A 57671-nucleotide genomic window follows, 5' to 3' on the forward strand; every position below is an offset into this window, starting at 1 on the left:
ACAAAAGGAGCCTTTTGCCTAAACTAACTATCTGGAGTGTGGGTTATGGCCGCGGATCAGGCGTAGCCGCCGATGGGTCCGTTAATAATGGTGATGGGTGGCGTTTTGAGCGGTATAATTATGGTATCGGCGCACAGCTTTCTTTTCCTATCCTGGAAGTATTTCGACAGAAACCATTATTCAAACAGCAGCAACTGAATATTGCGGCCAGCCGGGAGCAGCTTAAACAAACCGAACTTCATTTGAATACCGAGCGGGAAATAGCAGATTCCGCGTTAACAAAAGCTATACAATCTGCCCGCCTGGCCCCGGAAGCATTGAAAGCTGCGCGGTACGCCTACCAGGCTATACAATCCCGCTATCAGTCGGGGCTCATCAGTTATTATGATGTGATCCAATCCCTGCAATTGCTCTACCAATCGGAAGCCTCGGTTAAGATCGCTTATTGGGGAGCCTGGAAATCTTTATTAACTAAGGCCGCTTACCAGGGCAATATAGATCTCTTTTTAAATCAATACGGAAAATGAAAATCATCCAGCTTTTATATGGTTCATTAAGAAAACCGGTAACGATCATTGTCGCGGTTATCGCCATTATTTTCTTTTCCGTAATTTCTATTCGCAATATGCCCGTGGATATTTTTCCAAAACTGGGCACCCCAACCATCTATGTAGCACAAACCTATGGCGGCCTGTCTGCCGAGCAATTGGAAGGTTATATCACTTCTTATTATGAATACCACTTTCTGTATGTTACCGGCATCAAATCGGTTGAAAGCAAGACAATACAAGGCGTAACCCTGCTAAAGCTGAACTTTCATGAGGGTACGGATATGGGCCAGGCCACCGGTGAAGTTGTGGCGATGGTGAACCGGGCAAGGGCATTTATGCCACCGGGTACTATATCTCCCTTTGTTACCCGTTTTGACGGCGGCAGTGTACCTGTAGGGCAACTGGTATTCAGCTCAACGCGCTCCCTTTCCGAAGTGCAGGACCTGGCCTTGTTTAAGGTAAGGCCCATGTTCTCAACGCTGCCGGGTGTTTCCGCTCCGCCGCCGTTTGGGGGTAACCAGAGAACCGTACTCATTAAAGCGGATCCTGATAAATTACGCAGTTACAACGTGACACCCCAGGACCTGGTAACCGCCATTGCCAAAGGGAATGTTATCACCCCCTCAGGCAATATTCGTGTGGGCGATCAAACGCTGATCACGCCGCAAAATACGGTTGTGGAAAATATCCAGGACCTGGATAATATTCCCATTAAAACTGGCAGCGGCCCGGCTGTTTTTGTACATGATGTGGCCGCGGTAGATAATGGGGCGGATATTACATCAGGTTATGCGCTCATTAACGGCAAACGCTCAGTATATATTCCTGTAACCAAAAGGGCCGATGCTTCTACCTGGGATGTGGTTCAACGGGTTAAAGCAGCATTGCCGGATATGCAGGCTGCCATACCGCCGGATATCAAAGTGAGCTACGAATTTGACCAATCGGGCTATGTCATCAATTCGATAAAAAGTTTAACTACAGAAGGGGTATTGGGCGCCGTGCTAACCGGCCTCATGGTACTGTTATTCCTGCGCGACTGGAGGGGCTCGCTCATTGTAGTGCTTACTATTCCGCTGGCCTTGTTATCAGCGGTTATTTGTTTGAAATTATTCGGGCAATCCATCAATATCATGACTTTGGGCGGCCTGGCGCTGGCCGTTGGTATTTTAGTAGATGAAGCCACTGTTACTATAGAAAATATCCATCATCACCAGGAAAAAGGCGAGCCGAAAGGCCGGGCGATACTGGAAGCTTCTAAAGAGATAGCATTACCCAAGCTGTTAATATTGCTATGTATCCTTGCGATATTTTTTCCGGCATTTTTTATGTCCGGTATTCCCAAAGCAATGTTTTTGCCTTTATCCTTAGCGGTAGGTTTGGCCATGACTGCGTCATTCCTGCTTTCACAATCCTTTGTCCCGGTTATGGCCAACTGGCTTTTTAAGGATCATTTGAGCGAAAACGCGAAAGAGGGTGAAAAGATGAGTGAATTTAAAGACCGGCATGGCAAATGGCTGAAAAAAGCCGCCACCGCATCTACATTGATTGTTACGGTATACTTGTTGGTATCTGTGGTTGCCGCGGTTTTATTGTTCAATGTTTTAGGAAAAGAATTATTTCCTAAAGTTGATGCAGGCCAATTCCAGGTCAGGGTTCGTTTAGCCGATGGCACCCGTCTTGAGCGTACTGAAACTAAAACCAAAGCATTGCTGGCCCTGATAGATAGTTTATCGGGCGGGCAAAAAATAGCCATTACTTCTGCCTTTATCGGCAACCAGGGTTCGTCATACCCTGTTAATGCCATCCACTTATGGACAAGCGGCCCCCAGGAAGCAGTTCTTAAAGTCAATTTCGTGGAGAATGCAGGCATAAATCTCGAAGATTTTAAGGAAACTTTGAGAAAAGAAGTGGCCCTGAAAATACCCGGTATGCAAATTTCCTTTGAGCCGTCGGACCTGGTAGACCAGGTGATGAGCCAGGGCACCAATACCCCTGTACAGATTAGGATATTGGGTAAAAATTTATTACAGGACAGGGATTTTGCGCAGCGGATCCTGGATCAACTACACAAATTGCCATACCTGCGGGATATTACCTATGGCGCACCTCAAAGTTACCCCGCCATGAAACTGGAGTTTGACCGGGTTAGGTTAGGACAATTAGGCTTAACGGTAGATGACGCAAGTAAATCACTGATCGCGGCCACGTCTTCCAGCAGGTTTACCCAGCCCAATTACTGGCTGGATAAAGCTAATGCCACTGCTTACCAGGTGCAAGTTCAGGTGCCGGAGTTTGTCATGAACGACCCTGGTAAGGTAGATAATATCCTATTGGGTTCAAATGGCGGCAAACAGGTGTTTATGCGTGATGTGGCCGGTTGGAAGATGGGTAGGATAGAAGGGGAGTATGACCGTTTAAATCAAAAGCGCTTTATCACGCTTACGGCCAATCTGCACGGCAAATCGTTAGGCGCGGCCATCGACGACATTGATAAGATTATTGCAGGTTTAGGGAAGTTGCCCGATGGTATGAAGATTCAGCAGCAAGGCCAGGCGGAAGTGTTTCAGCAAACATTTGATGAACTGCAAACCGGTGTCCTGCTGGCTATTGTCGTGATATTCCTGCTGCTGGCCGTTAATTTCCAATCATTTAGGATTTCGCTGATCGTGATCGGTATTATACCGGGCGTATTGACCGGATGTTTTTTACTGCTGTGGCTAACGGGTAAAACCTTAAACATTCAATCTTACATGGGTTGTATTATGGCCATTGGCGTGGCGGTTGCCAATGCTATCCTGTTTATCATCCAGGCAGAAAACTATCGTAAACTAAGAGCCGAAAATTCATTTCTGATCGGGATCAGGGACAGGACGAGGCCAATCCTGATGACAGGCCTTGCAATGATTGCAGGCATGGTCCCGATGGCATCGGGAATAGGTGAGGGCGGCGATCAGACCGCGCCTTTAGGCATAGCGGTAATAGGCGGGTTATTATTCGGGTTGCTCTTGAGCTTATTGATTTTACCACTGATCTATCATGCCTTAGCCGGCGATCGCCCGGTTAAGTTAATCTCACTTGATCCTGACGATAAGGAAAGCAAATACTTTACCATTAACGAACCAAACGCATGAAAGCATTACATATATATTTAGGATTAAGCCTGTTGATGGTACTTGGGGCTTGCGGCAGCAATGAAAGTAAGACACCGGTAGCTACAGTAGCGCAGGCAAAACAACCTGTAGAGATCGTTGAGCTTAAAGCCGGTAAGGTGAGCAATAAACTCACCCTCACCGGGGAAATTATACCAAACGACCGCGCCAATATCTATGCCCGTACAGCCGGTTATGTAAAGGATGTAAAAGTGGACATTGGCAGCAAGGTAAGTAAAGGCCAGGTGCTTTGTATCCTGGACGCGCCGGAACTAAAAGCCGGCGAGGCGCAGAGCCGCAGTAACAGCCAGGGAGCTTATTCTAAGTTCCTGTCCAGTAAAAGTGTTTATTCGCGGTTGTTAAAAGCATCCAAAACACCCGGCGCTATATCTGATAATGAACTGGATATTGCCCGCAACCAAATGAAAACAGACAGCTCCGCTTACGAAGCTTCCAAAGCTGCCAACCAGGCTAACCATGCATTAGAAGATTACCTGGTTATCCGGTCGCCATTTAACGGAGTAGTTACCGCGCGTAATATTTTTAAAGGCGATTATGTGGATAATACCGGTAAAATCCTGCTTTTTACTGTAGAGGATAACTCGTTGTTAAGGATCCAGGTACCGGTACCGGAGGCTTATAATGCCACTAAAATAGAAGATAACCAAGCCTTGTTTACCGTTTCTGCTTTGCCGGGAGTTGTATTTAAAGCCAATCTTGCGCGTAAATCGGAAGCGATCAGCTCAGAAACCCGGAGCGAAACATGGGAGTTTAGTTTCCCCAATCAAAAAAAACAGCTTAAGCCCGGGATGTTTGCCCAGATCACCTTAAACGTGGATCGACCTGATCCTGGCTTTACGGTACCATACAAGGCTGTTGTAACCACGCAGGAACGCAAGTTTGTAGTGAAACTCGTGGACGGCAGAGCGAAATGGGTAGATGTAAAAACAGGGTTTACAGACAAAGAAAAAGTAGAAATTACCGGTGACCTGAAAGATGGCGATAAAGTAGTTAAACAAGCCAATGAGGAGATGAAAGAGGGTGCGACTCTTCCTGTTAAGCAATAGTTGATCAATGTATCACACAGAGGTTTTAAATTATTCCCATGGTTTCAATCGAAATATTGACAGATACACGGGCAACAGTGCTATCAGGGTACAGGTGAGCTTTTCTATAGATCATTTGCCGTAATATGCAATGACGATCCGCAAGCCTTTGCCTTCGTCATGTCAAAAAACGATTTTGAAATTCAAATTTCATTGCTATCTTAACCTGATTTTTTGATAAGATTTGTACCTGAACCCATGCGTAAAGTAGTTCCCTTATTACTAATAGCGATTGTCCTTTGTACCGAACGTGTAAGCGCACAACGCGACACTGTAATGGCTTACATGAAGAATTTTGTTGCTGCCCCCTGGCTGGCACCATCAGCGAAAATAACCAATAGTAAAGATAGCGCTGATTTTATCCGAATGGTAACCACACCGGATTCCAGTACCGATAACCAACTTTTCCCCGTAAATGATTATTATTTAAATGGGAAACCCAAACTTCAAGGTGTTTCGAATACAGGTTTAATAGAGGCGCAATTACAAGGTGCCTGTATTGAATATTTTCCTAATGGTAAAAGGAAGCGTATTTGCAATTATGAAAAAGGCAGGCTTTCCGGCGATGTAACCGAATACTATCCCAACGGCAAAATTTATTTATCCGGAATTTACAAAAAGGATACATTAATCGTTGCCCAGTGCGCTGACTCAACAGGACGCGTATTAGCCGAAAACGGCAACGGTACTATAATTCTTTATTCTGATGATTTTAAAAACACAATCGGTACTGGTCCTATAAAAGACGGTTTAAAAGACGATGCCTGGAATGGAACCTTAAACGATACTTTACGCTATGAGGCGACTTATAAAAGCGGCAACCTGATTGCAGGGAACAGCTATGCGAAAAGCGGTAATAAATATTCTTTTAATAAGGAATATACTGCCCCTGAATTTATGGGAGGGCTAAACAAATTCGGAAGCTACCTTGCGAAAAGTATAGTATACCCGCTTGAAGCACGTAATCATAATATACAGGGGCGGGCAATCTTAACTTTTACCGTTGATCGGCAGGGCATCTTACACGATATTCGCTCCATACAAGGGAACCTAATCCTGGCTCAAGAAGCTTTACGGGTGATGCGTTTATCCCCGCCCTGGAAACCCGCCACCAGTTATGGCATTACTGTCGATGTAATTTATTCTGTACCAATAAGTTTTTCACTGGCTTATGAACAACACTAAGTTAATTTTAAACCAATCCCAACACTTTGCTCGTCCTTGCCCTGGTCTCATCGCTCAAAGCCTCGTTACTGGCCAATGAAACACCGTATGAAGGGATCATTTGCCTGAATTTTTGCTGCCAGGTCTCTGTTTTGACGTGGTTTTTAAAACAACGTTCGATAAGCTGGATCATAATAGGTACCGAAGTCGAAGCGCCCGGCGAGGCGCCTAACAAGGCCGAGATACTCCCATCAGCAGAGGTAACCACCTCTGTGCCAAATTCCAGCACACCAGTATGTTTGGCGTCCTTTTTAATAACCTGTACACGCTGACCGGCTATATCCAGGTCCCAATCTTCGGCTTTGGCCGTTGGCATGTAATCCTTAAGTGCGTTAAGCCTGTCGGCAGGCGATTGCATAACCTGAGAGATGAGATACTTGGTTAAAGGCCAGTTATCGCGCCCCACAGCAAGTAAGGGAAGTATATTGTTTAACTTAATAGAACCAAAAAGATCAAGCAATGATCCTTTTTTCAGGAAGCGGGTTGAAAAACCTGCATATGGGCCAAAAAGTAAAGCTCGTTTACCGTCAATCATCCGGGTATCCAGGTGAGGAACCGACATTGGCGGCGAACCAACCGATGCCTTACCATAAACTTTGGCTTCATGTTGTTTTACCACATCGGGGTTGTTACACACCAGCCACTGGCCGCTTACCGGGAAGCCGCCAAAGCCTTTACTTTCCGGGATCCCTGATTTTTGCAGCAAGGGCAAGGCACCACCACCGGCACCAACAAAAACAAATTTAGCATTCAATTTTCTTTTATTGCCTGTGTTCTTGTCTTTCACAGTAATTTTCCAGGTACCGTCGGCATTGCGTTTAATATCCCTTACATCATGATTAAGACTTATGTTTACGCCTCCTTTTTGTTTAAGCTCATCTATAAGCGCACTGGTAAGGCTGCCAAAGTTTACGTCGGTGCCGATATCCATAAACGTTGCCGATACTTTTTCATCAGGGTCGCGTCCTTCCATCACCAGCGGGATCCATTTCTTTATTTGAGCCTTATCCTCCGAGTATTCCATCCCTTTAAAAAAGTGATGTTTGGTAAGGGCCTGCTGACGTTTTTTTAGATATTCAACGTTTTCTTCGCCCCAAACAAAGCTCATGTGCGGCACTTTACGGATAAAACGTTGCGGGTTATTTAAAAGGCCCTGTTCAATAAGATAAGCCCAAAACTCTTTACTGGTTTCAAACTGCTCGGCAATTTTAATAGCTTTTTTTATTTCAACGCTACCGTCGGGAAGCTGGGGGGTGTAATTTAATTCACAAAATGCCGAGTGGCCGGTACCTGCATTGTTCATCGGGGCCGAGCTTTCGGCAGCGATAACATCCAGGCGTTCAAAAATTTCAATCGTCAGATCGGGCTGCAGCTCTTTAAGCATTACACCAAGGGTGGCGCTCATAATACCTGCGCCAATTAAAACCACGTCAACTGTTAAATTTGAACCTGTACCGCTATTAGTCATTTTATTATGATATCCTGCATGCCGCAGTGTTATTTATAACAAGGTAAACCCCGTTTTTTTAAAATTGTTATGATGGTTTAAGTCCTGCCGCTAATTAACCGGCCCGGCAAAATAAATCAGGCAATTTTAAGAAATTTTTATAGAAAAACTGTCCTTTACCTGTCCATTAAATGCAATAAAATCTATGTTTAAATTGTTTAAACTCAATTTATAGATTAATGCCGCATTTGGTATATCAAAACACTATAACACAAAACGGCTAAAATGATGTATATAAGTTAAGAGCTAATTTATAAACCATGATTCTGTTTAAACCATGTATTTGTTTTTGTGCCTTGGCGATGACCATATTTGCCTGCAAACAAAACAAACCGAAGCCTGCATCAAATGATATTTCAAAAACAACAGTTACCGTTGCAGGTAAAAAAGATAGCGTGATCAATAATCCGCGCAAAAAATATGGAGAGGCAACGGTGGGCGATCCGTGCGTAAAATGTTTGCTTGCAGTTATTCAGGATAGTAAAAGTTACAAAGAAAGTACTAATGGTATTTCGCCGCAAAGTATAAATTATACCATTAACTGGGTAAAAGCGTCGGCCCCGGCATTAACACCAGACACCAGTAACCAAACCAACGGTATAAGAGTTGACGTAAAGAAAGATGAAGACGGTGAAGACGCGCGCTTATGCTCATATATTTATAACAATATCAGCGGCACCATGTACGTACTCAATAACCAAAATAAATATCAGCATGAAGTGTCAAGCATAACACCGGCAATTCTTAAAAAAATCCGCCACAGTTGTTATTGGGGCGTGGCATCACAATAAGTAGTTTGCTTTCAACAGTTAAACATACTTGCCCCTTACATTCTTCATCATTTTGTAGGCGCCCTTTAAAACATTGATCAGTGCATCGGTTTTCATGGGCTTGGCAATATAATCGTCCATGCCCTCACTTATACACATATCCCGGTCGTCGGGGCCGGCATTAGCGGTCATAGCAATGATAAAAGGCTGCTTAAAAGCATATTGACGAATATGGCGGGTTGCCTCAAAACCATCCATTTCAGGCATTTGTACATCCATGAAAATTACGTCGAAGATTGGATTAGCCTTTAATTTATCGAGCGTTTGATGCCCGTTATGGGCCAGTTCAAAACTATAGCCCAGCTTTTCCAACATGCGGCTAATGAGCTTTTGATTAACCGTGTTATCTTCAGCTACAAGTATGCTAAGGGGGTGATCTTTCGCAAAATTTACATCGAGCAGTCTATCCGGCTTTGCTTCAGGAGCCGGCACCGGTTTTTTCCCCTGGAACTCGGCCTGTAGGCTTTTACCTAATTGCGATTGTTTTACTGGTTTGGTTAAAATGGTTGAAAATAAGCCCGGATATTTTTTCTTTGAACCATCGCCTATAGAACTAAGCATAATTACCGGCAATTCTCCATAATTGCTCTTGATTTCCCGGGCCAATCCTACGCCATCCATCTCAGGCATTTCCATATCGGTTATAACCAGGTTAAATCCATTATTGGCAGTAAGGATGTCAAGCGCCTGCCTGCCCGAGGCCGCCGCCACCGTTTGGATTCCCCATTGTTCGAGCTGCGTTTGCAGGATAAACCGGTTTGTTTTATTATCATCAATTATAAGTACCTTTTTGCCCTCCAGCTCTTCGGCATTAAAAACAATAGGCACATGTTTCGACTGTTTGTTGCTGATAGTGGCTTTTATGGTGAATACAAAAACAGAGCCCTCCCCATAAACACTTTCAGCCCATATTTCGCCCCCCATTAAGTTTACCAGGCGCTGGCTGATCACAAGGCCAAGCCCGGTGCCTCCATATTTGCGCGTGGTAGATGAATCAACCTGCGAAAAAGCATTAAACAAGGTTGTCAATTTATCCTCCGGAATCCCTATACCGGTATCCATCACACTAAAACCAATCTCAATTTCCTTATCGCCAATATTTTTGGATAAAAATACTTTAATAAATACTTCGCCGCGTTCGGTAAACTTAAGTGCATTGCCGGTTAAATTAGTGAGCACCTGTTTCAATCTCAAGCTATCGCCAATTACCTGCTGTGGTAGGGCGGGGTCAATCTGGTAAACCAGCTCCAGTTCGCGTTTGGCTGCATTTTGCGAAAAGATATCCATTACCTCTTCAATACACTGGCGCAGGTCAAAATCTTCCTGCTCCATTTCCATCTTTCCTGATTCGATTTTGGAGAAATCAAGGATATCATTGATCACATTTACCAAACTATCACCGCAGGAAATAATGGTATCCGTATAATCACGTTGCTCGGCATTCAGTTCAGTTTCGCCCAGGAGCGAGGCCATGCCAATAACGCCGTTCATGGGCGTCCTGATCTCATGGCTCATGGTAGCTAAAAATATGCTTTTGGCCTGGTTAGCTTTATCAGCTTCTTCCCGGGCCTCACGTTCCTGTTCTTTTTGCAGTTGCAGCTCTTCCGATTGGGAAAGCAGTTCTTCGTTCAAAGCCTGTAACTCTTCTGACTGATTTTGGAGTTCGGCATTTAAGGTCTGCAGGTTTTCGGACTGTGTTTTCAACTCTTCCGATTGTTGCAGTACCTCGGCGGTACGTTCGCTGACCTGCTTTTCAAGCAGGTTCTTTTGTTTCACTATAGCATTTACTTTATAGCGATAAAATGCATAAATGGCCGTAACAATCAGCACAATCAGCAAACTGATAAACCACCAGGTAAGCCAGAAAGGCGGAAGCACAGTAACTTTCAGGCTTACCTGCCGGATAGACCATTTTCCATCGGCGCTGCGGCTTTTCACCCTGAATACATAATTTCCGGCCGGCAGATTGGTATAAGTGGCCGTGTTTTTATTGCCTACATAATTCCAGGTTTTATCAAAGCCTTCGAGTAAATAAGCATAGGTTCCCTTATTGCTTAGGGCAAAGTCCATAGATACATATTCAAACGATATAACCGATTGATCATGCGTTAAGGTTATTGATTTTGTTTCAGAAATATCTTCTTTCAGGGGCGAAGGATCATCGCTGTTTTGAGCTACGCGGATAGATTTGTTATAAATCTGAAAATCGGTAAGTACCAGCGGAGGGTTATATATATTTTCACGGATATTTTCAGGATTAAACATATTAAACCCGTTAACCCCGCCAAAGTACATGGTGCCATCATGACTTTTTACAGCCGAGTGAGGTTTAAACTCGTCGGCCTGTAAACCATCCTCAATGGTGAAATTTCTGAATTGGTTAGTTTTAGGATTGTATTTGGAAATGCCTTTATTAGTACTGATCCATAAATTACCGCTGTTATCTTCTTCAACCGCGTACGCATAATCATTGGGAAGGCCATCCTTTGCTTTAAAGTTTGTAACCTTACCTGTAGCAGGATTTAAGCGATAGATACCGCCGTAAGTGCAGATCCAGATATTACCCAGGTGATCTTCAAAAAGGTCGAGCGCTGTATTGTTGCCTACCGCGCTGTTCAGTTTTTCGTATTGTACCGGTTTAAATGAATCAGTTGCAGCATCATACAGGTTTACGCCTCCATCATTCGTGCCCACCCAAAGGTTACCTTTCGAATCGCCAAGCAGCGAATTGATATTATCGCTGCTTATGCTTTTGGGGTTATTGGCTTTATGGCGGTAATGAATAAATTTATTGGTTTTAGGGTCAAATAAATCAAGCCCTGTCCCAAGCGTGCCAAACCATAGTTTTCCATCAAGTGTTTTGGTTATGGCATAAATGTTATTGCCGCTTATACTTGTACTGTCGTCCGGGTTGTGTTTAAATGTCCTGAACCTGCGGGTTTGCGGGTTCATCATGCTTACCCCATCGCCCCAGGTGCCAATCCACAGGTTATTTTTCGCATCTTCCTGTATAGTCAAAACATAGTTGCCGCAAATACTGGCATTGTCGTTTTTGTTGTTTTTATAAACCTTAAACTCGCCCTTCTCCGGGTTGAAAAGATTGAGGCCGCCGCCATCTGTGCCTTGCCATATGTTGTTATTTTTGTCTTCGTAAATGCTTAATACAAAGTTATTTGATAAACTATTTGGCTGGGCGCCGTGCTTGTAGTGTATAAAGTTTTCGCTTGTTTTTTTATAAAAGTTAAGGCCTGATGCAAATGCAGCGATCCATATATTCCCACTCTTATCTTTTAGGATTACGTCTACCGAGTTATTAGCAACGCTGCTGTTATCCACATCATCCTCAAAGTGGTTGTTAAATTTTCCTTCGGCATAATTAAAAATACTTAACCCGCCGTTTTCGGTACCTATCCACAAGTTATGATTACTGTCTTCGACCATGCATTGTACCGTGTTGTACGAAAGGGAATTATTATTGTACGGATCATTCTTATAATGAGTAAAAGTTTGGGTTGCCGGATTAAACAAATTAAGGCCCCCATCACTCACGCCAACCCATAAACGATGATCGCTATCCTCCAAAATAGCATTGACCTTGTTGGCTGATAGAGAAGAAGAGATGCTTTCATCATGAACAAAGCGGGTAAAATCACCGCTTTGAGGCTTATAAAGATTTAGTCCCCCGTAGGTTGTACCCACCCATACCTTATTTTGACTGTCTACATAAACCGTGCGGACATTGTTATCGCTTAAACTGGTTGCATCGGCTGCATTATAGCGGTAATGTGTAAACTTTTTTTTAGCAATATTAAACTGATCAAGACCTTCTTTTTGATTCGAGATCCACAGGTTGCCGCTTTTATCAAGCGCTATCTTAACTAAAATATCGCTCGCAATTGAATTGGTATTGTTTCGATTATGGCGATAATGGATAAAACGATCAAGTTTACGGTCGTACATGTTTAAACCGCCACCGCTGGTCGAGATCCACAGGTTTCCGTTTTTGTCCTCAAGTACATCCTGAACAAAGCTGTTGCTGATACTGTTAGTATCGTTGACGATGTTTTTAAAAACTTTGAATTTGTTACCGTCATAACGGTTAAGACCGTCGCGCGTGCCCACCCATATAAAGCCGCGGCTATCCTGCATAATACAATTGATGTTTAACTCAGAAAGCCCCTCGCGGCTGCCGATATGCTGAAAATGAATGGGGCGGTTTTGTGAAAACACGCATAACGAAATAGCTTGCAACAATAAAACAAGATAACACTTATAGCTATTCATTAAAATATTTTTGGGCAAATTGAAGAAGTGGTTTAACCGTGCATGATTGGCTGCATTAAATTTAATAAAATTTACCGTTTATTAAATATCAGCTAATATCATTTACTATTTAAACGGCAGGGCAACAAATTTTGTTATACCATTTTAACAAAACAAACATTTACTTTTGCCATATGCAGCAACAGCCCAATAACCCCTTACATGGCAAAACCCTTGAGATGATCCTAAATGAACTGGTAGCTCACTTTGGCTGGAAAGAGTTGGGGACACGGATCCGGATCAATTGTTTTAACGATGATCCAAGTATAAAATCAAGCCTCAAATTTTTGAGAAAAACCGATTGGGCAAGAAAAAAGGTAGAAGAGTTGTATTTGGAGATAGTGTGATATCACAGCAAAATGTCATGTTGGAACTTGTTTCAACACCTCTTTTGCTAAGCAACCTTGCCGAGCAAATTGGCCACCTGGCTTATTGGGTGCCGAAACAAGTTTTGAATGACATTGGGATATAACTACCCGTGCTTTTTCTTTTTATTCATTTTAGCCTTGGTACTGGCACTTAAATTATAAGTTTTTGCATTTGATGCTTTTTTTTCGTGGAAAGCTTCACCAACACCTGCAGGTTTAACATCTTCTTTAGCATCCGCTTTTTTAGGCTTCGACTCGGTTACTATCACCAGGTCATCCGGCAGCTCGGCTACTGGGATTTTATTCCCTATCATCTGCTCAATCTTTTTCACCTGGCTTAACTCAATATCAGTAGCAAATGTCATTGCCAGCGTTTCTTCCTTATCGTCAGGATTAGGATTTGCCACACGGCTAATAAACAGTTCATTATCTGCCGGCAAATCAAAATGGATCAGGAAGGGGATACCGCTTAGGTTAAGGTTTTCGTCATTTTCGTTAGTCACGATCAGGATCCTTGCACCTGCTTCGGCTTTAAACTCTTCAATGGTCTTGAACCCCTTTGAGTCGAAAAACTTAGGGTTTAAGTATGCTACACCGGTACGTAAACGGCTTTTAAGACTTTGAAAAAGCTTCTCGGCAGTTGTTTGGGTGTTTACAAATACAATGGTTTTAGTAAACAGTTCTTCATCGTACATGAATAAATTGAGCAGGTTTAGCTTGGTGCCAAAGTTTGGTACGTTATATAAAAGCTGCTCATGGGTTTCAATAGCCGTTTCGCCCAGTTCATCAACCTCAATTGTAGCCGGTTGCCTCATGAACGGATCAAGCATTTTTTCGAGTTTGGCGTGCATCACCTCGGTAAACACCAGGTGCTGGCCTTTGTCAATACTGTTCGCCAGTTCAACAACCGGTAATTGCAAACCTTTTTTTACGATCTGGTCGGCATCATCTATAACCATCAAATCAACTTTGTTTAAATTTAAGGCCAGTTTAAGATAGATGGCCCTTGCCCTGTCAGGAGTAGCTACAACAATGTCGGCACCGTCGGCAAGCTCATCCATCTGGCTTTCAAAGCCAGGGGTGACGTACAGGCCAACTATGCGGATAGATTTATTTTTGTTAAGCCTGTCAAACTGTTCTATAACAGCAACCACTTGTTCCTTTTCCGGTACAAGCACCAATACACGCGGAACACCTTCGGGGGCATAGTTAAAGCGGTTTAATATACCTAATACATAAGTGGTGGTTTTTCCGCTGCCCTCAGGACCAATGGCAATAATATCCTGCCCGCCAATTATGCGGTTGATTGTTTTAAGCTGAAGCTCTTTAGGGTTTGCAAAACCGGCTTCATTTACCGAACGCAATAATTGTTTGTTAAGCTTCAATTTATCAGACCACGCCATCAGGATACTTATTAAAATTTAAAATGAGGGTGCAAAAGTACCAAATTAACGCGTCATATTTTTAAAAATCAGCAGATACGGCGGGGAACTGCGTCTAAATATTTAGCGGCGACGACTTGTTATAAGATCGCTAACAAAATAAGGTTATGATGTTGGTGAGCAATCAGCATCAAATGATACTTGTTTTATGGCCTGATCGCGGTTAATGTTCCTGGTTTTATGTGTACCTGCTTTTGCCGATAATAGCCACAAACATTCGGACATGTTTAAGTGCTCAAAAACATCAGTTTAGTGTAACCCTTGCTTCGGCTTAAGTGTCTTAATGTTAGTTATTTAAACGCGTTTTATTTAAAAAGTGTTAACCCTGTTAACCCCTCATTTACATGCGTTTGCCATGACAAATAAATGTTATAGGGGGTACCAGTCTGTACTGTTGAGCAGTGAAAATGCCGACCGCGGTTCAAGATCAAGGTAACGATACGTTACTTTTGAAAGATACAAGCCCTGGGGGTGTGCCGGAATAATGATTTTAGGTGTTTGTTGGTTGGCAATATAAAACTCAAATTCATCTGTGCTCATCTGTCCTTTGCCAATTTCAAGCAGGCGACCAACGGTGATCCTGATCATCTTATATAAAAAACGGTTGGCGGTAATGTTAAATCTGAGTTTGCTTCCATTGCCGTCGATATAAAGCCCTGCAGATTTTACGTGACAAATAGTGTGCTCAATCCTGTCGGGCGTTTTGCATAAGGCGCGGAAGTCGGTGTAATGAGGCAGGATGGAAACAGCCTTTTTCATTGCATCCAAATCAAGATCCTGATCCGGATAAAGTGAACTGAAGTTACTAAGAAATGGGTCTTTATAATTATGGATGAAATAATCATAGGTACGGATTACGCCATCAAAACGGGCATGCGGATCGCCCTGCATCGGGATAATATCAAATACAGCAATATCATCCGGTAGCAGTTTGTTAAGGCGAAATAGCAGGTCGAAATCTAAATTATCAGGAATATCTGAGTGAAAAAAATACTGACTTGCATGCACCTTGGCATCGGTACGGCCGCAACCATTAATGGCAACAGATTGTTTCAGGATTTTGGAAAGGGCCGTTTCAATCACCTCCTGCACCGTAATTGCTTTTGAAAGTTTTTGCCAGCCCGAATACCTGGCGCCATGATAACCTATATGAAAAAAGTGCCGCCTTGTTGATTTAAGCATAGTTTTCAAAAATGCAGATTATTTTAAAAATCGTGTATAAAACAAAAGCCCAATGTAATTAAACACCGGGCTTAATGTATATAAAACAATTGTTTATACTTTTTTTGGAGGCAGATCAAATGCGATAGCGTTATGCTCGAAATGGCCTTTGTGCGAACCATCACAAAATGGTTTGTTTGCTGATAAGCCGCAACGGCAAATAGAAACCACAGTACGGCCCTGTAAGCCGTAAGCGTTACCCTGCATATCAACAATTTCAAAATCGCCTTCTATTTTAACCGAACCGTTATTATTAATGGTAAGTTTAGTTTTCTCCATGTGTTAAATTTTGGCCAAAGTTAAAACTTGACAAGCCGTCAAAATTGTTTATTTGTTATTTAGAAGTGTTCCTGATTGGACGAAGCAGGGGGAGCGGATTAATTAGTTGAATGACTGGTTAAACGCTACAAGCACCTGCAAAAACACATCCCTGTCGAGTGCAAAGGAGGAAGGCTGTTCGGGTTTTAACGGTCTGCCATTTTTTATTTTAAGCGGAAATAACGCTATGAAATCACGGATACTGATTTCATACCTTAGCATAGGATCGCGGCGATGGATTTCTTCCAGCCTCATCTCAAAAAGGGAAACGCTTAGCGGGTCTGCAATCATTACTCAAAACTAAGATTTGTTTACTGCTCTGCAATGAAACACTGGCCATAAATGACAAACTTATGATGCGCAAAAACCCCACCGGGCGATCCATTCAACATAAATTTGCGATACAGGCTGCGGCCATTACATCACAAAAACATTAAACTATGGAATACAGACAATTAGGCGCATCCGGTTTAAGGGTGCCGGTATTAAGTTTTGGCACAGCCACATTTGGCGGCGGCAATGAGTTTTTTAAGGCATGGGGCAATACCCAGGTTGACGAGGCAAAGAAGCTAATAAATATTTGCCTTGATGCAGGTGTTAATTTATTTGATACCGCAAACGTTTATTCGCACGGCATCTCTGAAGAAATATTAGGTAAGGCTCTGGAAGGTATCCGTAATGAAGTACTGATCTCAACCAAGGCTACTTTCACGATGGGAAAAGGGGTTAACGACTTCGGCTCATCACGCTATCACCTGATCAAATCGGCTGAGGACAGTCTTAAGCGTTTAAATACCGACAGGATTGATATTTATCATATGCACGGCTTTGATGCCAACACCCCGGTTGAAGAAACATTAAGGGCACTTGATGATTTGGTGACCAGCGGTAAAGTGCGCTACATTGCCTGCTCAAACTTTTCGGGCTGGCATTTAATGAAATCACTGTCGGTGTCTGAAAAATATGGATGGAGCCGTTATGTAGCCCATCAGGCATATTATTCGTTGCTTAACCGCGAGTTTGAATGGGAGCTGATGCCATTAGGTATCGATCAAAAAGTAAGCACTATTGTTTGGAGCCCGCTATCATCCGGCCAGCTTAGCGGAAAATTCAGGAGGGGAGAGCCGATCCCCGAAAACTCAAGGACCGTGCAGGGTGGCGCACATGGTCCGGCCACAAATTTTGAGCATTTATATGCCATCGTTGATGTGCTTGACGAAGTTGCTGAAGAAACCGGTAAATCTGTGGCACAGGTAGCATTGAACTGGTTACTGCAAAGGCCTACTATTGCCAACCTGGTAATTGGCGCACGTAACGAAGAGCAGCTTAAGCAAAACCTCGGCGCCATAGGATGGAATTTGACGGTTGAGCAGGTTAAAAAATTGGATGCCGCCAGCGAGGTAGACCCAATATATCCATACTGGCACCAGCGCCAGAACTTAAAGCTGGTACCGCTGCCAATACAATATTAAAAATCATTAACAGGAAAGCTTACGTAGTTTTACGTAAGCTTTCCTGTTAAATCCCGTAACAGTACGCTGTTATAGTTGTAATGATTGCTTTAGCTTTGCTTTTGAAGGTAATAAAATATCCATTATTACGATATCTAAACCTTATCACTATTAACCTTTCCTTTATGATTAAAAAACAATACCTTAAAGAAATAGCTATATCAGCTACCCAACAAAAAGGCAGTGCCTCAAACAATCAAAAAGAAGTAAGTAAAATCCAAAGCTGGCTTAACCTGTATGCGGTTACCAACCCTTCGGCAGGTACAGCAACAGGCATTGACGGGAGCTTTGGCCCGGGTACCGAAACAGCGGTTAAGAATTTCCAGAAGGCAAAAAACCTGCCGCAAACCGGCATTGTTGACAGTAGTGTTTTCGGTGAGTTATGCCAACCCATGATAAAAGCATTTAAAAGCCCAGTTGCAGGTACCGGCTTAAGGGAATTGGTTGTGAATACGGCTATACAGCATTTAAGCAACGCACCATTTGAACTTACTGTTAAGGGGCAAAGTAATTGCGGTCCCTGGGTGCGGGCCTATATGGATAATAATGAAGGAACGGAGTGGTTTTGGTGCATGGGTTTTGTACAAACCATTATTGACCAGGCTGCAAGCCAGTTAGGAAAAGATTTTCGTACACTTATGCCGCTAACCTACAGTTGCGATACTGTTGGTACTACCGGCATTAATAAAGGTTTGTTAAGCCGTGTTGCAACAGTAAGATCTAATCCTGCTGTAGTAAAGCCCGGCGATATTTTCCTGGTTCAGAAAACGCCTAACGACTGGGTACATACAGGCATTGTTATTGGCGTACATGGCGACTTATTTGATACTATTGAAGGAAATACCAATACCGATGGAAGCAGCAACGGCAACGGCGTATACAAACGTGTACGTAATTTTCAATCTTCAAAGCTCGATGTTTTTTCGATACAACCTCTTGTTTAGAGCATGTCCTGCAAATTAATACTCCCGGAGCCCCTTGATGGGGCTTTTCGCTTTAAAAGCTAAAAGCTTAAGGCTGAAAGCCTAAAGCCAATAGTTTGATAGTCGAAATTATTTAAGGTTGACTACTTCGCTTTCAGCCTTAGGCTTTCTGCTTAAATAACATTTATGATCTTCGCTTTCAGGTCAATTAAGTAACAGTTAAATTACAATTGCTCCATAAAAAAATGGCCGGATAGCTTTAGCCCTTTCCAAAACTTAGCTAATTTGCGGCGCAGTCCGCCGGGGCGCGCTTATCAACCCAATTAACCTGTTTTGAATATGATCAATCGTAGAAAGTTTATTCAATCCACTGCTGTAACTGGTACAAGTTTCCTGCTTGCGCCGCAACTATCAAAAGCTACCGGATTTTTTAAAGGATCGCCCAACGAAAAAGTAGTATTGGGAATGATGGGCACTAACAGCCGGGGACTATACCTTGCTCAAAGCTTTGCCAAGTTACCCAATGTAGAGATAGGTTATATCTGCGATGTTGACTCAAACGTAGTTGCAAAAACGATTGATGCCATCTACAAGCAAACAGGCAAAAAGCCGCAGGGATTAACAGATATCCGCAAAATGCTGGAGATAAAGGATCTTGATGCAGTAGTGGTTGCCCCGCCCGATCACTGGCACGCACCCGCAACCATTATGGCCTGCCAGGCCGGCAAACATGTGTATGTAGAAAAGCCTTGCAGTCATAATCCGCACGAGGGAGAGATGGCCGTTGAAGCAGCAAATAAATATAAACGACTGGTGCAAATGGGCAGCCAGCGCCGCTCATTCTCCAATGTGCAGGCCATGGTGAAGGAATTGCATGATGGGGTGATCGGTCGTACTTACTATGCAAAGGGCTGGTATACCAATCATCGCGCAAGTATTGGTAAAGGCAAACAGGTATCTGTACCTGCCAATTTAAATTATGATTTGTGGCAGGGGCCGGCGCCACGAAAGCCGTACCAGGATAACCTGATCCATTATAACTGGCACTGGTTTTGGAACTGGGGCACAGGCGAGGCCCTGAATAATGGTACGCATGAACTGGACGTGATTCGTTGGGGGCTTGGAGTTGATTACCCGAGCAAAGTGGTATCAACAGGCGGCCGCTTCCATTTTAATGACGACTGGCAAACGCCGGATACGCAAAACATTCTTTACAATTTCCCCAATAACACGGCAGCAGAATGGGAATGCCGCAGTTGCAATGGCTTCGATATCGAAAAGTTAAGCAGGGGGGTAGTGTTTTATGGAGATAAAGGAACTCTTTTTTATGATAGCGGCAATAGCTACCGGGTTTACGACGGTGATAACAAACTGGTAAAAGAGGTTAAAGATTATACCAAGGTTGATGGCACCAACAAGGTAAGCCCAACGGAGGCGCTGGATGGCTTCCACATGAAAAACTTTGTCGATTCAGTAAGAGGGACAGATAAACTGAACTGCCCGATTGAGATCGGTTTCAAATCAACCCTGTTGCCGCAATTAGGCAATATCTCATATCGCGTTGATCGTGTATTGCATATCGATCCAAATAATGGTCATATTTTAAATGACCCCGAAGCTCAAAAGCTTTGGCGCAGGGAGTATGAAAAGGGTTGGGAAGTGAAAGTGTAATTTCTTAATTACGTCGTTGCTTCGTGTTCGCAATGACGATTTATTTTAATCAAACAAGACAATATCAAATATGAAAAAAATAATCTACCCTGCAATTATGCTTTTGGCGTCAACGGCATTCAGTCCGGTAAACGCGCAAACCAAACTGTTTGATGGTAAAACCCTTAAAGGCTGGAAAAAGCTTGCCGGCAACGCCGATTATAAAGTAGAAGACGGGGCCATAGTAGGCACTACTGTGCTCAACTCTGGCAATTCATTTTTAGTTACCGAAAGGGAATACGGTAATTTTATATTAGAGCTGGATGCAAAAATTGAAAGTGAGTTAAGTAATTCGGGCGTGCAAACCCGCAGCCATTTTGACCCTGAGGGTAATAAAGGCAAAGGGAAGGTTTATGGCAGGCAATTTGAAATAGACCCGTCCTCACGCAAATGGACTGGTGGTATTTATGACGAAGGCCGGCGCGATTGGCTTTATCCGCTGGATCTCAACCCAAAAGCCAAAGATGCATTTAAAGTAGGCGAATACAATCACATTAAAATTGAATGTATCGGCAACGAGATGAAAACATGGGTAAACGGCGTCCCTGCAAGCGATGTTGTTGATACTATCGACAGCAAAGGTTTTATCGCTTTACAGGTGCATGCGGTAAGTGAGGAAAAACAGGCAGGCAAAAAGGTATACTTTAAAAATATTAATCTAAAGCCCAACAATTTAAAAGCCACCCCTTTTCCAAAGGATGTGTATGTTGTTAACCTTACACCAAACAGCATAACAACGGCCGAAAAAGCAAATGGCTGGAAATTATTATATGATGGCAAAACCAATACCGGCTGGCGCGGTGCAACCCTCAAAGGTTTTCCTGAAAAAGGCTGGGAATATGCTAACGGCACTATGCACGTGCTGCCATCTGCAGGACAAGAAGAATCAGGCGGCGGCGATATCGTAACTGATGATAATTATAGCGCTTTTGACCTGTCGTTTGAGTTTAAGCTTACTCCCGGTGCCAACAGTGGCGTTAAGTATTTTGTAACACTGTCTGAAGTTACCAAAGGATCGGCTATTGGCCTGGAGTATCAGGTACTTGATGATAAACTGCATCCCGATGCCAAACTTGGCCGTGATGGCGACCGTACATTAGCCTCGTTGTATGACCTTATTAAAGCAAATAAACAAGAACGTTTTGTACACCCGATAGGTGCCTGGAATACTGGTCGTGTGGTAGTATATCCAAACAACCATGTTGAGCACTACCTGAACGGTGTTAAAGTGCTGGAATACGACCGTGGTTCAAAAGCTTTTCGCGACCTGGTAGCCATCAGCAAGTACAAAATCTGGAAAAACTTCGGCGAAGCTCCCGAGGGCCATTTATTGCTACAGGATCATGGCAATGAGGTGTTTTTTAGAAGTATTAAGGTTAAGAACTTAAAATAAAAATAGCTTCAAATTGCGGAATCCGGACTTGCGAAGTTTTAAAACTTCGCAAGTCCGGATTCATCGTTACTTTTAAACTATCGTTCCCCCTTTAGGAGGTTAGGGTGCTACAACGAACTCCTCAACCTCACCGTAAACGGCACTGCAAAATGCTCGTGGCAGTTATTCAACGCAAACTCGGCGGTTTTGCTGCCCATTAGTTTAAAATCGGTTGAGATGGTGGTGATACCGTCAAGGATGATCTCTTTAAGCGCTGTTTCGTTGTAGGATATCACGCCAACGTCCTTAGCCACTTTTAAATCGGAAGCGATGATTTTTTTAATGAGCTCAACCAGGTCATCCTCAGTAAGACTGATATATACCGTATTTTTTTGGATTGTTTCTGTCGATAGCGTTTCAACGATATCATACTCAAAAGCATACTGCCTGCAAAAATTCAGGAAACCCTTCATGATCTCTTTAGAATGATAGGTTTTACCGGGGAAAATCAGCTTGAGCGTATGATATTTACTCAGGTTATCCAACATGTTCTTCAGCGCTTCATAAACATCTGTAGCAAAATTCTCATATATCGCTGCAAATTTACCGTTTACACCAGGTACAAGGTTATCCAGTAAAATTAGCTTGTCTTTAGGGATGGTGTTGATGATTTCATGAGCCTTGGTTTCATTATCTAAAAAATGTGGGATAATGATGTATTTGGCATAGTCGCTCTGGATACTTTCGGCAATGATCTTTTTAAAAAAGTAAAAATCGTTGTTATAGATATAAAAATCGATAGCAGCCTGCTCGCCGATAGTAGCTACAAAGGCATCATAGATGATCTTCTTATGCGCGCTGAGTTTGTTGAACAGTAGGAAGATCTTAAGCGGCTTCTGAAAATCGGTATTGGAAATAAAAAAGCCTTTTCCCGGAACTGAGCTTACTATGCCTTTCTCCTTCAGTTCCTTATAAACGCGCTCAATGGTATTACGTGAAGTATCCAGTGCATAGCTGAGATCATTGATAGAAGGGAGCATATCATCCTTTACAATCTGCCCGCTTTCAATGGCCCTGATAATAGCATTGGAGAGTTGCAGGTACTTAGGCGTAATGGAATATTCGTCGATTGACAGGATCTTTAAATAATTCTTCACAACACAAATGTAATATTTGAAAATAAAACTCTGTCGACAACAGGATAGACAAGGATGGTTATATCAAACTATCGATCAATACAGAATCAACGAAATCAGCGTAATCAAAAAAATCAACGGTCTTTCTTCTTAAACGCGTAATACAAATACCCCAGCGCCGGCAGTATAAACAAACTACCCACCAATAAACCGATCCCCAGGTCATCAATACTATTGCTGTTGGCGTGTTCGGTAAGTAAAGACATGGAGCTGCCGTCCTTAAAAATAACAAATCTCGGGAATCGCGAAAACCCAACCGATATCAATATCATACATACCTGGAAGGCTGCAAGTACCCTGATCCACTGCCTGTTCCTGCGGTGTGATATGATCAGATAAAGTACTCCCAATGAAATGGTTGCAGCTATTACTGCAACTAAACTTACAGGATTACCAAAGATCCAGTTAGCGAGGTGAACATGTTCAAAATGAGATGCGAGGAATACCAATGCACCGCATATTACGGCAGCAATGTTCATAATCTTCGCCTTGCGGATGTAGCGTTTAATTTCGTCAATATCTTCCGTTTCACCAACTATATAAATAGCTGCAAGGAAGCCACATAGTGCCACGGTAAAAAAGCCAACAGACACCGAAAACCAGTTGAACCAGCTAAATATGTAGGCATGTACAAAATCGGTGGCCTTAGGATCAATCTGCCCGGATAGGGCGCTGCCTGCAATGATGCCCAGGAACAACGGCGTAACAAAACTTGAATAAACGAATATATGTGTATAAAATGCCTGTGTTTTTTCGTCCTTAATAGCATCATAGTTACGGAACGAAAATGCGGTACCCCGGGCTATAACGCCAAGCAACATCACCAGCAGCGGAATATGCAGGTAGATGCACATTTCGCTATAGATAACAGGAAAGCCCACAAACAACACTACCACGGTAATAATAAGCCACATGTGATTGGCCTCCCAAATAGGGCCGATAGCCTGGTACATGATCTTGCGCGTGCGGTGTTTATTGTCAGTTGATGTAAAAAGTTCGATAATGCCGGCGCCGAAATCAGCTCCGCCCAATAAAAAGTAGAGGGTGATAGCCGCAAAAAGAAATAGGATTACAATATATAGCATCATGACTGTGCGGTTTTACGGTCATACAATTCAGGCACCATCTGGATTTGCCTTTTTAATAAAAATATAACAGCTACACTCAGCGTAAAATAAATAAAGCTGAACAGGTAAAATGAATATTGGATACCCGGCATTGGCGTAACTGCCTCGCTGGTACGCATAACACCTTGTATGATCCAGGGCTGCCGGCCAATCTCGGTCACCGTCCAGCCGGCCTCGAGGGCTATAAAGCCCAGTGGAGTTGCCCAGATAAAGGTTTTCAGGAACCATGGTTTGGAGAGCAGGTCCTTCTTTTTCCAGAGCTCGTAAAAGTAAATAATCCCGATCAGCATCATCAACACACCTATCCCAACCATAATCTGGAAAGCATAGTGCGTAACAGCTATCGGCGGCTGATTTTTAATCGGGATTTTATCCAATCCATTCACCTGCGTTTTAAAATTGTCATGTACTAAAAAGCTTAATAAACCGGGAATTTCTAAGCCGTAGTTCACTTTTTTTGCAGCTGTATCAGGGATGCCGCCAATAACCAGCGGTGCGTATTCCTGGGTGTGAAAATACGCCTCCATCGCAGCCAGTTTTGCGGGCTGGCGCTTAGCTGCATTTTTGGCTGATAAATCGCCGCTGAAAGGTTGTAATATAGCAGCGGCCGCGCCGAAGATAATGGCAATTTTAAACGCCTTAGTATGGAAAGCGATATTCTTTTTACGGTAGATCATGAGCGCATGGATCCCGGCCACTGCAAAACCTGTTGCTGAAAAGGCAGCTATGATCATATGCAACGACTCGGAAAACCAGGCTTTGTTAAACATGGCTTTTACCGGGTCGATATTAATATATTGCTCGTTTACAAAATCGAAGCCCGAAGGGCTGTTCATCCAGGAATTGGCTGATACCACCAGGATACCTGATGCAACGCCGCTTACTCCGACAATAACGCCAGCCGTCCAATGTACCCAGTTATTTAATTTGTTCCAGCCATAAAGGAACAAGCCAAGCGCTATCGCTTCAATAAAGAAGGCGACACCTTCCAACGAAAACGGCATCCCGAAGATCGGTCCGGCGTGTTTCATGAAGCCGGGCCAAAGCAACCCGAGCTCAAAAGAGAGCATGGTGCCGGATACCGCGCCGGTAGCAAAAAATATAGCTACGCCTTTACTCCAGGCTACAGTGATGTTTTTATAAACCGGATCCTGGGTTTTGATCCATTTATAATGCGATATGGCCATGAAAACCGGCATTACCATACCGATACAGGAGTATATGATATGAAAACCTAAGGATAAGGCCATTTGAGATCTGGCAGCTAAAAAATCATCCATACATGTTATACTTAAATAATGGTTGAAATTAAAGCTTAATGTAACAAATCTGTAACTAAATCTTTATCGATATTGAATTTAAAATATGTTTTTTATCGGACGAGTGTTGTATTAATGAGGATAATTTAGTAAAAAAGCCAGAATACAAAACAAGCGTGATTGCGAGGAACGAAACAATCCTAAACTATATAGGACAGCCCTGTTAACAGGGGAGTTCTTTGTTCCTCACAATTACGTAGTAGAAGGATTTTAACCCTTCCGCGCCGTCGATCCCCTGATGATCAACTCAGGTTTTATGCTGATGATCTTGGGCTTAACTGAAACCTCAATGCTGGCAATCTCCTGGAAAAAAAGGTTGCCAATGGTTTTGCCCATATAAACACTAAATTGATCTATAGTAGTTATCGATGGACTGGTAATCTCCGTAAAAGCTTCATTGGAGTAGCCGCAAATACCCAATTCTGAAGGTACCTTGATATTCATGATATTAGCTACCTCCAAGACACCTAAAGCCGAAAAGTCAGATGTAGAGGCAAATATAGCATCCGGCGGGTGGGGGAGGTTAAGCAGTTTACGGGTAGCTTCGGCACCAAGCTCCTTTGTCCACGCATTTTCAACCACCAGTTCATCTATAACTTTCACCTTATGCGTTTCTAATGCCCTTAGGTACCCGTTTTTTCGCTGGCGAAAAATGTTGAGATTTTGGGGGCCTTCAAGCAAAGCGATACGTTTATAGCCGTTTTCTATCAGGTGCGATACCGCTTCAAATGAAGCTTGTTCGTTATCGTTGATCACTTTGAGCGTTTCCAGCTCTTCGGCAACACGGTCAAACTGGATCAGCTGAATGCCATGGTCAAGCACATTTTGCAGGTGCTGGTAATCATAGCTATCGGCCGATACCGAGATCACAATACAATCCACATGCTGGTTAATGAGCGTATTAACGCACTGGATCTCTTTATCATGCACTTCGCCCGACTGGCAGATGATGAGGTTATATCCTTTTTGATAGGTTGTTTCCTCAATGCCGGCTATCACGTTACTGAAAAAGTTCTGGTTTATCCGCGGTACCACTACGCCAATAGTTTTTGAATGCCCTTTGCGCAGGTTGGAGGCGAGGGTGTTGCGTTTATAATTGAGCTCATCGGCGGTTTTGATGATCAGCTCCCTGGTTTTTTCGTTCACCTGGCTGCTGTTATTCAGCGCTCTTGATACGGAAGACGCGGTTATGCCGAGCTTAGCGGCAATGTCATAAATGGTGGTGCGTTTAACTTTCTTCATTATAGCGTGCAAGTTGGAAAAAATATTTTACGCAATCGATTGCAATTTTTATTTATTTCTTTATTTTCGTTGCGTTAAGTTACCAATTAATAAATACAACCAAAAAATCATACAAAAATCTGAATAGGCTATGCTGTTATTAGGGATCGATATAGGTACTTCGTCGGTAAAAGTAAGTGTTGTTGACGCCGCAACGCAAAATACAATCGCTTCGGCACAATACCCTGACCAGGAGTCGCCAATTAAAGCCTTGCATCCCGGCTGGGCCGAACAATCTCCGTCTATGTGGTGGGAGCAGGCACAAAAAGCATTGGAGCGCTGTCATGCTAAAGGCAATTATAATTCAAAAGATATAGCAGCAATAGGTATAGCGTACCAAATGCACGGCCTGGTATTGGTTGATAAAGATCAAAATGTTTTACGCGATAGTATTATATGGTGCGACAGTCGCGCCGTTGAAATTGGCGATAAAGCCTTTGGTATAATAGGAGAAGAACATTGCCTGTCGCACCTGCTCAATTCGCCGGGTAACTTTACGGCCTCAAAACTGGCTTGGGTAAAGGAAAATGAACCGGAGATCTACAGTAAAATTGATAAGATCATGCTGCCTGGTGATTATATCGCCATGGAACTTACCGGCGAGATCACCACATCTGTATCGGCATTGTCTGAAGGTGTGTTCTTCGATTTCAAAACCAATGGCATCTCCAAAGAGATCATCAATTACTTTGGTTTTGATACCAGCCTGTTCCCGGTTATTAATCCTGTATTTTCATCGCACGGAAGTTTGCAGGCATCAGTCGCCGAAAAACTGAATTTAAAGGCAGGCATTCCGGTTACCTATAAATCAGGAGATCAGCCCAATAATGCTTTATCGTTAAATGTACTAAATCCCGGCGAAGTAGCTGCTACTGCTGGCACATCGGGCGTTATATATGGAGTAAACGATCAATTGGTTTATGATCAACAATCGCGCATTAACACCTTCGCACACGTTAATTATGCCACCGAACAGAAAAGGCTTGGTGTACTGCTTTGCATTAACGGAACCGGCAGTTTGTATCGCTGGGTAAAAAACACCTTCGGTACAGGCTATACCTATAACCAAATGAACGCAGAAGCTGAAAAAGCACCTTTGGGCAGCGAAGGCTTACAGGTACTGCCTTTTGGCAATGGTGCCGAGCGTATGTTAAATAATAAGCAGGTTGGTGCGCATTTTCAAAATATCGACCTTAACCTGCACACCCCCGCACATACTTTCAGGGCTGTGCAAGAGGGGATAGCCTCGTCGTTTCGTTATGGCTTTGACATTATGCGCGGCAATGGTATGAACCCTACTGTGATCCGCGCGGGCAAAAGCAACCTTTTCCTGAGCGATCTGTTTACCCAAACTTTTGTAAATGCCACGGGCGTTCCTGTTGAGCTCTATAATAACGACGGCAGTGTAGGCGCGGCCTTAGGCGCGGGTATAGGCGCAGGTATCTTCAAATCACCGGCCGAGGCATTCAGCAATATCAAAGCCATTAAACTGGTTGAACCAACAACCGACCAGTTTGAGCCCGTTTACCAGGAATGGAAAGCGCTTTTAGAGGCGAAACTGAGGTGAAAGGAAAAAGGTTAAAGGCGAAAGGTGTTGTCCTTGTATCCAAATAAATAATTAAACAATTGCCCAATAAAAAAATCACTAATTCAATAACTCACTAATTCAATAATTAAAATGATAGTAACAGGCGAAAAAGAATTTTTCAAAGAAATAGGCCAGATAAAGTTTGAAGGCCTTGAATCAGACAATCCACTGGCGTTTCGCTGGTATGACGCGGACAGGGTAGTGGCAGGCAAAACCATGAAAGATCATTTACGTTTTGCAGGTGCCTACTGGCATTCGTTCTGCGGTAACGGTGCTGATCCGTTTGGCGGCGCTACGCACGTTTTTCCATGGGATGAAAAAGCTGACGCAGTTGAGCGCGCTAAAGACAAAATGGATGCAGCGTTTGAGTTCCTTACCAAAATGAACCTGCCTTACTACTGTTTCCACGATGTTGATGTGGTTGACTATGGCAATGATGTTGCCGAAAATGATCGCCGTTTACAGGCTTTGGTTGATTATGCCAAACAAAAGCAAGCTGCCAGCGGTGTAAAACTGCTTTGGGGTACTGCAAACCTGTTCAGCCACAAACGTTATATGAATGGTGCGTCAACCAACCCTGATTTTCATGTGTTAGCACATGCCGGTGCGCAGGTAAAAGCGGCACTTGACGCGACGATTGCATTAGGCGGCGAAAATTATGTTTTCTGGGGTGGCCGTGAAGGTTATATGAGCCTGCTGAATACCAATATGAAACGCGAACAGGAGCATTTGGCTAAGTTTTTACATACTGCTAAAGATTATGCCCGCAAGCAAGGTTTTAAAGGCACGTTCTTTATTGAGCCAAAACCATGCGAGCCAACCAAACACCAGTATGATTATGATGCGGCCACCGTATTAGGTTTTTTACAGAAATACGACCTGATCAACGATTTTAAACTGAACCTTGAAGTTAACCACGCCACTTTAGCAGGTCATACTTTCCAGCACGAACTACAGGTTGCTGCCGATTCGGGTTTATTAGGTTCGATAGATGCCAACCGCGGTGACACGCAAAATGGCTGGGATACCGACCAGTTCCCTAACGATATTAATGAAGTAACCGAGTGCATGCTGATTATTCTTGAGGCAGGCGGTTTCCAGGGTGGTGGTATTAATTTTGATGCCAAGATCCGCCGTAACTCAACCGATCCGGCTGATTTGTTCTATGCTCACATTGGTGGTATGGACCTCTTCGCAAGGGCTTTGGTTACTGCTGACAACATTTTACAAAAATCAGAGTATAAAAAATTACGTACCGACAGGTATGCCTCATTTGATGCCGGCATCGGGAAAGATTTTGAAGAGGGTAAGGTTTCTTTGGAAGATTTGCGTAACTATGCGATAGCTAACGGCGAACCTAAAGTGACAAGTGGTAAACAAGAATACATCGAAAATTTGATAAATCGATATATATAGTTTATAATTGTCAATCATACATATTAAACCCAAAGACAAACCAAAACAATGAACCTCAAAACCCTTTCAAATGGCGATTATGCTGTTTTCTTTATCTACTTTATAATTGTTGCCAGTTACGGCTGGTGGGTGTATAAGCGTAAACACAACGCCGATGCCACCTCAAAAGACTATTTTTTGGCCGAAGGGTCGTTAACCTGGTGGGCTATCGGAGCATCGCTCATCGCCTCAAATATCTCTGCCGAACAATTTATAGGTACAAGTGGGTCTGCGTTTAAAATGGGCTTAGCCATATCTACTTACGAGTGGATGGCTGCAATTACCCTTATCATTGTGGCGGTTTTCTTTATCCCGGTATATCTTAAAAATAAGATTTTTACCATGCCGCAGTTCCTGCACCAGCGGTATAACGGAACGGTGGCCATGATCATGGCTATCTTTTGGCTGTTGCTGTACATTGTGGTTAACTTAATGTCGATCCTTTACCTTGGTGCATTAGCTGTCAGCGGTATTTCAGGTCTTGATATTCACCTGTGTATCTGGCTGCTGGCCATATTCTCGGCGGTTATTACACTGGGCGGTATGAAGGTTATCGGCTATACCGACGTTATCCAGGTGGCGGTATTGATATTGGGTGGTTTAATGGCATCTTACCTTGCACTTACTTTGTTAAGCGAAAAAGAAAATACAACAGGCTTACTCAATGGTTTCAAGATCCTGCATAGCGAAGCTACGGATCACTTCCATATGATCTTTAAAAAGGATAATCCAAATTATATGGATCTTCCTGGTTTATCTGTTCTGATAGGCGGCATGTGGATCACTAACCTTAACTATTGGGGCTGTAACCAGTATATTACCCAAAGGGCTTTGGGCGCAAACCTTAAAACTGCCCGCGGCGGGATCCTGTTTGCAGCTTTCCTTAAGTTGCTGATGCCTGTTATTGTGGTGTTGCCGGGTATTGCTGCTTACCTGTTATACCAAAAAGGGATGTTCCACCAGGAAATGGCGAGTTCATCTGGAGTTTTGGATCCTAACAAAGCCTATCCATCACTGTTAAACTTATTGCCAAGCGGCTTAAAAGGCCTTTCATTCGCTGCGTTAACGGCTGCTATCGTAGCGTCATTAGCAGGTAAAGCAAACAGTATTGCTACCATCTTTACGTTAGATATTTACAAAAAAGCAATCAACCCTGAAGCTACCGATAAAAAACTGGTTAACCTGGGTAAAATCTCGGTGCTTGTTGCTTTGTTATTAGGTATCCTGTTATCAGAGCTTATCGGTAAAGCATTAATGGGCGAAGGTAAGCAAGGCTTCCAATACATCCAGGAATATACAGGCTTCGTATCTCCGGGTATCTTTGCCATGTTCATCCTTGGTTTCTTCTGGAAAAAAGCTACTTCAAACGCTGCTTTATTTGCAACTATCGGTGGTTTCATATTCTCATGCTTCTTTAAACTTTGCCCAAGGTTTATTGATCTGAGTTTCCTGTCGCCGTATGGCTTCTCAAAATTAGCCTTGCAGGATGATAAGGTAACCAAACTATATGAAATCCCTTTCCTTGACCGTATGGGTTTTGTATTTATTCTCTGCGTTATCGGTATGTACATTATTTCAAAAATTGACCAGGCCAGGGGTATTACTACAAACGGCCTTGAGATTGATGGCTCAATGTTTAAAACTTCGAGAGGATTTTTAGCAGGTGCCTTAATTGTAACCGGTATCGTAGTAGCATTGTACTCAATTTTCTGGTAGCAGAAATTTTACCAATAGACAAGAAAAGGCGATGAGTTAACACTCGTCGCCTTTTTTGTGTAATTACTGATAACTTTTACCTGCTAACGAAAACGTTTGCGTGGATTGTTTAGGCTTATTACTTCCAACTTGCCCGTATGATGTGTAATTTGCCGCTTACAAGTATAAACTACCATACCGTTAACTCTGGTATATATCTGTTAATAACCAATGAAGAATTTTTTAGATCAGGATTTTTTACTTCAAACCAAAACGGCGCAGCGCTTATATCATGAGTTCGCCAGCCATCAGCCTATTATTGATTATCATTGCCACCTGCCGCCAGATCAGATTGCTGATGATATCAATTTTAAAAACATAACCCAGATCTGGCTTTATGGCGATCATTACAAATGGCGCGCTATGCGGGCAAATGGTGTTAATGAAGCCTATATCACCGGTAATAAAACCGACGAGGAAAAGTTTATGCAATGGGCCGCTACGGTTCCGTACACTCTGAGAAACCCGCTATACCATTGGACACACCTTGAATTGCAGCGTTATTTTGGCATAAATGAATTGCTTTCACCAGCATCGGCACAAAAAATATATGCCCAGTGCAACGAAAAACTGCAATCGCCGGAGTTCAGCATCCGTAATATTTTAAAAAGTAAAAATGTAGAAGTTGTTGGCACCACTGATGATCCGTTGGATAACCTTAGCCATCATCAGAAACTGAAACAGGACGGGTACAGTGTGAAAGTATTGCCAGCCTACCGCCCCGATAAAGCTATGAACGCCGATGACATTGCCGGGCTCAACAAATACATTGACCGACTGGAATCAGTGGCAAATGTATCCATATCTAACATTGATGAATATCTTTCGGCCTTAAAAGCAAGACACGATTACTTCGCCGAAAACGGCTGCAAATTATCAGATCACGGACTGGAGCAAATTTATTCCGAAGATTATACTGACGCAGAGATAGCTACCATCTTTACCAAAATAAGGAACAGCGAAGTGTTATTGCCTTTGGAAATCCTGAAATTTAAATCGGCCATGTTGTATTACTTTGCCATTTGGGATCATGAAAAAGGCTGGGTACAACAATTCCACCTTGGTGCATTGCGTAATAACAATGCGCGTGCTTTAACCAATTTAGGGCCTGATACCGGCTGGGATTCTATAGGCGATTTTGCACAAGGCAGGGCATTATCCAAATTCCTGAACAGGTTGGATACCACTAACCAGTTAGCCAAAACCATTATTTATAACCTTAACCCTGCCGATAACGAGTTGTTTGCTACTATGGTGGGCAATTATAATGACGGTTCGGTAGCCGGCAAAATGCAGTTTGGATCGGCCTGGTGGTTTTTGGATCAAAAGGATGGCATGATCAAGCAATTAAACGCTTTATCAAACATGGGCCTGTTGAGCCGTTTGGTTGGGATGCTTACCGATTCAAGGAGCTTTATGTCGTTCCCGAGGCATGAGTATTTCCGCAGGTTGCTTTGTAACTTGTTGGGTGATGACATTGAAAACGGCGAATTACCAAACGATATTGAATGGACAGGAAAGATCGTGAGCGATATTTGCTATTTTAACGCCAAAAACTATTTCAATTTTTAAATGAGCAATATAGAAAATACAAAGGGAAGCATCCTGTCATTTGGCGAATTGTTGTTACGCATGTGCCCCGATGGTGAAGGGCAATGGTTAAAAAGCAACAAGCTGCCATTTTTTATGGGTGGTGCCGAGCTTAACGTAGCCAATGCTTTAGCCCTTTGGGAGCAGCCAATAAAATATTTTACTGCTTTGCCTGATAATGCCTTATCCGAACAGATTATCGGTTACCTGGAAAGCAAAAACATCGACACATCAGCAATACATCATAGTGGTAACAGGATAGGTCTTTATTACCTCACCCGTGGTAAAGATGTAAAGAACAATGCCATTGTATATGACCGTGCCGGTTCGGCATTTGCCGATCTGAAACCGGGCATGGTTAACTGGGATGCTGTTCTGGAAGGGGTGAGTTGGTTTCATTTCAGTGCGATATGCCCGGCCTTAAGCCAGCAGGCTGCCGATGTTTGCGAAGAAGTTTTACAGGCAGCAAGCAAAAAACATATCACCATATCTGTCGATCTTAATTATCGCCCCAAATTATGGCAGTACGGTAAAAAGCCAACGGAGATTATGCCAAAGCTGGTGCAATATGCTGATATCATTATGGGCAATGTTTGGGCAGAGGAAACCATGCTGGGCATTCCCGTTACACCGGATATCCATGAATCGGGTCAGCAGAGCATTTACCTTAAAGAGGGGCTCTACTCGTCCGAAAGGATTATGGATGCTTATCCGCGCTGCCGGGCTGTTGCCAATACCTTCCGCTTTGATGCAGGCAAAGGCGTTGAATATTACACTTCGCTTTATACGGGCAACCGCTTTTATCATTCGCCTACCTACACTACCGAAACTGTTGTTGATAAGGTAGGCAGCGGGGATTGCTTTATGGCTGGGCTTATTTACGGCTTTTTTAACAAGCAGGATCCGCAGCAATTGCTGGACTTTGCAACGGCAGCCGCATTCGAAAAGCTGTTTATTGAAGGCGATGCGACCACCAAAACAGTTGATGAAATTTATAACACAATGAAATAATGAGTAAAAAAGATATAGTACTTGATGCCATATTAAAACAGGGAACATTGCCGCTGTTCTTTTACAAAGACCCGGAAGTGAGCCTGCAGATTACCCGCACGCTTTATAAAGCTGGCATTAGGGTATTTGAATATACCAACCGCGGCGCCGCCGCCCTCGAAAACTTCAAGGTTTTAAAACAAGCCCTTGCAAACGGCGAAATGCCGGGCCTGGAATTAGGTATCGGCACCATCAAAAGCCTTCAGGAAGCTGAAGCTTTTATTGCTGCTGGAGCTGATTTTATCGTTTCGCCAATTGTTAACCCCGAGGTTGGCAAACTGGCGGCGCAGCATAACCTGTTATGGATTCCTGGTTGTATGACACCAACCGAAATCTATACAGCTCAACAAAATGAGGCTGCGTTGATAAAAATATTCCCGGCCAACATACTGGGACCGGAGTTTGTATCCTCAATCAGAGATTTGTTTGCCGGTCAGTTGTTCATACCAACAGGTGGGGTTGATTTGAACCATGACAGCATCAGTACCTGGTTTAAAGCGGGGGTATGCGCCGTGGGCATGGGCAGCAAGCTCATCAGCAAAAGCGTATTGGAAAACCGGGAGTACGACAAATTGTATAACGATACCCTGAAGCTGCTGGAAATAGTACAAACCATTAAATAGCCTGTAAACCTAAATTATAATGAGAGAAGAAAAAGTTGGAAACTACCGCTGGGTGATCTGCTCGCTGGTATTTTTCGCAACAACCGTTAATTACCTTGACCGGGCAGTAATCAGTTTGCTTAAATCAGACCTTACCAAAGAGTTTAAATGGAATGATGGTGATTATGCAAACATTGAGATAGCTTTTAAAATAGCTTATTCAATAGGTTTGCTGGCCGCCGGACGGATCATCGATAAGATAGGCACCAAACTCGGCTATTTCCTTTCAACACTGTTGTGGAGTATTTCGGCTGTGTGCCACGCTTTTGTTGGCGGCACCTTTGGTTTCGGTGTGGTGCGTTCTGCGTTGGGTCTTAGTGAAGCTGGAAATTTTCCTGCAGCCATTAAAACCGTTGCCGAGTGGTTTCCGAAAAAAGAACGTGCATTTGCTACGGGGATCTTTAACTCGGGTGCAAATATAGGTGCTATAGTTGCACCTTTAACGGTTCCGTTTATCGCAGCTGCCTGGGGATGGCGCTGGGCATTTATTATCACAGGTTCTATTGGTTTTATATGGCTGGTGCTTTGGCAGGTTAATTATCGTGCACCTTCAAAACATAGTAAGGTATCAAAAGCCGAGCTTGATTACATCAACAGTGATCATGACAGTCAAACTGAAGCTTTGCAGCCAGTTGAGCAAAAGAAAATATCATGGGGCAAGCTGCTTTCGTTTAAGCAAACCTGGGCCTTTGTTGTAGGCAAATTCCTTACCGACCCTATATGGTGGTTTTATCTGTTCTGGCTCCCCGACTTTTTGGAAAGCCAGTATCATTTAAAAGGCACAGAAATAGCCATTCCTGTTGCGTTGGTTTATACCATGTCTACCTTTGGCAGCGTTGGCGGCGGTTGGCTGCCCATGAACCTGATTAAAAATAAATGGCCGGTGTTTAAAGCCCGTAAAACATCCATGTTTATTTATGCACTGGCAGTAATACCTATCATATTTGCCCAAATTTTGGGCGGTGTTAATATGTGGCTTGCCGTTATCGTAATTGGTATAGCAGCTTCGGCGCACCAGGCATGGAGCGCTAATATATTCACCACAGTTTCGGATATGTTCCCAAAACGTACTATTGGTTCGGTAACGGGCTTAGGTGGCATGTTCGGCTCTATCGGTGGGGTGTTCCTGTCGCTTGCCGTGCAAAAAAACCTCTTTGTGTATTACCGGTCAATCGGTAAAATTGAGATAGCTTATTATATTATGTTTTTTGTTTGCGGAAGCGCTTACATTTTGGCCTGGCTCATTATGCATTTCCTGGTGCCCAAAATGAAACCAATTGAATTGGATTAACCATATGAAATATAAAAAATAAAGCCGGGTCAAATGATCCGGCTTTATTTTTTATAAAGAGTGACTTACGGCCTGTTCGGCCAGTTCATCAATCCAGCTTGAAAGGTAAGGCTCTGTACCATCAATCCTGATCCATTCGCCGTCTTCATCTTTGGCTATTACCAAATGCAGTGTTTCATCTATTGATTTAAACTCATAGGCGTTTGCGTACCCGCGATTGATTACCTGTTGCGCTGTGCCTTCGATAATGCTGTCAGTCCCCGTAAGTGTGGCATCAAATTGTTGTTCCATAGTTTTTATAATTTATTAAGCTAACATAATTCGGGCAATTTCTGTTTGCATCAGTCTTGGGCTGGCGATCATGTCATATTTTTTAGACTGATAAAATTGTGTTTAAATTTAAGGCTGCTAAAACTTTTAATACACGAGTTACGTTTTGTTAATAATTATAAACCATGAACAGAAGGCTCAGTACAAAATATTTCCAGGTATCGCAAAGGGTATGGGGAACTAAACTATTATTTGTTAACGTTTACATGATCGCTAACCGTCCCGGCGCTGCCAAAGGCTGGGTTTTGGTGGATACGGGATTAAAAGGTTCGGCCAAGAAAATCATTGCTATGGCCGAGGAGCTTTTTGGACCGGGAACCAGACCTGCGGCTATTGTGCTTACACATGGGCATGCTGACCATGCAGGAGGCCTGGCAGAGCTTTTGGAAATCTGGAATGTACCGGTTTATGCCCACTCGCTTGAATTACCGTATTTAACCGGCCTTTCGTCATATCCGCCCGCCGATCCAACGCTGACTGACGGGATGATGAGCTTGTTATCTGTGTTTTTCCCTACGGCACCCATAAACCTGGGCTCCAAAGTAAAGGCAATTGATATGGAGGAAGGGATCCCCGAATTGCCCGAATGGAAAGTGATCCACACACCCGGGCATACGCCGGGCCATATTTCGCTGTTTTTGCCAATAAATTCGACCCTTGTGGCCGGGGATGCCTTTTCAACTACTAAGGCCGAATCAGCTTTATATTCATTTAGTTCGCTTAAAAAGTTAACCGGACCGCCGAGGTATTTCACTACCGACTGGGAAGCTGCTGCCCAATCCGTACGCAGGCTTGCCGCGCTTGAACCACGCACAGTAGCGACAGGCCATGGCCCGATAATGCGCGGCCGTGAGCTGCATGATCAATTGCATGAACTGGCCGATAACTTTGAGCAGATTGCAATACCTGCAAAAGGCCGCTATGTAGGGCATCCCGCTGTCGCCGATGAAATGGGCGTAACCTATATTCCGCCTTATGTAAGCAGCAGTATCTTAAAAGCAACAGTTGGCATCGCAGCTGCACTCGCAACGTTTTTTATTATAAAAGGATTGCAGGAATAGGAGCAGAATCCCATCGCTTTGTGCTTACCTTTACCGCGTGGAAAATTTAAAACCAGATCCAAAAATTCTCATCGATATTGTACAAACTAAAATGCCTTACGGTAAATATAAAGGCACCATTATAGCTGATATCCCGGTATCATACCTGGAATGGATGGCAGGCAAGGGTTTTAGTAAAGATAAAATGGGGATGTTACTTGCAACCACATTTGAGATCAAAACAAATGGGCTGGGCGAGATCCTGTATATGGTGAAGAAACAAGTTCAAGCCCAAGCCCCCCGACCCCCTAAAGGGGGAGGATTCTGATCAGGTTTCTTACCCATCTCATTAAAAAAAGAAGCAGTACTCGTAACGCTTCTTTTTTATGCCAATAACTCCCCTTTAGGGGGCCGGGGGGGGCTACAACCTGTTAAACCAGCCTTTCTTCCAAAATACAAACACCTGTATTATGGCTATCAAAAACATAAACACGATAGCATAAATGTAACCATGGTGCCAATATAGCTCCGGCATGTTATCCGGCAGAAGATGGCCTTTATCATCCTGCCGGGAAAAATTCATCCCATATATACCGGCTATAAAAGTAAGCGGGATAAAGATCACAGAAATGATAGTAAGCACCTTCATGATCTCGTTCATGCGGTTACTTACCATGGATAGGTACAGGTCGATGATACTTGACGTTACCTCTTTATAGTTTTCAATGAGGTCCATGGCCTGGATGCAATGATCATAGGCGTCGCGTAAAAACAATTTAACTTCCGGCGTTATCAACGGACTTTCAGACCGGATCATGTCATTGATCTTATCCCGCTCGGGCCAGCTGGCGCGGCGTACAACAATGAGCGTACGTTTTAATTGCTGGGCATTAAACATGATGGTTTTATCGGCGCTGAGATAAAGCTTATCTTCAAGGGCATCCAAATGATCGCCAATTTCGGCAAGCAGCACAAAGTAGGTATCAATTATAGTGTCAGTAAGCGCATAACACATATATCCGGGGCCCGCGGTACGGATAGCGCCCTTTCCGGCTTTTAAACGGGCTTTTACGGCATCAAAGCGCTCGGTGTGGTCCTCCTCAAAGCTAATGATGATATTATCTTTTATGATAGCCGAAAACTGGCAGTTGATGATCTCATTATCCTTATTAAAATGAACAATACGGCTGGTACAAAAGGCATAATCCTCGTACTCATCAAATTTGGGGCGCTGGTGGGTGTTGGCAATATCCTCCAAAACCAGAGAATTGATATTGCAATGTTCACCAATTTGCTCAATCAGCGAGGCATCGCCCAACCCATTAATCTTGATCCAATGGGTATGATTATCACATTTATTTAGCTGTTTTAATGCTGTTTTGATATCCTTGCCCTCGCAAGTTACCAACTCATCTTTATTGTATGAGTAAACTGATATAATGGGTTTCAGTGCATCCTCGGCTACCCTGATAGTACCTGGTCTGTCGCCTACATTTCCTGCTTGTTTGTGTTTTTTAAGGCGCAGGCGTTTAAAGTTGCCATTCATCTACAAATAGTTTATGGTTTGCGGGCCCTGGTTAAACAGCAGGTCAATGATACTCAGGTTTTTCATAAAGCCCTTGCGGTCTTCAAATACCTGGAAATACGGTTTCTGCTGTATTTCACTTTCCTTTTTTGGATGGATAGAAAACCGAAAATCATGCAGGTTAGGATATTCGGGCTGATATTCATCCGTGTAATTTAATTCTGTTTTTATTTTGGCGAGCTTAAGCAGCAGGTTCAAAAGCTCCTCATTATAATCAAACAAGTAGGTAATTTGTTTTTCATAAAAAGGTGCAAAGTCATCTTCATAAAACTCAAAATAAGCCGAACGGCGATAACAGGCCTGCAAGCTTTGCCAGTGCAGGCGCTGCCACATAAAATCGTAGCTGATTTTTACATCTTTAACTTTAGTGTGATTTTTTGAACCTTTTATTACCGGAACCACCAATGCCAGCACACCATCGGGCGAGTAGATATTAGCCCGGTTGCGATAAGTTTGTTTGGGGAAATGTTCTTCTTTTTCTATCAGTATATCAGGCTTATACGTATTTAATTGTACAAAATAATCTACCGGCGGAAGATAAAACATGGGTAACACAGCGCCTTTTTCAATCATATATTTTATGTTTGTGCTCAAAATTGGCTAAAATAATGATAAAAAAGGGTTTTACTAAGTTAGGGATATTAATTTTATACCTTATATCGTTGCTTCCCTTTTGGTTTTTATACATTTTATCCGATATCGCATTTGTTATTATTTACTACATTGTTCATTACCGCCGTGATGTAGTGCAGCAAAACCTCCGCAATTCCTTTCCCGAAAAAACAGATCAGGAGCGCCGTGATATTGAACGAAAATACTATCGTTATCTGGCCGACCTGATAGTGGAAACCATTAAAATGATCACCGTATCAGAAAAACAGATCCGGAAAAGGGTAGTGGCTACCAATTCCGACCTGGTGTTTGAATACTTTACTAAAGGTAAAAGTATTATTGCAGTTGCCGGCCATTATTGCAATTGGGAAATGGCAGCCCTAAATTTCAACTTTGTTACCGATAAAAGGTTCATGATCATTTACAAAAACCTGTCTAACAAAACGTTTGATGATTTTTTCATTAAGATCCGTTCAAGGTTTGGTGGGCAGCCGGTTGCTATGAAGCAAACACTGCGTAAAATGATTGAATACCGTAAGGAACTTACCGTTAGTGTGCTTGTTGGTGATCAAACTCCGGTGATGCATGAGGTAAACTATTTCACCAATTTTTTAAATCAGCCAACCGCGGTATTTTTGGGTATTGAAAAGATTGCCAAAACAATTGACGCCGCTGTTGTTTTTTACGACATGAAAAGGGTAAAACGCGGATATTATGAATATACGCTAATCCCACTTACCGAAACACCAAAAGAAACTGCCGAACACGAAATAACAGATATGCATGTGAAATACCTTGAGGGAATGATCAGGAGAGAACCGCAATACTGGTTATGGTCGCACCGAAGATGGAAGTTTAAGCCGGAGGATTTACATAGATGACCCATACACCTAAAGTTGCTGTAGTTATTTTAAACTGGAACGGCATAAAGTACCTTAAACAATTTCTCCCTTCGGTATTATCCTCAACGTATCCTAACCTGGATATCGTTATGGGGGATAACGCTTCTTCGGATGATTCAGTAGCGTTTATGCGCGCAAACTATCCATCGGTAAGGATTATCCAAAATGATAAAAACTACGGTTTTACAGGAGGTTATAACCGGGTACTGGCACAGGTTGATGCTGATTATTATATCCTGCTTAATTCGGATGTGGAGGTAATCCCCGGCTGGATCGAACCTGTTATCGAATTAATGGAAAGCGATGGTTTAATTGCTGCTGCTGCTCCAAAGATCCGGTCATACGCACAAAAAGAATACTTTGAACATGCCGGCGCTGCCGGTGGCTTTATTGATAAGCACGGCTATCCCTTTTGCCGTGGCAGAATCTTTTACGAGCTGGAAAAGGATAACGGTCAATATGAGCAATCAGGTGAGGTATTCTGGGCATCGGGAGCTTCTTTGTTTATCAAAAAAAGCATTTGGGATGAAGCCGGTGGCTTTGATGAAAGCTTTTTTGCCCATATGGAAGAGATCGACCTTTGCTGGCGCTTAAAAAACATGGGTTATAAAGTAATGTATTGCGCGCAATCAGCCATATATCACGTTGGCGGCGGTACGTTAAATGCCGAAAATCCGTTTAAGACTTATCTCAATTTCAGGAATAACCTGCTGCTTATAAAAAAGAACCTTCCATTTTGGCGGGCGTTTTGGGTGATCAGCATCCGCTTTATAATGGATCTACTGGCCTTGTTCAGGTTTTTGATGGAAGGTAAACGCAAAGATGCCTGGGCAGTAAGCCGGGCACACCAAAGCTTTGTGTTAAGCCTCTTTAAGAAGGTTAAAAGCGAAAAGCTAAAGGCGAAAGGTAACGCGGTACAAAACACAAAAGGTATATACAGGGGCAGTATTGTTTGGGATTTCTTTGTTAAAAAGAAAACTCATTTTACTGATCTTGATCCTTCGGAGTTTTAGCGGCATCTGTACCCTGTTCCGGTTCTGCTGCTTCGTTGATTATGCCGGGCGCCTCGACCTTAATAGGTGGCAAACCCTTAGGCCATATCACCCGTACATCCTGCTGGCGGAATGGAATGTCGATTCCTTCTCTGTTAAATGCATCGTAAATATCGGCTAATACGCGGCTCTTAAGTCCAAGCCAGGTGTTGATATCGGCTGCCCAGAAAAACACCCTGAAATCAACCGAGCTTTCATTTAAATTATGCAGGAATACAGAAGGCGATGGCTGGTTCATGATATCATCATGGTTAGTTAATAAATTTAACAATATTGCCTTAACCTGCTCAATGTTTGATCCATATGCTACCCCAATAATCAGTTCAACCCGGCGATTGTTATTACTTAAGGTCCAGTTAATTACGTGGTGAGATATTAAGTCGCCGTTAGGGATAATTACCTCCGCGCCATCGGCGGTAGCAATTTTACTGGCACGGATGCCGATATCCATAATAGTACCCGAACGGCTGTCAACTTCAATAATATCACCAACCTGGATCGGTTTCTCGAAAGCAAGTATCAAACCCGATACGAGGTTGTTAACGATATTCTGTAAGCCAAAACCAATACCAATACCAAAGGCGCTGATAATGATAGTAATCTTATCAATAGGCACTCCTGAAGCAGCTACGGCCAGGAAGAAGCCTAAAGCAATTACCCCGATACGGATAAGCAGGGTAGAGGTGCGGTTCTTTTTCTTGGCTACATCAATATCATTGGCATGCTTGGCTGCAATATCATAAAGATAGCTGATTATCTTTGACGCGATAGATGACAGCCAGATCACGGCCACAAATATGATCACGCTTTGAAACGTGAACTGGGTATTGGTACCCCCGATGCTGCGGTTTTTGGTCAGAAAATCGCCCAGGTAATCAAATACGGTATCTTCAACGTTCAGGTTTTGGGTAAGCATTACCAGCCATAGCAAGGTAGCCAATATGCTCAGCACACTCCTGAACTTATTTTGCATTAATTTATAATCGATAAAAGAAGTTAGGTTGTTGCTCTTTTTACCGGCTTCCAGTTGCAGGAACAAGGCTTCCATAATGATATGCACTATGTAATACATAGCAAGGGCAAGCCACAGGTTATAAACTACACTAACACCAATGATTTTAGCCAAACTCACCCTGCCGAAAACATTACATAAAAAAGATGCTCCCTGCAGAAATATGAAAACCTTCAATATAAAGCCGGTATAAGGCAGGTAATCAGCCCTGGCCTTGCGCACTTCTGATAAAAACCTGAAACTTATTACCGATGCAGCGAGGCCTGAAATTAATATAACTACCCTGTCGATATTGGTTACCTGGATATAAAGATTGCTCAGGCTGTAAATAATAGTGATGCCAAATAGCTGCAGCATATAACGGAACATAGTTGCAGGGCATGCCTTTTTTATGAGGTAAAGCAGGGCAATCATTAGCACCAATAAAAACATCTCCAATACAATTACCGGCGGGTGATCATAAACGTTTGGCAGCAACGTAAAAGTTAAAACAATTGAGGATACAAACGGATAATTTACAACGTAATTGGCCTGGCCAAACACACTTTCGGGCGCATCGTTATCACGTATGATCCTACGGCGACTGGCGCGGACCCAGGCAAAAAAAACAAATAGAACCACCAGGCCAGAAAGATGGATCAGGATATCCCGACCTATAAAAAAGTTGAACAGCTTGGCGTTCATATCGGCCGTAGCTTTTGTTGCCGGGCCGAAATCGCTGCCTTCATCAGCATTCATGTTCCATATGTTGCTATACTCTTGAGACATCGCCCTGATGCTGAAATCCCTGATCTTGGTATCAATCTGGTCTTTGAGGTCAAGTATCGAAATATAAACAGCCGAGGTGCGGTTTTGCAGCAGGCCTACTTTTACCATCACCTTTTTGTTGGTAGTGTCCAAGCGGTGATATTTGCTGTCGATTGCTATTTTTTGGATGAGATAGGTAGTAGCCAGCGAACTATCAGCAGGCAGGATTTTTAAAACGCTATCGCGCGATATGGCGTCCAGATCGTTTTGATTTTGAACAAGTTTACTGTTGATATCTGCAAGCTGCTCCTGCCAAAGGTCAAGCTGGTCATCACTGCGGGTAAGCACATCCCTGATGGTATACAGGTACCTTAACGTGCTCGATTTATCATTATCAATAAGCGATTTGATGAGCGTAATCCGCCTTTCAAATGATGGTAGCTTAGTGCTGATCTCTGCCGTGTCTAACTTTTTTGACAGGTTGCTTTTGATCTGGTTAAAGGCAGATGTATAATATTCAACTTTTTGCAGCAGGTTATTTACCGATGTATCCGAGCGTTTGAGCGCACGCATCATCGAATCGCGCGAAAGGATAGAGGCGCGGAGCGAGTCTCTTACCGATTTTGACCTTTTCTTTTTGGCTTGGGCAAATGCATCAACACTGAATAACAGCGTAACAAAAAGCAAACTTAGCGCGGCAACCCTGAATATTTTAAGCATCTGGAACAATAAGCTGAAAGCAATGTTTAAACGCTTTTACACCAAAAGCGTTTTATCAAAACGATAAAATATTTTAATATTATTTAAGCGACAGGTTTTCAATGGCCAGGCGATAACTATCCATCCCGAAACCCGCAATTACACCACGACAACTGGCCGCTATCATTGATTTATGCCTGAACTGCTCGCGCTTGTGCACGTTGGATATATGCACTTCAATAACCGGGGTATTGATGGCAGAAATTGCATCTGCAATAGCAATGGAGGTATGGGTATAAGCGCCGGCGTTTATTACAATACCATCGTAACTAAAACCAATTTCATGCAGTTTATTTATAATTTCGCCCTCAATGTTGCTTTGATAATAATCAATGGTGATGTTTGCATAGCGTTGGCGCAGGGTTTCAAGATAGGTTTCAAAACTGGCATCGCCATAAATTGATTTTTCGCGAACGCCTAACAGGTTCAAATTGGGGCCGTTTATAATTTGTATCTTCATTAGTTCAAACTTAGCTATAAATCATCAAAACTAAAATCAATTGGATTGGCGTTCGGCAATAAAAGGTTTCCAGGCATATTTAAAATTAGAGAAGTCGCTATCCGACAACTCTATCGAAGCTTACAGCAGAGATATAGAAAAATTATATCAATATTCAGATTCACAGATAGTTAAACTAAAGCCAGAATTAATTACTTTAACTGATTTGCGCGGGTTCATTAACTGGATAAATGAACTGGGTATGATCCCTTCATCGCAAGCCAGGATTCTTTCGGGCATAAAAGCTTTTTATAAATACTTGCTGATGGAAGATATTATTAAATCTGACCCGTCAGAACTGCTCGAATCGCCCAAGATCAGGCGTAAACTGCCGGATACATTGAGCTATGAAGAGATCAACAAAATTATAGCTGCCTTAGACCTATCCAAACCCGAAGGCATGCGAAACAAAGCCATCCTGGAAACTCTATACGGTTCAGGCCTGCGTGTATCCGAGCTTACCGAACTGAAACTCTCCAACCTGTACCTTGATATTGAATTTATAAAGGTGACCGGTAAAGGCAATAAGGAACGATTGGTGCCGATAGGCAGCGAAGCTATAAAAGCGCTGAAGATCTGGATAGAAAATGTAAGGGTACATAACCCAATAAAAAGAGGTGAGGAGGATTATGTTTTCCTGAACAGGCGCGGCACAAGGTTAAGCCGGCAGATTATTTTTTTAACCATCAAAGGGTTGGCTGAAACCATCGGATTGAAGAAAAAGATAAGTCCGCATACCTTTCGGCATTCCTTTGCCACACACCTGGTTGAAGGGGGCGCCGATTTACGGGCAGTACAGGAGATGCTGGGACATGAAAGTATCACCACAACAGAGATCTATACCCATTTAGACAGGGAGTATTTAAAAAGCACCATCAGCCAATTCCATCCGCGGAGCTAAAACGGGCGATCAGATGAGGTACTGATCAATTACATCCTGAGGGATCTTTGCACCGCGTCCGGTAGCCATGTCAATCATCACATAATCAAACCAACCATCGCAGCAGATCTTTTTAGTGGCTTTATTGGTGATGGTAAACTTCACACGGCAGCCTTTGTCGTCAATACTTTCAATACCGGTTTTCACAATAAAGTAATCGCCCATGGTTAAAGCACGTTTATAATCCACATGGGCGGTACGTACTACCCACCCGAAGCCGCGTTCCATAAATTTTTCCATCGCCATTCCATAGCAACGCTCCATCTGGTCGTAACGCGCAGCCAGTACATAATCAAAATATTTGCTGTTATGTACGTGCTGAAACATGTCGATATCATCGGGGCGTACGCGAAACTCAGATTCAAAAGTGGAAAGTTGGAGTGGTGTATCCATGCAGCAAATATAGTAAACCTATTTAAGCGAAAGGAAAGCCTCCAGTTTCTCATTAAAAGTGTTCCCGTGATCGCAATTGGTAAAAAATACATAGCCGGACTGCCGGGCCTTATCCATCAGGAAGCCAGATTGAAAATTACCGTTATTGCCCGAATGCAGGTAAAACGTACCCACCGGGCTTTGTGCAATTGCTATGCCCAGCCCCCAGGTTGAATAACCTGCCTTGCGGAAATCTTCGGCAAGCGGAACAGTTAACTGCGGACGGAACATTTCCCGGATGCTGTTCTTGCTCAACCCTTTGTCTTTCATTAAGGCTATGATGAAAGTTGCATAGTCCAAAGCATTGGTATGCAGTGTTGCCGCCGGGTTAAAAGTATTTGAATCTATCTGCAAAGATGGTAACACCGGCCAATTTGACCCACCAACAGGATCTACATGCCCCTCCTGGTGACCTGAGACCTTGTGCTTCAGGATATAGGGATTAGCAGTGAACGAACTGTGGGCCATGTGCAGGGGAACGGTTACTTCTTGTTCAAATACCGGCTCAATATTTTGCAATGACCGGTTAAGTAGATGAGCGATCACTTTGCCCAGGTAAAGAAAACCCTCGCCCGAATAAAAAAATGAGGTGCCGGGTGTAAATTTCAAGTAAAGGTTCCCGGGTTTAACGTGCAGCGCGGAATCAGCGGGAAAGAAGCGCCAGTTTGGTAACCCGGATTGATGAGAAAGCACCATCCGGGCGGTGATTAGTTTGTATCTCTCATCATGTGCGATATCAGGATAGGGAAGATATTTATACAAAGGAGTATCCAGGCTTAATATTCCGCGATCTGCCATTTTTAAAACCCAATAAGTAAATATTGGTTTGGAAAGTGAGGCTGCTTCAAAAATCGACTGCTCGTCTACAGGCGCTTTTGTTTTAATATCTTTTATACCCAAAGCCCGGTGATAAACTATCTTACCTTTATTTATAAATGCGATAGATACCCCCGGGAGCTGCAACGAATCCATTTGTTTTTTCAAAAAAGCATCCATAGCAGTGTTACTGATAAGTTTCCCGGCTGGGCTTATGATCTGTGCTTGTAAGTTGCAGATGAGCCCGGACAAAACTAAACAGGTAAGTATAAGCAACCAGGTAGATTTATTGTGTATCTGAGAAGATCGCATGTTTTGCATAAAGTAAGTTTTTAAATGGGACGCGAACATTAAAGATTTCGTTACAGGTTATTTTACATTTTAAACGCCGCACCTCATTGCCGGATTTCTGCCTGTCTATTAAAACATCTAAAAACAAAAAGCGGACGATTTTGTGGATCGTCCGCTTTTCGATGAGGATATAGAATCTATTTTATGACCACCACTTAAGCGGAAAAACTATCTTATCAACCGAGCTCGCTACCATATCCGGTTTAAACGCGTAATGGCTCAACTGATCTTTACTGGAGATACCGGATAGCACCAGGATAGTTTTATATCCCATTTGTACACCGCCCTGGATATCAGTTTCCATCGTATCGCCAATTACAGTGGTTTCGGCAGTTTCAAGGCCCAGGAATTTCCTTGCCGAGCGCATCATTACCGGGCTTGGCTTGCCGGTTACAAAAGCCTTACGGCCGGTAGCTTCCTCTATCATGGCTGTTGTAGCTGCAATACCCAAATTGTTCCAGCCCGGTTTTTTAGGGGATGGGTCCCTGTTGGTGGTTATAAACTTGGCGCCCGCCAGGATCATGTCGACCGCACGCTGCACCATTTCCAATGTAAAGTTGCGGCCTTCGCCCAAGACAACAAACTCCGGGTCGGAATCAACAAGTGTGATGCCGTTTTCGTGCAAACTGCTCAATAGGCCACCTTCGCCAAGCACAAAAGCGGTACCGTTGGGGCTTTGATCGCCCAGGAATTTCCCGGTAGCCATGGCGCTTGTATAAATATGTTTTGTTTCTACAGTTATTCCCAATCTTTTAAGTTTCCGTACAACCTCCAGGCTGGTACGCTGGCTGTTGTTGGTCATAAAGGCAAATGGTATATCGTTATCAATAAGGTGTTTGATGAATTTATCAGCGCCCTGTATCAGTTCTTCGCCGCTGTAAATCACACCATCCATATCAATTAAAAGACCTTGTTTCATGCGTATAAATTATAAATGTTTTGTTTTATTAAAGAGGTGGTGTTGAATACCCGGTGTTTTAAGCTCCCTCAAAAAAATCGATCAGGCCGCCAAAGTAACTCTCGTTCCACCCGTCAACAATATCATTATAATCATCATCGGGAATGTTGGTGTGCCTTAACTCGGCCGAAGTGCCTTGCTTATCAGCATGTAATTTGATGGTAACGATAGAATTATCGCTTTGTCCTTCAAAATACCATTGCTGAACCACCTTTTTATTGGGTTCAAACTCGACGTTTTTACCCACGATACTGCCATCCCACATAGAAAATTCGGTACCGGGCTCTGTCGACATTTCGGCGACTTCGCCAGTCCACAATTCAATTGTAACCGGGTTGGTGATGGCCATGTATATCTCTTCGGGAGTGGCCGGTATGCTGTAATATTTTTTATAATCTTTCACCCGCGCAATTTAGCTCAAATAATTTAAACCTTCACCGGGCCAATCGGCAAAACGGTTTTTCCATAAATCTCATTCAAAACATTAGCCATACCTGTGTAAATAGCCGATGCCCCGCAAATGATACCTTCATAACCGGCCAGGTGTTTAATGCCCGCATTGCCTGTAACATCACCAGCCACTAACAGGAAAAATAAAATAGTTAACGATGCAAAAACAAATTGCAGCGCACGGTTAAGCCTCAATGTTCCAAAAAACAACAGCAGGGTAAATAAACCCCAAATGCTTAGGTAAGCGATCATGGCACCTTCAGATGGCGCAGTTCCCCAGCCAAATTTGGGCATTACCAACAGGCCCACTAATGAAAGCCAGAAAAATCCGTACGAAGTGAATGCTGTCAGCCCGAAGGTATTGTTCTTTTTAGCTTCGATAACACCGGCAATAACTTGCGCCAAACCGCCGTAAAATATGCCCATAGCTAATATCATGGTGTTCATTTCAAAAAAACCGGCATTGTGAATGTTTAATAAAACGGTGGTCATTCCGAAAGCGCAAAGGCCAAGTGGCGCGGGGTTGGCAATGCCATCCTTCACTGGTACTGGTGTGGTAGGGATCATAATAGGTTTTAGTTTATATGGTTTGTACCGCAAGCTAACTGATTTATAAATATTAAGCAAGTTTTTCACACCCTTAACCTACTTTTGCATTAACCCAATTCAACCCCTGCCGGCAGATGGGCTTTAAACAACAACAATAAAATTTTTCTCTTGAAGAGAGATTTAGAGACACCTACCTATGCAAAAATTAGTATTAATACGCCACGGAGAGAGTACCTGGAATCAGGAAAACAGATTTACAGGCTGGGAAGATGTCGACCTGTCAGAAAAAGGTTACGAACAGGCCCATCTCGCCGGAAAGATCCTTAATAAAAACGGCTACAATTTTGATATCGGCTTTACATCTTATTTAAAGAGATCCATTAAAACGCTCCATTATATTTTGGAAGAACTTGATCATTTATGGATCCCCGTCGAAAAATCATGGCGGTTGAACGAACGGTTTTATGGTGCCTTACAAGGGTTAAATAAAGATGAAACCATTGCCCGATACGGCGAAGAACAGGTGTTAAAATGGCGGCGCGACCCTAATGAACACCCGCCCGCTATAACCAAAGATGATGCGCGCTATCCGGGTCATGATCTCAGGTACAAGGACCTGACCGAGCGTGAGCTCCCGCTGACCGAAAACCTGAGCGAAACTATGGATAGGGTATTGCCCTTTTGGAACGAAAGAATTGTCAGGGCCTTGCGCCGCAATCAAAAGGTTATTGTAGCGGCACATGGTAACAGCCTGCGTTCGCTTATAAAATATATTGATAATTTAAATGATAAGGAAGTCACTTCGCTGGAAATCCCTACCGCTACCCCCTGGGTTTATGAACTTGATGGGGATTTAAACAGGATCAGGCATTATTACCTGGAATAATTTATCCTCCGGATCTTCATTTCTCTTTTTTATGTAGCACAATTGTTTATCTTGTAAGCCATAAACCAATTAATCCCTAATTAAGACGAATGAAAAAATCCGACATCTATGAGGTCGCCATTAAAATACTGGGTATATACCTGTTGGTGGCCGATATCTCTAAACTTCCCGGCCTGATCACTTTTATCGGTAACCATGCAAGTTCCCCTGCCGAACAGCAGCCTGCCGATCAGGGAAACCTTTTGTTGGTAAACGGGTTAAACTTTATTTTCCTGATCATATTGGCGGTGCTGTTAATTGCCGGTACTAAAAGGATCACCCGCTGGATCACTAATGAAAGTGATTACCAGGAAAACGCGAAACTTTTTGCCGAACGAAAAGTCATCTACGAAATATCCCTGGTAATAATAGGAGGGTTATTGTTAGTTGGCACTATCCCTGATTTTTTATATCACCTGTATACGCTTGCTAACGTTAATGAACAAAGCAGTGTAATATCGGCAGGGGCAAAAATATTTATCGGCATAATTACCGTGGCATTTGCCAAAAGGATAGGGGCTTATTTTGCCAAATAAATTTGAACAACTTTAATGTATTGAAAGAGCGGCCTTTTTGGACGCTTTTTTTGTTTGCGGCCGGCCATATGTTAACCGTTGTCAAAACTCTTTCAACCATGGGTTGTCCACACCTGATGTGTATGACCAAAGGGTGTTCCACTAAAAAAAAGGCCAAAAATCTTAAATATCTGATTATTAGCAATATAGTTACCTTTCACTTTTTGAACCACTTAAGTTGTTGATAACCAGTGGTAACATAAATGCGCAGTATTCCACAATGTTCCGCTTCTGAAAATGGAACACTTTATATAAATGTAAAAAGTTTCAAGGTTTACTTAACAATAAGTTAATGAAATAGCAATAATTACGAATTAACCTTTGTGCAGCTTTACCGTATAATTTAACATTATTAACTTATACATTAAAACCTAAAAAAATCATTATGCTAAAACTTACTAATCTACGTATGTGGGTATTGGCCGCTGCCGCAACAGGCATGCTGGCAAGCTGTCAGAAAAATGGCCAGATGCCTGCATTGAAAGATGCTGATCAAACTGCAACCGGTGCAAAAACGATTAAAACCTTAGCTGTGTCCTTAACACAGGGTTTTGAAGTTGGCGCAACCAGTCCAAAAACTGCTTATGATGTATCACCAACCGGTTCATCAAGCGGCGACAATGTTACCCTATCCGGCAGTTCATGGAATATGTATGATGCCCTGATCGGTAATCTCGCAGCAGATCAAAAAGCAGGCTCATGGAGTGCCCGTGTACGCAATACCGGTAAAATTACCATGTTGTTTGATGTTACTACCGGCATAAGTACTGTTACTATTAAAAGTGCAACTTATAACGGCGATACTCCAAGCACATGGGGATTGTTTTATTCTGTTAACGGAGGTTCGTCCTGGACGCAATCCGGCTCAGCAATTACTACTACTGCAACCCTTACTACATCAACTTTTACTGTTACACAAACCGGTAATGTACGTTTAGAGATCCGTAAATTATCCGGCGGCACCAACCGTATCAATATTGATGATATCACCATTAATGATAACGGCGGCGGCGGTACAGGCGGGGGTACTGTACTTACAGGCAAAAAATTCCTGTTTGATGCAAGTCACCTGGAAAATGCAGGCAGCGCCGACTGGCAAATAGATGCCGACGGCACTGAGCAGGTTGCTATTTACACAGGCGGTACCACTACCGAAACCAAGGCACAACGCATTCCTACTCCGTCATACACAGGTATTACTTCATCTACTACCGAAACTTATTGGAAAGGCGCTCTTTCAGCATGGGCTGTAGAATTGGTAAAACGAGGCGAACTGGTTGAATCGTTACCTGTAGGCACTGCCATCACTTATGGCGGCGGTGGAGCCCAGGATTTGAGCAATTACGATGTATTTGTTGTTTGCGAACCTAACCGCTTATTTACTGCCGCCGAGAAAACTGCTTTGATGAACTTTGTAGCAAACGGTGGTGGTTTATTTATGATAGCTGATCATACGGCGGCAACAACTGCCGGTACCGATGCTAATGGCTACAATCCTTCAGACCGCGATGGTGATGGTTATGATTCGCCAAGGGTTTGGAATGACTTAATGACCAACAATGGCATCAATAACAACAACCCTTTCGGCTTTAGTGTAAATTATGTTGATATCAACGAAAGCCCGTCAACCAACGTTTATACCGGCTCCAATGCCGATGCGCAAAAAGTGCTGAATGGTGCGGCAGGTACTGCTTCAAAAATGGCTTTCTACGATGGTTCTACAGCAACCTTGTTCCCGGCCAACAACTCAACCGTACAGGGCTTATTCTGGCGTAACAGCGCTACCAATGGTGGCAATGCCAACGCTATGGCATTATTGGCAACCTATGGAAGCGGCCGTGTTGTTTGGATCGGCGACAGCTCGGACGCCGATGACGGCACAGGTGATACAGGCGATAACCTGTTTAATGGTTGGTCGGGTGATGCTCCGTCAGGATATACCTCGCATTCGTCATTTCATTTAAATGCTTCATTCTGGCTGGCCAAAGCCCAGTAAGCATAAAATAACCTTAGAACGGGAGAATTTTCATTTGTTAGTTTAAGTCCGGTTGCCCGTGGCAACCGGACTTTTTTATTACCCCGCTTCAAACAAGTTAGTTGCTTTTGCAGTTATATATTATACGAAGGTGATCAATGAACTCATCTTCTGTTTTACCTATACAAAAACTTCACCATGAAAAATTATGAAACCTTAGTGGATGCCACTAATGACCTCATGAAGAGGGGATATACGGCCAACCTTAGCCTTGATGGCGATACTATTGATGATAAAGAAAAAGATATCAGGATGACCGCCGATGACTTTGAGATCGATGAGTTTTACCGCTTTGAAGGTCCAAGTAATCCATCGGATATGTCGATAGTATACGCTGTATCATCATCAAAATATAACTTAAAAGGAGTGCTGGTAAATGCATATGGTACTTATGCCGATGATAGCTCATCCGCGTTAGCTGCCAAATTGCATCATGGGCAGGTAAGTCATAACCTGCACGGCGACGACAGGCCCACGGCGTAAGTAAGTCGAAAGTCTTAAGTCAAAAATCTTAAGTTAAAAGTCGGTGACAAATATTTCTGTAGGGACAGCGGGATATTTGTTGGCGGCTTTTGGCTTTTAATATAACAGCCAATTTTTAAACGTCTGCCCTTCGGGGGATTAGAGAGGCTTAGATCTCAATTCCTTCGTCATTTTTTTTCCTGCCGACTGGATAGCCGCCGTACCATTACGCGTTAAAAATTCAAGCTGGGCCGGTAGCTCATCGGCCACCCAGGGGTAACGGTGCCGCAAATTAAACAAAGCCCAACCAGCAAATACTTTCACCGCTATTTTAACTTTTGGATCTATCATCCAGTCAAAAAGCTGCTCAACCGCTGGTTCAAGATCGATGCTGTTCAGTTTTTGTTTTACCGACGATTGTTCTTTTTCTTCGGTGGCGTGCATCAATATTTTAGCATAATGCCTTTGGCAGCCTGGATTGGTAACCTGTGGTAACCGTTCAATCAAATATTCAAGATTATTGGTAAAAACCTCAGGGTCTTTTAAAAACATGTTTTCCAGGAGCCACGCCGCACGGAACCCGAGGGGTTTATCAGCATGAAAGGTAATCTCTATCAGGTCGCGCAAATCAAACTGTTGTTCCGTCAAAATACGGCTTAATTCAAGCACTTTGAGTTTGCCTATGGTATTCGCTATTTTTTGGGTAAGTTCGTCGCGGGTCATTGGTAGCCTAAAAGTAAAAAAATACCGGGGCCTAACCTAAAACACTTGTTCATTTTTGGCATTCACTTTCAATGTCATCAAAAGTTATACATTTGCTATCCGTATTAAAAATTTAAGAGATACATGGTTAAATTCAACCGATTCACACTTGACAATGGCCTTAGGGTTATTGTGCATGAAGATAATACAACGCCAATGGCGGTGCTTAACATTTTATATGATGTTGGTGCACGCGATGAAGATCCTGAACAAACCGGCTTTGCCCATTTGTTTGAGCATCTCATGTTTGGCGGATCAGTCAATATCCCTGTTTATGACGAACCACTGCAAAGGGTAGGAGGTGAAAATAATGCCTTTACCAGCAACGATATCACCAACTATTATATCACTCTGCCATCGGCTAACCTGGAAACCGCATTTTGGTTGGAGAGTGACCGGATGCTGAGCCTTGCTTTTAGCGAAAAAAGCCTTGAGGTGCAGCGTAACGTAGTTATAGAGGAGTTTAAACAGCGGTACTTAAATCAGCCATACGGCGATGTTTGGTTAAAGCTTCGTCCGCTGGTTTACAAAAAACACCCTTATCGTTGGGCGACTATCGGCAAAACCATCAAACATATCGAGGATGCACAAATCGAAGACGTAAAAGCGTTCTTCAAAAAACATTATAACCCACAAAACGCCATTATGGTAGTAGGAGGTAACGTAACAACTGAACAGGTAAAAAAGCTCTCCGAAAAATGGTTTGCTCCGATCCCGGCCGGCGAAAGATATCACCGCAGCCTTCCCCAGGAACCTGAACAGCAGGAAGCCCGCCGCGAAACGGTTACCGCCAAAGTACCACTCAATGATGTGTATATCGCTTTTCAGATGGGGGCCCGCACAGATCAAGATTACTATGTGGTAGAGCTGCTTTCGGATATTCTTTCGCGCGGCAATTCATCACGGTTATATAAATCGCTGATTAAGGAAAAACAGATTTTTAGCGAGGTGCATGCCTATATTACCGGCAGTTTGGATAAAGGCATGTTTGTGTTAGAAGGCAAACCGCTCGATGGCATCAGCATTGAACAGGCAGAGACTGCATTATGGGAGGAACTGGAGAAAATAAAAACTGAGGAGATCCCGGCAGATGAACTTACTAAAGTTCAGAACAAAACCGAGTCAACCATGATATTTTCCGAAATGTCGCTATTGGATAAGGCCATGAACCTGGCTTCATTTGAATTGCTGGGCGATGCTGACCTGATCAACCATGAAACAGCAAAATATCTTGCTGTAAGCGCGGCCCAGGTAAAAGCACAAGCCAATAAACTATTCATAAAAGATAATTCATCAACGCTTATTTATCTGGCGGAGAAATAAAAGAACCCTGATTGAAAGGATTTTAGAATTGCCCTGATGCATACAGTTATTCGGATCAGGAAATCTTTAAATCACGCCAACCAAGGGCAAACAATATACATATGATCAACAGAAAATTAGCCCCCGAATTCAGGGCTATCGATAATATTAATCTGATTAGGCCAGAGCACAAGAAACTAAGCAATGGCTGCAACATTTTTTGCTTTAACTCCGGCGACCAGGAGCTTGTGCGCATTGAGTGGGTCTTCGGTAACCTAAGCTTTGATCCGGCGAAACCATTGCTTAACATGGCCGTAAACTCCATGCTTACTGATGGCACTACAACTTTAACTGCTGCACAGATTGCCGACAAAATTGACTTTTACGGCGCCTTTTTACAGGTTGACTATGGATATGAAAACTCGCAGGTAACACTGTATAGCTTAAATAAACACCTGCACCATACTTTACCGGTTATTGCCGATATCCTGAATAATTCCATTTTTCCGGAGAAGGAACTGGAAACCTTTAAGCGCAACCAACAACAAAAATTGCAGGTTAGTCTGCAAAAAAATGATGTGGTGGCCCGCAGAGCATTTAACAGGGCTGTTTATGGAACTACCATTTTTGGATATGCTGCTGAGATGACCGACTATCAAACCCTGCAGCATGATGATATGCTGGCACATTACAAAAAAATGTACCAGCCTTCCAATTGCACTATCGTTATAGCGGGTAAGATTGAGCCTGAAATGCTGACATTGCTTACCGATACGTTTGATAAAGACTGGGAAAACAGCCCAACCCCGGCGGTTACAATTCAGCCCGATATTAAGGCCGCCGCCGACCTGTTTTATTTTACAGAGAAACCGGAAGCTTTGCAATCGGCTATCCGGATAGGTACGCCTATCATCAACCGTTCGCATGAAGACTTCCAGGCGTTACAGGTTTTAAATACAGTATTCGGTGGTTATTTTGGATCGCGGTTAATGGCTAATATCCGCGAGGATAAAGGGTATACCTATGGTATAGGATCGGGGCTGGCGTCATTTAAGCAGGGCGGATCATTTTTTATAGCGACAGAGGTTGGTGCAGATGTTTGTAAGTCGGCGGTTGCCGAGATTGAAAAAGAAATGAACCTGTTGAAAACCGAACTGGTACCGGAAGAGGAACTTTCCCTGGTGCGCAATTACATGTTAGGCTCATTATTAGGAAGTTTGGAGAATGTATTTTCGCATGCTGATAAGTTCAAAACCATCTATTTTGCAGGTTTGGATTACGATTATTATGACAGGTATACGGTGACCGTAAAAAACATAACTTCAGATAAGCTGATCCAACTGGCTAATACTTATTTCAACTTCGATCAGTTTTATAAAGTGATTGTAGGGAAATATTAATTTTTGACTTCGGAATTGGGATGTTCGATTTCGGATTACTTTGATTTCGGAAATTCGCTTTTTGATTTGTCTAACGGCGAATCAGAAAGCGAAACTCCCAAATTCTTGAATGGATTTGAGCAGTAAAAATAAAATAAATCCGAAATCGAACATTCGAAATCCCAAATCCCGAATTATCATCTTAAGGCAATTTTAAATAAATAGAAAAGCGAAATTCCGAATTCCGAAATATTTTATTACCTTTGCCCGGCAAATAATAACTCCAAAATAATTATTTGCTATGCAGTTAGACCCATCAAAATTTGTTGCCGAAGGATTAACTTACGACGACGTTTTACTACTCCCGGCTTATTCAGAAGTGTTACCGCGCGAAGTGAATACCGGCACTTACTTAACTAAAAGCATCCGGTTAAACATTCCTATTATCTCGGCCGCCATGGATACCGTTACCGAGGCTGATTTGGCTATCGCCATTGCCCAGGCGGGTGGCATAGGCATGTTGCACAAAAACATGACCATCCAGGCACAAGCCGATGAAGTACGTAAAGTAAAACGCTCGGAAAGCGGCATGATCCAGGATCCTGTTACCTTGCGTGAAGATGCTTTACTGGCAGACGCTTTTCAACTGATGAAAGAATTCAGCATTGGCGGCATTCCTGTTATCGATGCAGATCACAACCTGAAAGGCATCATCACCAACCGCGACCTTCGTTTCCAAAAGGACATGAGCATTCCGGTTACTGAGGTAATGACCAAAACTAACCTGATCACCGCACCGGCAGGAACTACCTTGACTGATGCTGCCAACATACTGCAAAGCAATAAAATTGAGAAGCTACCGGTTGTGAATAATGATGGGAAACTGGTAGGCCTCATCACTTATAAAGACATTCAAAAGGTTAAAAACTTTCCTAATGCCTGTAAAGACGAATTCGGTCGTTTACGTGTAGGCGCTGCTGTTGGTGTTGCTGCCGACAATATTGATCGTGTAACTGCCCTGGTTAATGCCGGTGTAGATGTGATTACAGTTGATACAGCTCATGGCCATTCAAAAGGAGTTATTGATATGGTTAAGGCAGTTAAAAAACTCTATCCTAACCTGCAGGTAATTGCCGGTAACATTGCAACGGGCGATGCTGCTATCGCACTTGCTGACGCCGGTGCTGATGCGGTTAAAGTAGGTATTGGCCCGGGCTCGATTTGTACAACCCGTATCATTGCCGGTGTGGGTGTACCACAATTATATGCGGTATATGAGTGCGCCAAGGCACTTGAAGGCCGTGGCGTTCCGGTAATTGCCGATG

Annotated in this window: 50 protein-coding genes (2 of these 50 only partly in view); 29 read left to right on the forward strand and 21 right to left on the reverse strand. The window is 43.1% G+C overall.

All coding sequences use genetic code 11. The features are described from left to right. From ACP26M_RS07550 to ACP26M_RS07565, 4 genes are all read left to right on the forward strand, one after another. Positions 1-527: the 3' portion of a TolC family protein gene (locus ACP26M_RS07550; RefSeq protein ID WP_426587609.1), read on the forward strand. 880 nt of this gene lie to the left of the window's left edge; only the last 527 of its 1407 coding nucleotides appear in the window; its start codon lies beyond the left edge, outside the window; the stop codon is at positions 525-527. After that, on the forward strand, positions 524-3685 hold the full coding sequence (locus ACP26M_RS07555; RefSeq protein ID WP_426587611.1) for an efflux RND transporter permease subunit: 3162 nt from the start codon (positions 524-526) through the stop codon (positions 3683-3685). The genes ACP26M_RS07550 and ACP26M_RS07555 overlap by 4 nt, the downstream gene beginning before the upstream one ends. Beyond that, on the forward strand, positions 3682-4770 hold the full coding sequence (locus ACP26M_RS07560) for an efflux RND transporter periplasmic adaptor subunit (protein ID WP_426587613.1): 1089 nt from the start codon (positions 3682-3684) through the stop codon (positions 4768-4770). Before ACP26M_RS07555 ends, ACP26M_RS07560 begins: the two co-directional genes overlap by 4 nt. Before the next feature lie 237 nt (positions 4771-5007). Beyond that, on the forward strand, positions 5008-5994 hold the full coding sequence (locus ACP26M_RS07565) for an energy transducer TonB (RefSeq protein WP_426587615.1): 987 nt from the start codon (positions 5008-5010) through the stop codon (positions 5992-5994). Between the two features lie 7 nt (positions 5995-6001). Here ACP26M_RS07565 and ACP26M_RS07570 read toward each other — a convergent pair whose 3' ends face one another. Further along, positions 6002-7501, reverse strand: coding sequence for a malate:quinone oxidoreductase (locus tag ACP26M_RS07570; RefSeq protein WP_426587617.1), 1500 nt, complete (start codon positions 7499-7501; stop codon positions 6002-6004). Positions 7502-7800: 299 nt separating this feature from the next. Between ACP26M_RS07570 and ACP26M_RS07575 the strand changes: the two genes are divergently transcribed. Continuing rightward, positions 7801-8331, forward strand: coding sequence for a hypothetical protein (locus tag ACP26M_RS07575; protein ID WP_426587619.1), 531 nt, complete (start codon positions 7801-7803; stop codon positions 8329-8331). A gap of 18 nt (positions 8332-8349) precedes the next feature. Here ACP26M_RS07575 and ACP26M_RS07580 read toward each other — a convergent pair whose 3' ends face one another. Continuing rightward, positions 8350-12654: a two-component regulator propeller domain-containing protein gene (locus ACP26M_RS07580; RefSeq protein ID WP_426587621.1), complete on the reverse strand. Its 4305-nt coding sequence runs from the start codon at positions 12652-12654 to the stop codon at positions 8350-8352. Between the two features lie 173 nt (positions 12655-12827). On the opposite strand from ACP26M_RS07580, the gene ACP26M_RS07585 reads away from it, so the two are divergent. Further along, positions 12828-13040, forward strand: coding sequence for a VF530 family DNA-binding protein (locus tag ACP26M_RS07585; RefSeq protein WP_091170888.1), 213 nt, complete (start codon positions 12828-12830; stop codon positions 13038-13040). A 125-nt stretch (positions 13041-13165) separates the two neighbouring features. On the opposite strand, the gene ACP26M_RS07590 is transcribed toward ACP26M_RS07585, so the two are convergent. The 4 genes from ACP26M_RS07590 to ACP26M_RS07605 all read right to left on the reverse strand — a co-directional run bounded on the left by ACP26M_RS07590 (position 13166) and on the right by ACP26M_RS07605 (position 16333). Beyond that, positions 13166-14464 carry a DEAD/DEAH box helicase gene (locus ACP26M_RS07590; protein WP_426587623.1) on the reverse strand — a complete coding sequence of 433 codons (1299 nt, stop codon included), beginning with the start codon at positions 14462-14464 and terminating at the stop codon, positions 13166-13168. Between the two features lie 408 nt (positions 14465-14872). Next, on the reverse strand, positions 14873-15685 hold the full coding sequence (locus tag ACP26M_RS07595) for a tRNA pseudouridine synthase A (RefSeq protein ID WP_426587625.1): 813 nt from the start codon (positions 15683-15685) through the stop codon (positions 14873-14875). A 93-nt stretch (positions 15686-15778) separates the two neighbouring features. Continuing rightward, positions 15779-16003, reverse strand: a complete 225-nt coding sequence (locus ACP26M_RS07600; RefSeq protein ID WP_090525766.1) for a CDGSH iron-sulfur domain-containing protein — start codon at positions 16001-16003, stop codon at positions 15779-15781. Between the two features lie 102 nt (positions 16004-16105). Next, on the reverse strand, positions 16106-16333 hold the full coding sequence (locus ACP26M_RS07605; RefSeq protein ID WP_139159937.1) for a hypothetical protein: 228 nt from the start codon (positions 16331-16333) through the stop codon (positions 16106-16108). A gap of 149 nt (positions 16334-16482) precedes the next feature. Here ACP26M_RS07605 and ACP26M_RS07610 point away from each other — a divergent pair, with 149 nt between their 5' ends. The 4 genes from ACP26M_RS07610 to ACP26M_RS07625 all read left to right on the forward strand — a co-directional run bounded on the left by ACP26M_RS07610 (position 16483) and on the right by ACP26M_RS07625 (position 21579). Beyond that, positions 16483-17514 carry an aldo/keto reductase gene (locus tag ACP26M_RS07610; RefSeq protein WP_354482920.1) on the forward strand — a complete coding sequence of 344 codons (1032 nt, stop codon included), beginning with the start codon at positions 16483-16485 and terminating at the stop codon, positions 17512-17514. Between the two features lie 164 nt (positions 17515-17678). Then, positions 17679-18497, forward strand: coding sequence for a peptidoglycan-binding domain-containing protein (locus ACP26M_RS07615; RefSeq protein ID WP_176624758.1), 819 nt, complete (start codon positions 17679-17681; stop codon positions 18495-18497). Positions 18498-18815: 318 nt separating this feature from the next. Further along, positions 18816-20147 carry a Gfo/Idh/MocA family protein gene (locus ACP26M_RS07620; RefSeq protein WP_426587629.1) on the forward strand — a complete coding sequence of 444 codons (1332 nt, stop codon included), beginning with the start codon at positions 18816-18818 and terminating at the stop codon, positions 20145-20147. 70 nt (positions 20148-20217) lie between these two features. Next, entirely contained in the window at positions 20218-21579 is a 1362-nt protein-coding gene (locus ACP26M_RS07625) for a 3-keto-disaccharide hydrolase (protein WP_426587631.1), read from the forward strand. A gap of 107 nt (positions 21580-21686) precedes the next feature. Here the strand turns inward: ACP26M_RS07625 and ACP26M_RS07630 are convergent, their stop codons facing one another. From ACP26M_RS07630 to ACP26M_RS07645, 4 genes are all read right to left on the reverse strand, one after another. Further along, complete coding sequence (locus ACP26M_RS07630) at positions 21687-22715, reverse strand: GntR family transcriptional regulator (protein ID WP_426587633.1); 1029 nt, start codon at positions 22713-22715, stop codon at positions 21687-21689. A 113-nt stretch (positions 22716-22828) separates the two neighbouring features. Further along, a complete protein-coding gene (locus ACP26M_RS07635; RefSeq protein ID WP_426587635.1) occupies positions 22829-23842 on the reverse strand; it encodes a cytochrome d ubiquinol oxidase subunit II in 1014 nt (337 codons plus the stop codon). After that, positions 23839-25161, reverse strand: coding sequence for a cytochrome ubiquinol oxidase subunit I (locus ACP26M_RS07640; RefSeq protein WP_426587637.1), 1323 nt, complete (start codon positions 25159-25161; stop codon positions 23839-23841). The genes ACP26M_RS07635 and ACP26M_RS07640 overlap by 4 nt, the downstream gene beginning before the upstream one ends. Before the next feature lie 249 nt (positions 25162-25410). Beyond that, entirely contained in the window at positions 25411-26442 is a 1032-nt protein-coding gene (locus ACP26M_RS07645) for a LacI family DNA-binding transcriptional regulator (protein ID WP_426587639.1), read from the reverse strand. 130 nt (positions 26443-26572) lie between these two features. Here ACP26M_RS07645 and ACP26M_RS07650 point away from each other — a divergent pair, with 130 nt between their 5' ends. The 7 genes from ACP26M_RS07650 (at position 26573) to ACP26M_RS07680 (ending at position 35872) form a co-directional block, all read left to right on the forward strand. Continuing rightward, positions 26573-28048 carry a xylulokinase gene (locus ACP26M_RS07650; RefSeq protein WP_426587641.1) on the forward strand — a complete coding sequence of 492 codons (1476 nt, stop codon included), beginning with the start codon at positions 26573-26575 and terminating at the stop codon, positions 28046-28048. Between the two features lie 111 nt (positions 28049-28159). Next, positions 28160-29485: a xylose isomerase gene (xylA, locus tag ACP26M_RS07655; RefSeq protein WP_426587643.1), complete on the forward strand. Its 1326-nt coding sequence runs from the start codon at positions 28160-28162 to the stop codon at positions 29483-29485. Between the two features lie 48 nt (positions 29486-29533). Next, on the forward strand, positions 29534-31240 hold the full coding sequence (locus tag ACP26M_RS07660) for a sodium/sugar symporter (protein ID WP_426587645.1): 1707 nt from the start codon (positions 29534-29536) through the stop codon (positions 31238-31240). Positions 31241-31450: 210 nt separating this feature from the next. Beyond that, positions 31451-32851 (forward strand): glucuronate isomerase, encoded by a 1401-nt coding sequence (uxaC, locus tag ACP26M_RS07665; protein ID WP_426587647.1) that lies wholly within the window; start codon positions 31451-31453, stop codon positions 32849-32851. After that, a complete protein-coding gene (locus ACP26M_RS07670; RefSeq protein ID WP_426587649.1) occupies positions 32852-33880 on the forward strand; it encodes a PfkB family carbohydrate kinase in 1029 nt (342 codons plus the stop codon). Then, on the forward strand, positions 33880-34542 hold the full coding sequence (locus ACP26M_RS07675) for a bifunctional 4-hydroxy-2-oxoglutarate aldolase/2-dehydro-3-deoxy-phosphogluconate aldolase (RefSeq protein WP_188831946.1): 663 nt from the start codon (positions 33880-33882) through the stop codon (positions 34540-34542). Before ACP26M_RS07670 ends, ACP26M_RS07675 begins: the two co-directional genes overlap by 1 nt. Before the next feature lie 19 nt (positions 34543-34561). Beyond that, complete coding sequence (locus tag ACP26M_RS07680; RefSeq protein ID WP_354482892.1) at positions 34562-35872, forward strand: MFS transporter; 1311 nt, start codon at positions 34562-34564, stop codon at positions 35870-35872. Between the two features lie 51 nt (positions 35873-35923). Here the strand turns inward: ACP26M_RS07680 and ACP26M_RS07685 are convergent, their stop codons facing one another. Beyond that, a complete protein-coding gene (locus ACP26M_RS07685) occupies positions 35924-36163 on the reverse strand; it encodes a hypothetical protein (protein ID WP_354482889.1) in 240 nt (79 codons plus the stop codon). A 164-nt stretch (positions 36164-36327) separates the two neighbouring features. Between ACP26M_RS07685 and ACP26M_RS07690 the strand changes: the two genes are divergently transcribed. Continuing rightward, a complete protein-coding gene (locus ACP26M_RS07690; protein WP_426587654.1) occupies positions 36328-37263 on the forward strand; it encodes an MBL fold metallo-hydrolase in 936 nt (311 codons plus the stop codon). A gap of 37 nt (positions 37264-37300) precedes the next feature. Beyond that, positions 37301-37570 carry a DUF3820 family protein gene (locus ACP26M_RS07695; protein ID WP_426587656.1) on the forward strand — a complete coding sequence of 90 codons (270 nt, stop codon included), beginning with the start codon at positions 37301-37303 and terminating at the stop codon, positions 37568-37570. Positions 37571-37663: 93 nt separating this feature from the next. On the opposite strand, the gene corA is transcribed toward ACP26M_RS07695, so the two are convergent. Both corA and ACP26M_RS07705 read right to left on the reverse strand, forming a co-directional pair. Continuing rightward, positions 37664-38788 (reverse strand): magnesium/cobalt transporter CorA, encoded by a 1125-nt coding sequence (gene corA / locus ACP26M_RS07700; RefSeq protein ID WP_090525713.1) that lies wholly within the window; start codon positions 38786-38788, stop codon positions 37664-37666. Beyond that, on the reverse strand, positions 38789-39400 hold the full coding sequence (locus ACP26M_RS07705) for a WbqC family protein (RefSeq protein ID WP_426587659.1): 612 nt from the start codon (positions 39398-39400) through the stop codon (positions 38789-38791). It abuts the gene before it with no gap. A gap of 35 nt (positions 39401-39435) precedes the next feature. Here ACP26M_RS07705 and ACP26M_RS07710 point away from each other — a divergent pair, with 35 nt between their 5' ends. Continuing rightward, the gene (locus ACP26M_RS07710) at positions 39436-40320 is read left to right on the forward strand and encodes a lysophospholipid acyltransferase family protein (protein WP_426587661.1); all 885 of its coding nucleotides are present in this window, start codon (positions 39436-39438) and stop codon (positions 40318-40320) included. Further along, positions 40317-41354, forward strand: a complete 1038-nt coding sequence (locus ACP26M_RS07715) for a glycosyltransferase family 2 protein (protein WP_426587663.1) — start codon at positions 40317-40319, stop codon at positions 41352-41354. Before ACP26M_RS07710 ends, ACP26M_RS07715 begins: the two co-directional genes overlap by 4 nt. Here ACP26M_RS07715 and ACP26M_RS07720 read toward each other — a convergent pair. Both ACP26M_RS07720 and aroQ read right to left on the reverse strand, forming a co-directional pair. Further along, on the reverse strand, positions 41326-43872 hold the full coding sequence (locus ACP26M_RS07720; RefSeq protein WP_426587665.1) for a mechanosensitive ion channel family protein: 2547 nt from the start codon (positions 43870-43872) through the stop codon (positions 41326-41328). The two genes, ACP26M_RS07715 and ACP26M_RS07720, sit on opposite strands and share 29 nt — an antisense overlap. Before the next feature lie 79 nt (positions 43873-43951). Further along, complete coding sequence (aroQ, locus tag ACP26M_RS07725; protein ID WP_188831937.1) at positions 43952-44371, reverse strand: type II 3-dehydroquinate dehydratase; 420 nt, start codon at positions 44369-44371, stop codon at positions 43952-43954. A gap of 40 nt (positions 44372-44411) precedes the next feature. On the opposite strand from aroQ, the gene xerD reads away from it, so the two are divergent. After that, entirely contained in the window at positions 44412-45311 is a 900-nt protein-coding gene (gene xerD / locus ACP26M_RS07730) for a site-specific tyrosine recombinase XerD (RefSeq protein ID WP_426587667.1), read from the forward strand. Positions 45312-45320: 9 nt separating this feature from the next. Here the strand turns inward: xerD and ACP26M_RS07735 are convergent, their stop codons facing one another. From ACP26M_RS07735 to ACP26M_RS07755, 5 genes are all read right to left on the reverse strand, one after another. Further along, complete coding sequence (locus ACP26M_RS07735; RefSeq protein ID WP_090525696.1) at positions 45321-45743, reverse strand: acyl-CoA thioesterase; 423 nt, start codon at positions 45741-45743, stop codon at positions 45321-45323. An 18-nt stretch (positions 45744-45761) separates the two neighbouring features. After that, positions 45762-46778 (reverse strand): serine hydrolase domain-containing protein, encoded by a 1017-nt coding sequence (locus tag ACP26M_RS07740; protein ID WP_373613828.1) that lies wholly within the window; start codon positions 46776-46778, stop codon positions 45762-45764. Between the two features lie 313 nt (positions 46779-47091). Next, the gene (locus ACP26M_RS07745) at positions 47092-47868 is read right to left on the reverse strand and encodes an HAD-IIA family hydrolase (protein ID WP_090525692.1); all 777 of its coding nucleotides are present in this window, start codon (positions 47866-47868) and stop codon (positions 47092-47094) included. Positions 47869-47926: 58 nt separating this feature from the next. Further along, the gene (locus ACP26M_RS07750) at positions 47927-48310 is read right to left on the reverse strand and encodes an SRPBCC domain-containing protein (protein ID WP_090525689.1); all 384 of its coding nucleotides are present in this window, start codon (positions 48308-48310) and stop codon (positions 47927-47929) included. Between the two features lie 23 nt (positions 48311-48333). Then, positions 48334-48924, reverse strand: coding sequence for an acetate uptake transporter (locus ACP26M_RS07755; RefSeq protein ID WP_426587671.1), 591 nt, complete (start codon positions 48922-48924; stop codon positions 48334-48336). A gap of 178 nt (positions 48925-49102) precedes the next feature. Between ACP26M_RS07755 and gpmA the strand changes: the two genes are divergently transcribed. The 4 genes from gpmA (at position 49103) to ACP26M_RS07775 (ending at position 52924) form a co-directional block, all read left to right on the forward strand. Then, positions 49103-49792, forward strand: coding sequence for a 2,3-diphosphoglycerate-dependent phosphoglycerate mutase (gene gpmA, locus ACP26M_RS07760; RefSeq protein ID WP_426587673.1), 690 nt, complete (start codon positions 49103-49105; stop codon positions 49790-49792). 89 nt (positions 49793-49881) lie between these two features. After that, the gene (locus tag ACP26M_RS07765) at positions 49882-50367 is read left to right on the forward strand and encodes a hypothetical protein (RefSeq protein ID WP_090525680.1); all 486 of its coding nucleotides are present in this window, start codon (positions 49882-49884) and stop codon (positions 50365-50367) included. A 424-nt stretch (positions 50368-50791) separates the two neighbouring features. Continuing rightward, positions 50792-52402, forward strand: a complete 1611-nt coding sequence (locus ACP26M_RS07770; protein ID WP_218117147.1) for a hypothetical protein — start codon at positions 50792-50794, stop codon at positions 52400-52402. Positions 52403-52579: 177 nt separating this feature from the next. Then, on the forward strand, positions 52580-52924 hold the full coding sequence (locus tag ACP26M_RS07775) for a phosphoribosylpyrophosphate synthetase (protein ID WP_090525677.1): 345 nt from the start codon (positions 52580-52582) through the stop codon (positions 52922-52924). A gap of 138 nt (positions 52925-53062) precedes the next feature. Here the strand turns inward: ACP26M_RS07775 and ACP26M_RS07780 are convergent, their stop codons facing one another. Then, positions 53063-53626, reverse strand: a complete 564-nt coding sequence (locus tag ACP26M_RS07780; RefSeq protein ID WP_426587676.1) for a hypothetical protein — start codon at positions 53624-53626, stop codon at positions 53063-53065. A gap of 123 nt (positions 53627-53749) precedes the next feature. On the opposite strand from ACP26M_RS07780, the gene ACP26M_RS07785 reads away from it, so the two are divergent. The 3 genes from ACP26M_RS07785 to guaB all read left to right on the forward strand — a co-directional run. Next, a complete protein-coding gene (locus ACP26M_RS07785) occupies positions 53750-54988 on the forward strand; it encodes a M16 family metallopeptidase (protein ID WP_426587678.1) in 1239 nt (412 codons plus the stop codon). A 101-nt stretch (positions 54989-55089) separates the two neighbouring features. Then, positions 55090-56367: a M16 family metallopeptidase gene (locus ACP26M_RS07790; RefSeq protein WP_373613832.1), complete on the forward strand. Its 1278-nt coding sequence runs from the start codon at positions 55090-55092 to the stop codon at positions 56365-56367. A 280-nt stretch (positions 56368-56647) separates the two neighbouring features. Further along, positions 56648-57671: the 5' portion of an IMP dehydrogenase gene (gene guaB, locus ACP26M_RS07795; protein ID WP_426587680.1), read on the forward strand. It continues 449 nt past the right edge of the window; the window shows 1024 of its 1473 coding nt (coding positions 1-1024); its start codon is at positions 56648-56650; its stop codon lies off the right edge, out of view.

Source organism: Mucilaginibacter sp. R-33, from assembly GCF_049949235.1.
Lineage (GTDB): Bacteria > Bacteroidota > Bacteroidia > Sphingobacteriales > Sphingobacteriaceae > Mucilaginibacter.

Coding starts and splice junctions, on each gene's coding strand:
- ACP26M_RS07680 (WP_354482892.1), top strand. CDS start 34,562: ATGAGAGAAGAAAAAGTTGGAAACTACCGCTGGGTGATCTGCTCGCTG.
- ACP26M_RS07685 (WP_354482889.1), bottom strand. CDS start 36,163: ATGGAACAACAATTTGATGCCACACTTACGGGGACTGACAGCATTATC.
- ACP26M_RS07575 (WP_426587619.1), top strand. CDS start 7,801: ATGATTCTGTTTAAACCATGTATTTGTTTTTGTGCCTTGGCGATGACC.
- ACP26M_RS07780 (WP_426587676.1), bottom strand. CDS start 53,626: ATGACCCGCGACGAACTTACCCAAAAAATAGCGAATACCATAGGCAAA.
- ACP26M_RS07625 (WP_426587631.1), top strand. CDS start 20,218: ATGAAAAAAATAATCTACCCTGCAATTATGCTTTTGGCGTCAACGGCA.
- ACP26M_RS07790 (WP_373613832.1), top strand. CDS start 55,090: ATGATCAACAGAAAATTAGCCCCCGAATTCAGGGCTATCGATAATATT.
- ACP26M_RS07670 (WP_426587649.1), top strand. CDS start 32,852: ATGAGCAATATAGAAAATACAAAGGGAAGCATCCTGTCATTTGGCGAA.
- ACP26M_RS07645 (WP_426587639.1), bottom strand. CDS start 26,442: ATGAAGAAAGTTAAACGCACCACCATTTATGACATTGCCGCTAAGCTC.
- ACP26M_RS07660 (WP_426587645.1), top strand. CDS start 29,534: ATGAACCTCAAAACCCTTTCAAATGGCGATTATGCTGTTTTCTTTATC.
- ACP26M_RS07720 (WP_426587665.1), bottom strand. CDS start 43,872: ATGCTTAAAATATTCAGGGTTGCCGCGCTAAGTTTGCTTTTTGTTACG.
- ACP26M_RS07675 (WP_188831946.1), top strand. CDS start 33,880: ATGAGTAAAAAAGATATAGTACTTGATGCCATATTAAAACAGGGAACA.
- ACP26M_RS07580 (WP_426587621.1), bottom strand. CDS start 12,654: ATGAATAGCTATAAGTGTTATCTTGTTTTATTGTTGCAAGCTATTTCG.
- ACP26M_RS07755 (WP_426587671.1), bottom strand. CDS start 48,924: ATGATCCCTACCACACCAGTACCAGTGAAGGATGGCATTGCCAACCCC.
- ACP26M_RS07560 (WP_426587613.1), top strand. CDS start 3,682: ATGAAAGCATTACATATATATTTAGGATTAAGCCTGTTGATGGTACTT.
- ACP26M_RS07715 (WP_426587663.1), top strand. CDS start 40,317: ATGACCCATACACCTAAAGTTGCTGTAGTTATTTTAAACTGGAACGGC.
- ACP26M_RS07615 (WP_176624758.1), top strand. CDS start 17,679: ATGATTAAAAAACAATACCTTAAAGAAATAGCTATATCAGCTACCCAA.
- ACP26M_RS07590 (WP_426587623.1), bottom strand. CDS start 14,464: ATGGCGTGGTCTGATAAATTGAAGCTTAACAAACAATTATTGCGTTCG.
- ACP26M_RS07710 (WP_426587661.1), top strand. CDS start 39,436: ATGATAAAAAAGGGTTTTACTAAGTTAGGGATATTAATTTTATACCTT.
- ACP26M_RS07570 (WP_426587617.1), bottom strand. CDS start 7,501: ATGACTAATAGCGGTACAGGTTCAAATTTAACAGTTGACGTGGTTTTA.
- ACP26M_RS07770 (WP_218117147.1), top strand. CDS start 50,792: ATGCTAAAACTTACTAATCTACGTATGTGGGTATTGGCCGCTGCCGCA.
- ACP26M_RS07650 (WP_426587641.1), top strand. CDS start 26,573: ATGCTGTTATTAGGGATCGATATAGGTACTTCGTCGGTAAAAGTAAGT.
- ACP26M_RS07705 (WP_426587659.1), bottom strand. CDS start 39,400: ATGATTGAAAAAGGCGCTGTGTTACCCATGTTTTATCTTCCGCCGGTA.
- ACP26M_RS07610 (WP_354482920.1), top strand. CDS start 16,483: ATGGAATACAGACAATTAGGCGCATCCGGTTTAAGGGTGCCGGTATTA.
- ACP26M_RS07735 (WP_090525696.1), bottom strand. CDS start 45,743: ATGGATACACCACTCCAACTTTCCACTTTTGAATCTGAGTTTCGCGTA.
- ACP26M_RS07640 (WP_426587637.1), bottom strand. CDS start 25,161: ATGGATGATTTTTTAGCTGCCAGATCTCAAATGGCCTTATCCTTAGGT.
- ACP26M_RS07585 (WP_091170888.1), top strand. CDS start 12,828: ATGCAGCAACAGCCCAATAACCCCTTACATGGCAAAACCCTTGAGATG.
- ACP26M_RS07600 (WP_090525766.1), bottom strand. CDS start 16,003: ATGGAGAAAACTAAACTTACCATTAATAATAACGGTTCGGTTAAAATA.
- ACP26M_RS07555 (WP_426587611.1), top strand. CDS start 524: ATGAAAATCATCCAGCTTTTATATGGTTCATTAAGAAAACCGGTAACG.
- ACP26M_RS07565 (WP_426587615.1), top strand. CDS start 5,008: ATGCGTAAAGTAGTTCCCTTATTACTAATAGCGATTGTCCTTTGTACC.
- ACP26M_RS07785 (WP_426587678.1), top strand. CDS start 53,750: ATGGTTAAATTCAACCGATTCACACTTGACAATGGCCTTAGGGTTATT.
- ACP26M_RS07775 (WP_090525677.1), top strand. CDS start 52,580: ATGAAAAATTATGAAACCTTAGTGGATGCCACTAATGACCTCATGAAG.
- gpmA (WP_426587673.1), top strand. CDS start 49,103: ATGCAAAAATTAGTATTAATACGCCACGGAGAGAGTACCTGGAATCAG.
- ACP26M_RS07765 (WP_090525680.1), top strand. CDS start 49,882: ATGAAAAAATCCGACATCTATGAGGTCGCCATTAAAATACTGGGTATA.
- uxaC (WP_426587647.1), top strand. CDS start 31,451: ATGAAGAATTTTTTAGATCAGGATTTTTTACTTCAAACCAAAACGGCG.
- ACP26M_RS07690 (WP_426587654.1), top strand. CDS start 36,328: ATGAACAGAAGGCTCAGTACAAAATATTTCCAGGTATCGCAAAGGGTA.
- ACP26M_RS07740 (WP_373613828.1), bottom strand. CDS start 46,778: ATGGATGCTTTTTTGAAAAAACAAATGGATTCGTTGCAGCTCCCGGGG.
- ACP26M_RS07635 (WP_426587635.1), bottom strand. CDS start 23,842: ATGATGCTATATATTGTAATCCTATTTCTTTTTGCGGCTATCACCCTC.
- ACP26M_RS07620 (WP_426587629.1), top strand. CDS start 18,816: ATGATCAATCGTAGAAAGTTTATTCAATCCACTGCTGTAACTGGTACA.
- ACP26M_RS07595 (WP_426587625.1), bottom strand. CDS start 15,685: ATGCTTAAATCAACAAGGCGGCACTTTTTTCATATAGGTTATCATGGC.
- ACP26M_RS07745 (WP_090525692.1), bottom strand. CDS start 47,868: ATGAAACAAGGTCTTTTAATTGATATGGATGGTGTGATTTACAGCGGC.
- corA (WP_090525713.1), bottom strand. CDS start 38,788: ATGAATGGCAACTTTAAACGCCTGCGCCTTAAAAAACACAAACAAGCA.
- ACP26M_RS07605 (WP_139159937.1), bottom strand. CDS start 16,333: ATGATTGCAGACCCGCTAAGCGTTTCCCTTTTTGAGATGAGGCTGGAA.
- aroQ (WP_188831937.1), bottom strand. CDS start 44,371: ATGAAGATACAAATTATAAACGGCCCCAATTTGAACCTGTTAGGCGTT.
- xylA (WP_426587643.1), top strand. CDS start 28,160: ATGATAGTAACAGGCGAAAAAGAATTTTTCAAAGAAATAGGCCAGATA.